49 protein-coding genes and 1 pseudogene (2 of these 50 cut by a window edge) are annotated in these 57,018 nt (G+C 71.9%); 20 read left to right on the forward strand and 30 right to left on the reverse strand.

Annotation, left to right across the window (positions count from 1 at the left end; translation table 11 throughout):
* The 3 genes from H293_RS0131130 to H293_RS0131140 all read left to right on the forward strand — a co-directional run.
* Nucleotides 1–286 carry the 3' portion of a flavin monoamine oxidase family protein gene (locus H293_RS0131130; protein ID WP_020121737.1) on the forward strand. It extends 1,229 nt beyond the left edge of the window, so 286 of the gene's 1,515 nt are visible here — the last part of the coding sequence; its start codon lies off the left edge, out of view; the stop codon is at nt 284–286.
* Between the two features lie 105 nt (nt 287–391).
* The gene (locus H293_RS0131135) at nt 392–2,617 is read left to right on the forward strand and encodes an acetate--CoA ligase family protein (RefSeq protein WP_020121738.1); all 2,226 of its coding nucleotides are present in this window, start codon (nt 392–394) and stop codon (nt 2,615–2,617) included.
* Nucleotides 2,608–3,393, forward strand: coding sequence for an enoyl-CoA hydratase/isomerase family protein (locus tag H293_RS0131140; RefSeq protein ID WP_020121739.1), 786 nt, complete (start codon nt 2,608–2,610; stop codon nt 3,391–3,393). Before H293_RS0131135 ends, H293_RS0131140 begins: the two co-directional genes overlap by 10 nt.
* Nucleotides 3,394–3,397: 4 nt before the next feature.
* On the opposite strand, the gene H293_RS0131145 is transcribed toward H293_RS0131140, so the two are convergent.
* Nucleotides 3,398–4,315, reverse strand: coding sequence for a hypothetical protein (locus H293_RS0131145; protein WP_063746941.1), 918 nt, complete (start codon nt 4,313–4,315; stop codon nt 3,398–3,400).
* Nucleotides 4,316–4,399: 84 nt separating this feature from the next.
* On the opposite strand from H293_RS0131145, the gene H293_RS0131150 reads away from it, so the two are divergent.
* Entirely contained in the window at nt 4,400–4,987 is a 588-nt protein-coding gene (locus H293_RS0131150; RefSeq protein ID WP_020121741.1) for a flavin reductase family protein, read from the forward strand.
* Nucleotides 4,988–5,032: 45 nt separating this feature from the next.
* Here H293_RS0131150 and H293_RS0131155 read toward each other — a convergent pair whose 3' ends face one another.
* Nucleotides 5,033–6,337 carry an MFS transporter gene (locus H293_RS0131155; RefSeq protein ID WP_020121742.1) on the reverse strand — a complete coding sequence of 435 codons (1,305 nt, stop codon included), beginning with the start codon at nt 6,335–6,337 and terminating at the stop codon, nt 5,033–5,035.
* A gap of 71 nt (nt 6,338–6,408) precedes the next feature.
* On the opposite strand from H293_RS0131155, the gene H293_RS50305 reads away from it, so the two are divergent.
* On the forward strand, nt 6,409–7,401 hold the full coding sequence (locus H293_RS50305) for a GlxA family transcriptional regulator (RefSeq protein WP_020121743.1): 993 nt from the start codon (nt 6,409–6,411) through the stop codon (nt 7,399–7,401).
* On the opposite strand, the gene H293_RS0131165 is transcribed toward H293_RS50305, so the two are convergent.
* The 3 genes from H293_RS0131165 to H293_RS0131175 form a co-directional block, all read right to left on the reverse strand.
* A complete protein-coding gene (locus H293_RS0131165; protein ID WP_020121744.1) occupies nt 7,398–8,447 on the reverse strand; it encodes a Zn-dependent alcohol dehydrogenase in 1,050 nt (349 codons plus the stop codon). The two genes, H293_RS50305 and H293_RS0131165, sit on opposite strands and share 4 nt — an antisense overlap.
* Nucleotides 8,447–9,598 (reverse strand): acyl-CoA dehydrogenase family protein, encoded by a 1,152-nt coding sequence (locus H293_RS0131170; RefSeq protein ID WP_028808348.1) that lies wholly within the window; start codon nt 9,596–9,598, stop codon nt 8,447–8,449. Before H293_RS0131170 ends, H293_RS0131165 begins: the two co-directional genes overlap by 1 nt.
* Nucleotides 9,599–9,708: 110 nt before the next feature.
* The gene (locus H293_RS0131175) at nt 9,709–10,575 is read right to left on the reverse strand and encodes an SDR family oxidoreductase (protein ID WP_020121746.1); all 867 of its coding nucleotides are present in this window, start codon (nt 10,573–10,575) and stop codon (nt 9,709–9,711) included.
* 85 nt (nt 10,576–10,660) lie between these two features.
* Between H293_RS0131175 and H293_RS0131180 the strand changes: the two genes are divergently transcribed.
* Nucleotides 10,661–11,587, forward strand: a complete 927-nt coding sequence (locus H293_RS0131180; RefSeq protein ID WP_020121747.1) for a cyclase family protein — start codon at nt 10,661–10,663, stop codon at nt 11,585–11,587.
* 319 nt (nt 11,588–11,906) lie between these two features.
* On the opposite strand, the gene H293_RS0131185 is transcribed toward H293_RS0131180, so the two are convergent.
* The 3 genes from H293_RS0131185 to H293_RS0131200 form a co-directional block, all read right to left on the reverse strand.
* Nucleotides 11,907–12,368, reverse strand: a complete 462-nt coding sequence (locus tag H293_RS0131185; protein WP_020121748.1) for an ATP-binding protein — start codon at nt 12,366–12,368, stop codon at nt 11,907–11,909.
* 509 nt (nt 12,369–12,877) lie between these two features.
* The gene (locus H293_RS0131195; protein WP_028808349.1) at nt 12,878–13,750 is read right to left on the reverse strand and encodes an acyl-CoA dehydrogenase family protein; all 873 of its coding nucleotides are present in this window, start codon (nt 13,748–13,750) and stop codon (nt 12,878–12,880) included.
* Between the two features lie 108 nt (nt 13,751–13,858).
* Nucleotides 13,859–14,992: an acyl-CoA dehydrogenase gene (locus H293_RS0131200; RefSeq protein ID WP_020121751.1), complete on the reverse strand. Its 1,134-nt coding sequence runs from the start codon at nt 14,990–14,992 to the stop codon at nt 13,859–13,861.
* Between the two features lie 149 nt (nt 14,993–15,141).
* Between H293_RS0131200 and H293_RS0131205 the strand changes: the two genes are divergently transcribed.
* Nucleotides 15,142–16,650: a class I adenylate-forming enzyme family protein gene (locus tag H293_RS0131205; RefSeq protein ID WP_020121752.1), complete on the forward strand. Its 1,509-nt coding sequence runs from the start codon at nt 15,142–15,144 to the stop codon at nt 16,648–16,650.
* On the opposite strand, the gene H293_RS0131210 is transcribed toward H293_RS0131205, so the two are convergent.
* Together H293_RS0131210 and H293_RS0131215 are read right to left on the reverse strand one after the other, a co-directional pair.
* Complete coding sequence (locus tag H293_RS0131210; protein ID WP_020121753.1) at nt 16,629–17,141, reverse strand: EF-hand domain-containing protein; 513 nt, start codon at nt 17,139–17,141, stop codon at nt 16,629–16,631. The two genes, H293_RS0131205 and H293_RS0131210, sit on opposite strands and share 22 nt — an antisense overlap.
* A 138-nt stretch (nt 17,142–17,279) precedes the next feature.
* Nucleotides 17,280–17,660, reverse strand: a complete 381-nt coding sequence (locus H293_RS0131215) for an STAS domain-containing protein (RefSeq protein ID WP_028808350.1) — start codon at nt 17,658–17,660, stop codon at nt 17,280–17,282.
* A gap of 315 nt (nt 17,661–17,975) precedes the next feature.
* Here H293_RS0131215 and H293_RS0131220 point away from each other — a divergent pair, with 315 nt between their 5' ends.
* A complete protein-coding gene (locus tag H293_RS0131220) occupies nt 17,976–18,557 on the forward strand; it encodes a sigma-70 family RNA polymerase sigma factor (protein WP_020121755.1) in 582 nt (193 codons plus the stop codon).
* Nucleotides 18,554–19,927 (forward strand): maleylpyruvate isomerase N-terminal domain-containing protein, encoded by a 1,374-nt coding sequence (locus H293_RS0131225; RefSeq protein ID WP_020121756.1) that lies wholly within the window; start codon nt 18,554–18,556, stop codon nt 19,925–19,927. The genes H293_RS0131220 and H293_RS0131225 overlap by 4 nt, the downstream gene beginning before the upstream one ends.
* A gap of 226 nt (nt 19,928–20,153) precedes the next feature.
* Here the strand turns inward: H293_RS0131225 and purU are convergent, their stop codons facing one another.
* Together purU and H293_RS0131235 are read right to left on the reverse strand one after the other, a co-directional pair.
* The gene (purU, locus tag H293_RS0131230) at nt 20,154–21,023 is read right to left on the reverse strand and encodes a formyltetrahydrofolate deformylase (RefSeq protein ID WP_020121757.1); all 870 of its coding nucleotides are present in this window, start codon (nt 21,021–21,023) and stop codon (nt 20,154–20,156) included.
* A 46-nt stretch (nt 21,024–21,069) separates the two neighbouring features.
* The gene (locus tag H293_RS0131235) at nt 21,070–21,570 is read right to left on the reverse strand and encodes an SCO4402 family protein (RefSeq protein WP_007382799.1); all 501 of its coding nucleotides are present in this window, start codon (nt 21,568–21,570) and stop codon (nt 21,070–21,072) included.
* Nucleotides 21,571–21,688: 118 nt separating this feature from the next.
* On the opposite strand from H293_RS0131235, the gene H293_RS0131240 reads away from it, so the two are divergent.
* Entirely contained in the window at nt 21,689–23,026 is a 1,338-nt protein-coding gene (locus H293_RS0131240; RefSeq protein ID WP_028808351.1) for an ABC transporter substrate-binding protein, read from the forward strand.
* Between the two features lie 53 nt (nt 23,027–23,079).
* On the opposite strand, the gene H293_RS0131245 is transcribed toward H293_RS0131240, so the two are convergent.
* Nucleotides 23,080–24,876: a hypothetical protein gene (locus H293_RS0131245; RefSeq protein WP_020121760.1), complete on the reverse strand. Its 1,797-nt coding sequence runs from the start codon at nt 24,874–24,876 to the stop codon at nt 23,080–23,082.
* Nucleotides 24,877–25,046: 170 nt separating this feature from the next.
* Nucleotides 25,047–26,432, reverse strand: coding sequence for a hypothetical protein (locus H293_RS0131250; RefSeq protein ID WP_028808352.1), 1,386 nt, complete (start codon nt 26,430–26,432; stop codon nt 25,047–25,049).
* A 294-nt stretch (nt 26,433–26,726) separates the two neighbouring features.
* Between H293_RS0131250 and H293_RS0131255 the strand changes: the two genes are divergently transcribed.
* Genes H293_RS0131255 through H293_RS0131265 form a run of 3 tightly spaced genes read left to right on the forward strand, consistent with a single transcriptional unit; the run spans nt 26,727 to nt 29,782 of the window.
* Entirely contained in the window at nt 26,727–27,389 is a 663-nt protein-coding gene (locus H293_RS0131255) for a bifunctional DNA primase/polymerase (RefSeq protein WP_020121762.1), read from the forward strand.
* Nucleotides 27,390–27,425: 36 nt separating this feature from the next.
* Entirely contained in the window at nt 27,426–28,196 is a 771-nt protein-coding gene (locus H293_RS0131260) for an ABC transporter ATP-binding protein (RefSeq protein ID WP_028808354.1), read from the forward strand.
* On the forward strand, nt 28,193–29,782 hold the full coding sequence (locus tag H293_RS0131265) for a hypothetical protein (protein ID WP_020121764.1): 1,590 nt from the start codon (nt 28,193–28,195) through the stop codon (nt 29,780–29,782). The genes H293_RS0131260 and H293_RS0131265 overlap by 4 nt, the downstream gene beginning before the upstream one ends.
* A 17-nt stretch (nt 29,783–29,799) precedes the next feature.
* Here the strand turns inward: H293_RS0131265 and H293_RS0131270 are convergent, their stop codons facing one another.
* Both H293_RS0131270 and H293_RS0131275 read right to left on the reverse strand, forming a co-directional pair.
* Nucleotides 29,800–30,720 (reverse strand): alpha/beta fold hydrolase, encoded by a 921-nt coding sequence (locus tag H293_RS0131270; RefSeq protein ID WP_020121765.1) that lies wholly within the window; start codon nt 30,718–30,720, stop codon nt 29,800–29,802.
* A 512-nt stretch (nt 30,721–31,232) separates the two neighbouring features.
* Nucleotides 31,233–31,925 carry a metal-dependent transcriptional regulator gene (locus H293_RS0131275; protein ID WP_007382808.1) on the reverse strand — a complete coding sequence of 231 codons (693 nt, stop codon included), beginning with the start codon at nt 31,923–31,925 and terminating at the stop codon, nt 31,233–31,235.
* 205 nt (nt 31,926–32,130) lie between these two features.
* On the opposite strand from H293_RS0131275, the gene H293_RS0131280 reads away from it, so the two are divergent.
* The 3 genes from H293_RS0131280 to H293_RS0131290 all read left to right on the forward strand — a co-directional run bounded on the left by H293_RS0131280 (nt 32,131) and on the right by H293_RS0131290 (nt 35,283).
* Entirely contained in the window at nt 32,131–32,907 is a 777-nt protein-coding gene (locus tag H293_RS0131280) for an SIS domain-containing protein (RefSeq protein ID WP_020121766.1), read from the forward strand.
* A gap of 331 nt (nt 32,908–33,238) precedes the next feature.
* Complete coding sequence (locus tag H293_RS0131285; protein ID WP_020121767.1) at nt 33,239–33,724, forward strand: GNAT family N-acetyltransferase; 486 nt, start codon at nt 33,239–33,241, stop codon at nt 33,722–33,724.
* Nucleotides 33,725–33,870: 146 nt separating this feature from the next.
* Nucleotides 33,871–35,283 (forward strand): PAS domain-containing protein, encoded by a 1,413-nt coding sequence (locus tag H293_RS0131290; RefSeq protein ID WP_028808356.1) that lies wholly within the window; start codon nt 33,871–33,873, stop codon nt 35,281–35,283.
* Between the two features lie 52 nt (nt 35,284–35,335).
* Here the strand turns inward: H293_RS0131290 and pdxH are convergent, their stop codons facing one another.
* Nucleotides 35,336–35,965 carry a pyridoxamine 5'-phosphate oxidase gene (gene pdxH / locus H293_RS0131295; RefSeq protein WP_051138184.1) on the reverse strand — a complete coding sequence of 210 codons (630 nt, stop codon included), beginning with the start codon at nt 35,963–35,965 and terminating at the stop codon, nt 35,336–35,338.
* A 169-nt stretch (nt 35,966–36,134) separates the two neighbouring features.
* Between pdxH and H293_RS0131300 the strand changes: the two genes are divergently transcribed.
* Nucleotides 36,135–37,259, forward strand: coding sequence for a citrate synthase 2 (locus H293_RS0131300; RefSeq protein WP_020121770.1), 1,125 nt, complete (start codon nt 36,135–36,137; stop codon nt 37,257–37,259).
* A 77-nt stretch (nt 37,260–37,336) separates the two neighbouring features.
* Here the strand turns inward: H293_RS0131300 and H293_RS0131305 are convergent, their stop codons facing one another.
* Genes H293_RS0131305 through H293_RS0131330 form a run of 6 tightly spaced genes read right to left on the reverse strand, consistent with a single transcriptional unit; the run spans nt 37,337 to nt 44,896 of the window.
* Nucleotides 37,337–37,951, reverse strand: coding sequence for a TetR/AcrR family transcriptional regulator (locus H293_RS0131305; RefSeq protein WP_020121771.1), 615 nt, complete (start codon nt 37,949–37,951; stop codon nt 37,337–37,339).
* Nucleotides 37,939–38,673 (reverse strand): enoyl-CoA hydratase family protein, encoded by a 735-nt coding sequence (locus H293_RS0131310; protein ID WP_020121772.1) that lies wholly within the window; start codon nt 38,671–38,673, stop codon nt 37,939–37,941. Before H293_RS0131310 ends, H293_RS0131305 begins: the two co-directional genes overlap by 13 nt.
* Nucleotides 38,670–40,238, reverse strand: coding sequence for a 4-coumarate--CoA ligase family protein (locus H293_RS0131315; protein ID WP_020121773.1), 1,569 nt, complete (start codon nt 40,236–40,238; stop codon nt 38,670–38,672). The genes H293_RS0131310 and H293_RS0131315 overlap by 4 nt, the downstream gene beginning before the upstream one ends.
* A 33-nt stretch (nt 40,239–40,271) precedes the next feature.
* Nucleotides 40,272–41,402, reverse strand: coding sequence for an acyl-CoA dehydrogenase family protein (locus H293_RS0131320; RefSeq protein ID WP_020121774.1), 1,131 nt, complete (start codon nt 41,400–41,402; stop codon nt 40,272–40,274).
* Nucleotides 41,403–41,444: 42 nt separating this feature from the next.
* Nucleotides 41,445–43,286 (reverse strand): acetyl/propionyl/methylcrotonyl-CoA carboxylase subunit alpha, encoded by a 1,842-nt coding sequence (locus tag H293_RS0131325; protein WP_020121775.1) that lies wholly within the window; start codon nt 43,284–43,286, stop codon nt 41,445–41,447.
* An 11-nt stretch (nt 43,287–43,297) separates the two neighbouring features.
* Nucleotides 43,298–44,896, reverse strand: a complete 1,599-nt coding sequence (locus H293_RS0131330) for an acyl-CoA carboxylase subunit beta (protein WP_020121776.1) — start codon at nt 44,894–44,896, stop codon at nt 43,298–43,300.
* A gap of 137 nt (nt 44,897–45,033) precedes the next feature.
* Between H293_RS0131330 and H293_RS60440 the strand changes: the two are divergent.
* A pseudogene (locus H293_RS60440) lies at nt 45,034–45,174 on the forward strand (RNA-guided endonuclease TnpB family protein); the annotation flags it as partial.
* Between the two features lie 35 nt (nt 45,175–45,209).
* Here H293_RS60440 and H293_RS0131335 read toward each other — a convergent pair.
* The gene (locus tag H293_RS0131335) at nt 45,210–46,940 is read right to left on the reverse strand and encodes an acyclic terpene utilization AtuA family protein (protein WP_020121777.1); all 1,731 of its coding nucleotides are present in this window, start codon (nt 46,938–46,940) and stop codon (nt 45,210–45,212) included.
* Nucleotides 46,937–47,731, reverse strand: a complete 795-nt coding sequence (locus H293_RS0131340) for a TIGR03084 family metal-binding protein (RefSeq protein ID WP_020121778.1) — start codon at nt 47,729–47,731, stop codon at nt 46,937–46,939. Before H293_RS0131340 ends, H293_RS0131335 begins: the two co-directional genes overlap by 4 nt.
* 139 nt (nt 47,732–47,870) lie before the next feature.
* Here H293_RS0131340 and H293_RS0131345 point away from each other — a divergent pair, with 139 nt between their 5' ends.
* Complete coding sequence (locus H293_RS0131345) at nt 47,871–48,614, forward strand: class I SAM-dependent DNA methyltransferase (protein WP_020121779.1); 744 nt, start codon at nt 47,871–47,873, stop codon at nt 48,612–48,614.
* A gap of 523 nt (nt 48,615–49,137) precedes the next feature.
* Here the strand turns inward: H293_RS0131345 and H293_RS0131350 are convergent.
* The 3 genes from H293_RS0131350 to H293_RS0131360 form a co-directional block, all read right to left on the reverse strand.
* On the reverse strand, nt 49,138–50,067 hold the full coding sequence (locus H293_RS0131350; RefSeq protein WP_020121780.1) for an EamA family transporter: 930 nt from the start codon (nt 50,065–50,067) through the stop codon (nt 49,138–49,140).
* A gap of 103 nt (nt 50,068–50,170) precedes the next feature.
* Nucleotides 50,171–50,629, reverse strand: coding sequence for a GNAT family N-acetyltransferase (locus H293_RS0131355; protein ID WP_020121781.1), 459 nt, complete (start codon nt 50,627–50,629; stop codon nt 50,171–50,173).
* A gap of 90 nt (nt 50,630–50,719) precedes the next feature.
* Nucleotides 50,720–53,647, reverse strand: coding sequence for an FAD-binding and (Fe-S)-binding domain-containing protein (locus H293_RS0131360; RefSeq protein WP_020121782.1), 2,928 nt, complete (start codon nt 53,645–53,647; stop codon nt 50,720–50,722).
* Between the two features lie 90 nt (nt 53,648–53,737).
* On the opposite strand from H293_RS0131360, the gene serC reads away from it, so the two are divergent.
* Nucleotides 53,738–54,856, forward strand: coding sequence for a phosphoserine transaminase (gene serC / locus H293_RS0131365; protein ID WP_020121783.1), 1,119 nt, complete (start codon nt 53,738–53,740; stop codon nt 54,854–54,856).
* 129 nt (nt 54,857–54,985) lie between these two features.
* On the opposite strand, the gene H293_RS0131370 is transcribed toward serC, so the two are convergent.
* Both H293_RS0131370 and H293_RS0131375 read right to left on the reverse strand, forming a co-directional pair.
* Nucleotides 54,986–56,602: an alpha/beta hydrolase gene (locus H293_RS0131370; RefSeq protein ID WP_033415839.1), complete on the reverse strand. Its 1,617-nt coding sequence runs from the start codon at nt 56,600–56,602 to the stop codon at nt 54,986–54,988.
* A 189-nt stretch (nt 56,603–56,791) separates the two neighbouring features.
* Nucleotides 56,792–57,018, reverse strand: partial view of a cellulase family glycosylhydrolase gene (locus tag H293_RS0131375; RefSeq protein ID WP_028808358.1) — the 3' end only. Its footprint extends 1,270 nt past the window's final position; 227 of the gene's 1,497 nt are visible here — the last part of the coding sequence; the start codon falls outside the window, past its right edge — the gene reads right to left on this strand; it ends in the stop codon at nt 56,792–56,794.

The raw sequence follows: 57,018 nt of genomic DNA on the forward strand, positions 1-57,018 counted from the left end.
GGTCAAGGCGGCCGTCCTCAAGGACTACGTGACGTACTTCGGCTCGAAAGCGGCCTCCCCCACCTCCTTCGTCCTGCAACGCTGGAACAACGAGGCCTACACCCGCGGCGGCCCCGTCTCCATCGCCGCGCCCGGGGTGCTCACCCAGTACGGCCCCGCCCTGCGGGCCCCCGTGGGCGGCATCCACTGGGCCGGGACGGAGACGTCGATCCACTGGAACGGCTTCATGGACGGAGCCGTCCGCTCCGGTGAGCGGGTGGCCAAGGAAGTGCTCGCGGTGCTGTAGTCCGCGCATCAACTTTGCGTGCACGCCCGTTCCTGACACAGCGTCAGTTCTGTAATCTGACAGAGCGTCAGTTATTCACGCTGTCACACAGGAGCGGGCGGACCGATGCTTGGATCAACCCACGGCACCCTCACCACCGACTCCCGCCGGGCCCGGGTCATCGCGTGCGGCGAGCAACCCGGGCCCGCCGTCCACGGCCGGCCCGCCGAGGCCGACGATCTCGACGTCGGCGGCCGGCCGTTGTATGCGGACGTCCCCGATCTGGACCGCTTCTTCCGGCCGGAGTCGGTCGCCGTGATCGGCGCCTCGGACACCGAGGGCCGCCCGAACACCGGCGTCACCCGGCAGTTGATCGACTGGGCGGACCGGGTCGGGGCCCGGCTGCACCCCGTGCACCCGACCCGCCCCGCCGTCTTCGGCGTCCCCTGCGTGGCGTCCGTGGCCGAGCTGCCCGAGCAGGTCGACCTCGCCGTCCTGCTGGTCGCCGACCCACTCCCGCTGATCGGGCAACTGGCCGAGGCCAAGGTGAAGTTCGCGGTCGTCTTCGCCTCCGGATTCGCGGAGACCGGCGAGGAGGGAGCGGCGGCGCAGCAGCGTCTCGCCGCCGCCGTGGCCGAGTCCGGGATGCGGCTGCTGGGGCCCAACACCAACCTGAACGCCTTCTCGTCGTTCCGCGACGACCTCGACGGGCCCGGGATCGCCCTCATCACCCAGTCCGGCCACCAGGGCCGCCCGGTCTTCGCCCTCCAGGAACTCGGCATCCGCCTGACCCACTGGGCCCCCACCGGCAACGAGGCCGATCTGGAGACCGCGGACTTCCTCTCCTGGTTCGCCGAGCGCCCCGAGGTCGGCGCCATCGCCTGCTACCTGGAGGGCCTGAAGGACGGCCGCTCCTTCCTGCTGGCCGCCGACCGGGCCGCCCGCCGCAAGGTTCCGGTGGTCGCGGTCAAGGTCGGCCGCACCGAGACCGGCGCCCGCACGGCCGCCTCCCACACCGGCAAGCTCACCGGCGCGGACACGGTGGTGGACGCGGCGATGCGGCAGTACGGCGTGATCCGCGTCGACGGACTCGACGAACTCCAGGACACCGCCGCCCTGTTGGCCCGCGCGAGGCCGCCGCGGGCCGAGGGGGTCGTCGTCTACTCGATCTCGGGCGGGACCGGCGCGCACTTCGCCGACCTGGCCACGGAGGCGGGGTTGCGACTGCCCGCCCTTTCGGAGGCCAAGCAGGCCGAACTGCACCAGTGGATACCGGAGTTCCTGAGTGTGGCGAACCCCGTCGACAACGGCGGGCACCCGGTCGGCGACTGGCGCGGCCGGAAGATCATCGACGCGATCCTCGCGGACCCGTCGGTCGGGGTGCTGATCTGCCCGGTCACCGGGCCCTTTCCGCCGCTGAGCGACCGGCTGGTGCGGGACCTGGTGGACGCGGCCGAGCAGAGCGACAAACTGGTGTGCGTGGTGTGGGGCTCACCGGTCGGCACCGAGCCGGCCTACCGCGAGGTCCTGCTGGGCTCCTCGCGGGTGGCGACCTTCCGCACGGTCGGCAACTGCATCACCGCCGTGCGCGCCTACCTCGGCCACCACCGCTTCGTCACCGGCTACCGCTCCCCCTTCGACGAGGCCCCGCGCACCCCCTCGCCCTCCTTCCGCAAGGCCCAGGCACTGATGCGCCCCGGCCAGCAGCTGAGCGAGCACGCGGCGAAGCAGCTGCTGCGGGCGTACGGGATCCGGGTGCCGCGCGAGCAGCTGGTGACCAGCGCGGCGGCGGCCGTCCGCGCGGCGGGCCTGGTCGGCTACCCGGTCGTGATGAAGGCGTCCGGCGCGAGGATCGCCCACAAGACCGAGCTGGGCCTGGTGAAGATCGGCCTGACCTCCGCCAGCCAGGTACGGGACGCCTACCGCGAGCTGACCGACATCGCCCGCTACGAGGACGTCTCCCTGGACGGGGTCCTGGTCTGCCAGATGGTGGAGCGGGGCGTGGAGATGGTCGTGGGGGCCGCGCACGACGAGCTGTTCGGGCCGACGGTGACGGTCGGGCTCGGCGGGGTCCTGGTCGAGGTGCTGCGGGACACGGCCGTCCGCGTGCCGCCCTTCGGGGAGGAGCAGGCCCGGGACATGCTCGGGGACCTGCGCGGGCGGGCCCTGCTGGACGGGGTCAGGGGGCGGCCCCCGGCGGATCTCGACGCGCTCGTGGAAGTGGTCCTGCGGGTGCAGCGCATGGCGATGGAGCTCGGGGACGACCTCGCGGAGCTGGACATCAACCCGCTGATGGTACTGCCCCGGGGGCAGGGGGCGGTGGCGCTGGACGCGTTGGTGGTGTGCCGGTGAGCGAGGTGACGCACACCGTCGACGGTCAGGTCTCGTACCTCACCCTCAACCGACCCGAGGTCCTCAACGCCCTCGCTCCCGGCCAACGGGACCTGCTCATCGAGCTGTTGGACCGGGCGTCCGCCGACCCCGGGGTGCGGGCGGTGGTCCTGACCGGCACCGGCCGCGGATTCTGCGCGGGCGCGGACCTGCGCGGCGCGCCCGGGGCCGCGGCCCCCGGTGACGTCGCTCGTACGATCCGCCTCGGCGCCCAGCGGCTGATCGCCGCCGTCCTCGACTGCGAGAAGCCGGTGATCGCGGCGGTGAACGGCACCGCGGCCGGTCTCGGCGCGCATCTCGCCCTCGCCTGCGACCTGGTCCTGGCCGCCGAATCGGCGCGGTTCATCGAGGTGTTCGTACGCCGGGGCCTGGTCCCGGACGGTGGCGGCGCGTATCTCCTGCCCCGTCTGATCGGCCCGCAGCGGGCGAAGGAGCTGATGTTCTTCGGCGACGCGCTCGGCGCCGCCGACGCCGAGCGCCTGGGGCTGGTCAACCGGGTCGTCCCGGACGAGGAGTTGGAGAAGACGGCCCGCGAGTGGGCCGCCCGTCTCGCCACGGGTCCGACCCGCGCACTCGCCCTGACGAAACAGCTCGTGAACGCCTCCCTGGACAGCGACCGCGCCACCGCCTTCGCCGCGGAGGCCGCCGCGCAGGAGATCAACATCACGACGGCGGACGCGCGGGAGGGTGTGGCGAGCTTCGTGGAGCGCAGGAGCCCCGAGTACCGGGGCCGTTGAGGGCTCAGTCCCGGGTCAGGACGCGCACCTCGGGCGCGTCCGGGTCCCCGAACGGCACGAACAGCTCGGGCTCGGACTCCGTGCCGCCGATCCGCCAGTACGTCTCCTGCCCGCAGCCACCGGCGGGCCGTACGACGACACCGGGGCGCCCCTCGGAGCCGTCGCCGTAGGGGTCGTGGCCGCCCTTGCCGTCGAGCAGCCAGGTGCCGGTGCCGTCGCACACGTCGAAGGGCTGCTCGGCGTAGGGGTCGACGGACCCGGGCTCGGCCTCGGTGGGCAGGTCGGTGTGTTCGGCCCGGCCACCCGTGCCGAGGCGCAGGACCGCGCCCTTCTCGCCCCGCCAGACCCCGGCGAGCTGCCCGGCGGACAGCACGGGAGGCTCGTACTCGTCGACGATTCCCGTGACCGTGGCCAGCACCCCGCCGACGAGCGCCAGGAGGAACAGGCCGACGGAGGCGAACAGGGCGGGCAGCCAGATGGCCCACAGGCCCCGGGTCCGTCTGCGCAGCCACCCGAGGCCGAGGACCGGGAGCACGCCGAGGGCGGCGAGGAGCGGGGCGGTGGTGGTGAACGGCCAGTCCCGCAGCAGCAGGGCGAGCGCGGCCCAGGCCACGCCGAGGACCGCGGTGAGCGCCAGGTGCCAGGCCCACTCGGGTCCCCGTGTGCGGCGGGCGGCACGGCGGGCGAGCGCCTGCGCCGGCAGCACCTGGACGGCGGCGTGCAGGAGGCCGAGGACCGGCAGGACCAGCGGCGCCACGACGAGGAGGCACAGCAGGCCGAACAGGGCGAGGGCTCCGTAGGCGCCCGCGTACGCGTAGTCGTCGCCCAGCTGGCCACTGATCCACCAGATCAGTCCGATCGCCGGGAACTGCGCCGCGCACACCGCGGCGGCCTCGTGAATTCTTCTGTTCCCCCACCCCATGGACGCAGCGTACGGGCGCCCCCTTCGCACACGTGCCCGGACCCCTTCCCATCTGACACACCGTCAGCTTCAATGGAGAACGTGATGGGACAAGCGGGGACGGCGGAAGCGGCCGTCCGCTACCTCAGGTCCGGGAAGGCGCTCGCCGTGGAGGCGTTGCCCCGCCCGGAGCTGCGGTGTGTGCGCGAGGACGAGCGGGCACCGGCCGACCCGGCCGAGTTCCGGCGCGTGCTCGGGAACTTCGCGACCGGCGTCACCGTGGTGACGGCCCCCGGGGCACCCGGCGAGGAACCGGCCGGCTTCGCCTGCCAGTCCTTCTCCTCCCTCTCCCTCGACCCACCGCTCGTCGCCTTCATGGTGGGCCGTACGTCGACGACCTGGCCGCGCATCGCCCGGGCGGGCGTCTTCTGCGTGAACGTCCTGAGCGCGGCCCAGGGCGAGCTGTGCAGGGCGTTCGCGGTGAGCGGCGCGGACAAGTTCGCGGGCGTCCCCCACGACCCGGCCCCGGCCTCCGGCTCCCCGCGCCTCGCGGGCACGCTGGCGTGGATCGACTGCACGATCCACGCGGTGCACACCGGCGGCGACCATCTGATCGTGGTGGGACGGGTGGACGCGCTGGGGACGGGCGAGGGCGAGGCTCCGCTGCTGTTCCACAGGGGACGGTTCCTCTGAGCCGTCCCGGCCGAGGGCTCTGCCGGGCCACCGGCCGGTGAACCGTCAGGCCGCCGCGAGCACGGGGTTCGCGGGCCGGCGCCGGATCACCAGTGCCATCAGCGCCGCCGCCGCGCACAGCGCGCCCGACGCGTACCAGATCATGTCGTACGTGCCGAACACGTCCCGTGCCACACCGCCGAGGAAGGCGACCAGCGCGGCGCCGACCTGGTGGGAGGCGAGGACCCAGCCGAAGACGATCGCGCTGTCCTCGCCGTACTGCTCACGGCACAGGGCGACGGTGGGCGGGACGGTGGCGACCCAGTCGAGGCCGTAGAAGACGATGAAGAAGAGCATCGGCGGGTGCACCGACGGGGCCAGGAGCATGGGCAGGAACAGCAGCGAGACGCCACGCAGGGCGTAGTAGACGGCGAGCAGGCGGCGGGGTTCGAAGCGGTCGGTGAACCAGCCGGAGGCCACCGTGCCGACGACGTCGAACACTCCGATGACGGCGAGCAGCGAGGCGGCGGCCGTGACGGGCATGCCGTGGTCGTGGGCGGCGGGCACGAAGTGGGTCTGGATCAGGCCGTTGGTGGAGGCCCCGCAGATCGCGAAGGTGCCGGCGAGCAGCCAGAAGGGGCCGGTGCGGGCGGCCTTGAACAGGACCGTCACCGCCCGGCGCGCGGCGCCCTGGACCGGCTCCGGCTTCGGGACGAACTCCGTGGCGCCGTACGGCTTCAAGCCCACGTCGGCCGGGTGGTCGCGCAGCAGCAGCCAGACGAACGGGACCACCGCGAGGGCGGCGAGGGCGACCGTGACGGCCGCCGGGCGCCAGTCGTGCCTCTCCACCATCCAGGACAGCACCGGAAGGAAGATCAGCTGTCCTGAGGCGGAGGCGGCGGTCAGGATGCCGGTGACCAGGCCCCGCCGCTCGGTGAACCAGCGGTTGGTGACGGTCGCGGCGAAGGCCAGCGCCATCGAGCCGCTGCCGAGGCCGACGAGCAGGCCCCAGTAGAGCATCAGCTGCCAGGCGGCCGTCATCCACACGGTCAGGCCGGAGCCGACCGCGATCACGGTCAGCGCGACCGCGACCACCCGCCGGATGCCGAAGCGGTCCATCAGCGCCGCCGCGAAGGGCGCGGTCAGGCCGTACAGCGCGAGGTTGACGGAGACGGCCGCGCCGATGGTGCCGCGCGACCAGCCGAAGTCCTGGTGCAGGGGGTCGATAAGCAGGCCCGGCAGGGAACGGAAGGCCGCCGCGCCGATGATCGTCACGAAGGTGACGGCGGCGACGAACCACGCGCGGTGGATGCGGATTCCTCCGGGGGACCGGGTTTCCTCGACGGCTGCGGCTTCGGTTGTCTGGGTCACGACATAGAGCGTGCGGCCTGCGGCCCGGCGAATCCATTGGCCCGAAGGACAGTATTCGTTAGGATCGGGCCATGAAGCCGCACCGCGTCGTCGTCCTCGCCATGGACGGTGTCCTGCCGTTCGAGCTGGGCATCCCGCACCGGATCTTCGGCCGCCCCAAGGACGCCCGGGGGCGCCACCTGTACGAGGTCGTCACCTGCTCGATCCGCCCGCCGGGCCCGGTGCGGACGGACGCCGACTTCGACGTCCAGGTCGAGCACGGCCCGGAGACCCTGGCCACCGCCGACACCGTGATCGTCCCGGCGTCGTACGAACTGGGCCCGGTCTTCGAGCAGGGGGTGCTGACCGAGGAACTGGCCGCCGCCCTCGCCCACATCCGCCCCGGCACCCGGCTCGCCTCCATCTGCACCGGCGTCTACGTCCTGGCCGCCGCCGGTCACCTCGACGGGCGCCCCGCCACCACGCACTGGGCCGACTCAGACCGTCTCCAGCGGCTCTTCCCGCAGATCAGGGTCGACCCGGACGTCCTGTTCATCGACGACGGGGACGTCCTGACCTCCGCGGGCGTCGCCGCCGGCATCGACCTGTGCCTGCACATGGTGCGCCGCGACCACGGCACGGCGGTCGCCACCGAAGTGGCCCGCCGCACCGTCGTACCGCCGCACCGCGACGGCGGTCAGGCGCAGTACATCCACCGGCCGGTGCCCGACCCCCAGCAGTCGACCACGACCTCGGCCCGCGCCTGGGCGCTCGGCCGCCTGCACGAGCCGATCCAGCTGCGGGACATGGCCGAGCAGGAGGCCATGTCGGTGCGCACCTTCACCCGCCGCTTCCGCGAGGAGGTCGGCGTCAGCCCCGGCCAGTGGCTCACCCAGCAACGCGTGGAGCGCGCCCGCCACCTCCTGGAGTCCACCGACCTCTCCGTCGACCAGGTCGCCCACGACGCGGGCTTCGGCACCGCCCAGTCGATGCGCCAGCACCTGCAGTCGGCCCTCGGCGTCACCCCGACCGCGTATCGCCGCACGTTCCGGGCGGGGGTTCTCGACCACCAGGGCCTGTCCTAGAAGGTCAGCACCCCTCGGGCCACCCGCCCCGCCTCCGCGTCCGCCACCGCCTTCTCGAAGTCCTCCACGGGATAGGTCTCCGTGACGAGTTCGTCGAGGAGGAGCCGGCCCTGGCGGTAGAACTCCGCGTAGAGCGGGATGTCCCGCTGGGGACGGGAGGAGCCGTAGCGGCAGCCCAGGACCGACTTGTCCAGGTAGAGGGAGGAGACGAGGAAGGAGCCCTCCGCGCCCGCCGGGGGCACCCCGAGCAGCAACGCCTGGCCGTGCCGGTCGAGCAGGTCGATCGCCTGGCGGATCAGCTCCACGCGGCCCACGCACTCGAAGGCGTGGTCGGCCCCTGTGGGCAGCACCTCCCGTACCCCCTCCGCCGAGGTCAGGAAGTCCGTCGCCCCGAACTGCCGGGCCGCCGCCTCCTTCGCCGGGTTGGCGTCCACCGCCACGATCCGCGACGCTCCCGCGATCCGGGCACCTTGGATCACGTTGAGGCCGATCCCCCCGGTCCCGATCACCAGCACGCTCTCCCCCCGGTCCACCCGGGCCCGGTTGAGCACGGCGCCCACGCCGGTCAGCACCCCGCACCCGATGAGCGCGGCGGACGTCAGGGGAATGTCCTTCGGGATCCGGACCGCCTGCACGGCCTTCACCACGGTCCGTTCCGCGAAGGCGGAGTTGCTCGCGAACTGGAACACCCGCTCGCCGTCCCGCGAGAAGGGTTTCTGGGGCCGCCCGATGGCCTTGCGGCACATGGTCGGGCGCCCCCGGTCGCAGTCGGCGCAGGCACCGCAGTTGGCGAGGGTCGACAGCGCCACATGGTCACCGGGCCCGACATGCGCGACCCCCTCCCCCACCGCCTCGACCACGCCGGCGCCCTCGTGCCCCAGCACCACCGGAACCGGAAACGGAATGGTCCCATCCACGACGGACAGGTCGCTGTGGCACAGCCCGGCCGCCGCGATCGCGACCCGCACCTCGCCCGGCCCCGGGTCCCGCACCTCCAGATCGTCGACGACCTGGACCTGCCTCCCGTCGAACAGCACGCCGCGCATCAGACGACCCCCTTGGGCTCTCTGGGCAGACCGAGCACCCGCTCGGCGATGATGGTCCGCTGGATCTGGTCCGAGCCGCCGTAGATGGTGTCGGCCCGCGAGAACAGGAACAGGTGCTGCAGCGCGTCGAGTTCGTACGGCGAGGAAGCGTGCCACTCCCGGGGCCCGACCGTGGCCTCCGCCCCGCGCACGAGCATCGCCAGCTCCCCGAGCCGCTGATGCCAGCCCGCCCACAGCAGCTTGGCCACACTGGGGGCCCCGCCGTCCCCCGAACCGCCCAGTGTCCGCAGCGCGTTCCACCGCATGGTCCGCAACTCGGCCCACCGCCGCACGAGCAGATCCCGTACGACCGGATCGGCGACCGCGCCCGTACGTACGGCGGCTTGCACCACCTCGGTCAACTCCTGCGCGAATCCGACCTGTTGGGCCAGCGTGGACACCCCGCGCTCGAAGGCCAGCAGGCTCATCGCCACCCGCCAGCCCTGCCCCTGACCGCCGACGACATGCTCGGCGCGCGCGTGGGCCCCGTCGAAGAAGACCTCGTTGAACTCACTGGTCCCGGTGAGCTGCCGGATGGGCCGCACCTCGACGCGCCCCGGCTGGTCCATGGGAACCAGGAGGAACGTGAGCCCGTGATGCCGGCGCGACTCCGGATCGGTCCGGGCGAGGACGAAGCACCAGTCCGCCTCGTGAGCCAGGGACGTCCAGATCTTCTGCCCGCTGATCCGGTACGACCCGTCCTCGACCCGCGTGGCCCTCGTCCGCACACCGGCGAGGTCGGACCCCGCCCCGGGCTCGCTGTACCCCTGGCACCACAGCTCCTCCCCGGCGGCGACGGGAGGAAGAAAACGCGCCTTCTGCTCCTCGCTGCCGTGCGCGAGGAGGGTCGGCGCCAGCAGCTTCTCCCCGATGTGCCCGGACCGCGCGGGCGCCCCGGACCGCGCGTACTCCTCGGCCCAGACGACCTGCTGGGTGACGGTGGCGGTGCGGTTGCCGTAACCGGCCTCGGACCAACCAAGCCCGATCCAACCGGACTTACCGAGTGTTCGTTCCCAGGTACGGCGGTCCTGGTTCCCATCCGCATGGGCAGCAAGCCATTCCCGCACTTCCCCCCGGAACGCCTCATCCTCAGCGCCAAACCCAAAGTCCACAGGGCTCTCCTCTCAACACCGGTCGGGTACAACCCACCCAGGGGCGCGGGGAACTGCGCGCCCAGCCACAACGAACCCGCAGCCGCCACCCCACACGCGCCCCCGCCCCACTAGGCACCCGGCCCCGAAAGCAACGGCATCGGATCCACTCCCACCGTCCCCGGCAAGAACTCCGCGATCGACTCCGGCGTCCACCCGCCGGAGGCATACGCGGCGCGCAACTCCCGAGGCTGAGCCCACACCGCGATCTTCGGCCCCGCCACGGTGTACACCTGCCCGGTGATCTCCCGGGCCCGCTCCGACAGCAGGTAGACCACCATGGCGGCCACGTCCTCCGGCTCCCCGATCTCCGTCAGATCGAAGGGAACGTTGGCCGACATCCGCGTACGGGCGACCGGCGCCACCGCGTTCGCGGTCACCCCGTACTTGTGCATCCCGAGCGCCGCACTGCGCACCAGCGAGATGATCCCGCCCTTCGCCGCGCTGTAATTGGCCTGCGAGAAGGACCCCTGGTGATTCCCGCTGGTGAACCCGACCAACGTCCCCGACCGCTGCTGACGCATCACCGCCGAGGCCGCCCGGAAGACCGTGAAGGTCCCCTTCAGATGGGTCGCGAGAACCGGGTCCCACTCCTCCTCGGACATGTTGAACAGCATCCGCTCCCGCAGGATCCCGGCCACGCAGACGACACCGTCAAGGCGCCCGTAGGAAGACAGCGCGGTATCGACGACCCGCTGCCCTCCCGCCATGGTCGAGATGTCGTCGGCCACGGCGACCGCCTCGCCGCCGGCCGCCTCGATCTCCTTCACCACACCCGAGGCGATCTCGCTCGTGGGAGAGGCCCCGTCCACGGAGACGCCGTAGTCGTTGACGACGACCCGCGCGCCCTCGGCCGCCGCGCCCAGCGCGACCGCCCGCCCGATCCCCCGTCCCGCGCCCGTCACGGCGACGACCCTGCCTGCCAAGAAGTTCCCCACGCCCGGCCCCTTCCCGCGGTTTCTGACGGACCGTTAGATTTTATGTCCCGTCAGATGTGCGGACACAAGCCCTGGGGAGGGCCCGATGTCACTTCCGGCCGCGTTCCACGACATCGCCAAGCGCGTGAACAACTGGGGGCGTTGGGGAGCCGACGACGAGATCGGCACCCTGAACCTGATCACCGACGAGGTCGTCCGCGAGGCCGTCGCGACCGTCCGCACCGGCCACCGCGTCCCCCTCGCCCTCCCGCTCAGGCAGGACGGCGTGCAGACCGGGATGATGCCGGGCCGGGTCAACCCGCTGCACGCGATGGTGCAGATCAACCAGGAGATCTTCGGCCCGGGCACGGTCGCGTGCAGCGACGACGCCGTGACCATGGGCCTTCAGGCGGGCACCCACTGGGACGCGCTCACCCACGTCTCGCACTCCGGCCTGCTCTACAACGGCCGCCCGGCCGGCACCATCACCCCGCACGGCGGAGCCGAGTTCAGCGGTATCGACAAGGCGCGGTACGTCCTCTCGCGCGGGGTGCTGCTGGACGTGGCCCGCGCACGGGGCGTGGAGCGGCTCGACGGAGCGCACGCCGTGACGCCCGAGGACCTGGAGGCCGCCGAGGAACTCGCGGGCACGCGGGTGCGCGCCGGGGACATCGTGCTCGTACGGACCGGGCAGATCCAGGTGTATCTCGCCGGAGACAAGGAGGCGTACGCCTATCCGTCGCCGGGCCTGTCGGTCCGCACCCCGGAGTGGTTCCACGCGCGCGATGTGGCCGCGGTCGCCAACGACACGCTCACCTTCGAGATCTTCCCGCCCGAGATCGAGGACCTGTGGCTGCCGGTGCACGCGCTGGACCTGGTGGAGATGGGGATGCTCCAGGGCCAGAACTGGAATCTCGAAGAGTTGTCCACAGCCTGTGGAGAACTTGGCCGGTACGCGTTTCTGCTGTCCGCGATGCCCGAGCCGTTCGTCGGCGGCACCGGAACACCCGTGGCCCCGGTGGCCGTGCTGTGAGGAGGTCGGTCGGCGGCGCGCGCAGGTCCGCCCCGAGCACGGCATCGCGCGCCGCCGTCATCGATTTCCCTCCGCCCCGCGGAAATCGACACCGCGTCACGATCCGCACTCGTCGGGGGTTCCCGTCACCGGAACCCTCGGCGTCCCCTCGCGGCGAATCGCTGACCACCAGCGTCATCAATCGAACACGGTGCGTCAACACCCGTACGGGGATTTGTTGCTTACGACCCTTTTGTCACGACCGCGCACGGATGCACATCCCGGCGCACCGCCTCGCGGCGAGGGAGGGGCGAGGGCGGTCCCTGCCACCGTGCGCCGGTCACACCGCCTCGAACGCCAGCCCCTCGTAGGCCGAGGCCTCGATGCCGTAGGTCTCCACGACCTGCCGCGGCCGCTCGCAGCGGTCGAGTTCGCACCAGATGCTCTTGCCCGCGCCCTCGGGGCTCCAGCCCCAGCGGTCCGCGAGGCCGTCGACGAGGGCCAGGCCGCGGCCGCCGGTCGCGTCACCGTCCACGCAGCGCGGCACCGGGGCCCGGCCGCTGCGGTCGGCGACCTCCAGGCGGACGGTGGCCGACTCCACCTCGGCGCCCGGCAGGGACAACCGCAGGACGGCCGGACGGCCGGTGTGCACCACGGCGTTGGTGACCAGCTCGGACACGAGCAGGATCAGGGTCTCGGCGAGCGATTCGTCGATCCCTATCCCGGACCCGGCGAGCCGCGAGCGGGCCCACCTCCGGGCTCGCCCCACCTCTGCGGGGTCGGGCCGGATCTCCAGCTGCACTTGAAGCACCTGCACCGCTCACACCATCCGAACCGGCGGGCACATGGCCTCGCGCCTCACGAGGGCCACGATCGTAGCCATTTTTTGCATGACCAGAACAATGACCAAAGCCGGGGTCACAGAACGTGAATCCCTTACGAGACAGCATGGTTGACGTACAGTCACGCCAACAAGCGCTTCGGGCATATTCCAGCGCGAAGGAGTACCCGTGCGGGATACTGTGCGACGCTCGCCACGGGGAGTCGAACAGGCGGTGGACACAGGCCCTACCGCCCTGCGAGCAGGGGCGCGCATCGCCCAGTCCGGGGCCGCCTCATCGGCAACACCGGCATGGCTCATGCTCGGAACCACTCGCATCTCACACAAGGTACCGGAGCGGGGCACCGACTCCAGGACGTGACGAGTCACACCTAGGACACAACCCGATATCAACGCTCCGTGATTCCGGTATGCCACAATCCGCGACATCCGCTGCGGACGCACCGGAGAGCGGCCCGGCCACGACCGCCTCAGGCCAACAGGTCGACGGCGAGCGACTCCTCACTCTCCGCACCGCCGCCGCCCCGCCGGGCCCGCACCCAGGCCCGCTTCAGATGCAGCTGCACCTCGCACTCCCAGGTGAAGCCCATCCCGCCGTGCACCTGGACACAGTCCCGGGCGCCCCGCTCGGCCGCCTCGTCGGCCAGCAGCCGGGCCGCGGCGACGTCCACCGGGTCCGCGGTCACGGCGGCCGCGTACACCGCGGCCCGGGCCGTCTCCGCCCGCACCAGCATCCGCGCGCACAGATGCTTGACCGCCTGGAAGGCCCCGATCGGCTGCCCGAACTGCTTCCGCGTCCGCGCGTGTTGCACCGCCAGCTCACACACGCGCGTGGCGGTGCCCAGCTGCTCGGCGGCGGTGAGGAGCACGGCGACGGGATCGGCGGCACGCGCGCGTGGTCCGGGAACCCGGTGCAGCGGCGTCAGCGGATCCACCGACTTCAGGGGTACGGCCCCGGTGGCGTCGCCGCGTACGACGTCCGCCTCCGCCAGCCACTCCACGAGCCCGCCCGGGTCGACGTCGGCCACGACGACCTCCCCCTCGGTGGCCCCGTCCACGACACCCGCCGCGAGGTGGGTCGCCACCAGGGGCCCGGTCAGCAGCGCCCGCCCGGCCTCCTCGAAGACCAACACGGCCTCCGGCAGCCCGAGTCCGACCCCACCATCCGCCTCCGGCACCCGCAGCGAGAAGAACCCGGCGGCCCCGAGCTCCCGCCACAACGCACGGTCCAGATGGGGTGCTTCCACGGCGGCACGCCGCGCCGCCTCGTCGAAGTACCGCGCGAGCAACGCACGCACTCCGCGCCGCAACGCGATTTGGTCGGTGGTCAGTTGAAACCGCACGCCACGGCCCCCTTCTCAACGCCGACTGCGATGCCCCACCCAGGGGCGCGGGGAACTGCGCGACAAGCCCCCACTCGCCCGCACCCGGCAATCCACCGCAAGTCGCCCTCACCTCCCCTTCGGCAACCCAAGAACCCGCTCAGCCACGATGTTCCGCTGAATCTGCGAGGTCCCCGCCGCGATCGTGTACGACAACGACGACAACCGCTCCAGCACCCAGGACTGTTCGAGATCCAGCGACTCCGCACCCAGCACCTCGGCAGCCACGTCGTACAACTCCTGCCGCGCATGCGAGTACCGGAGTTTGAAGACGGACGCTCCCACCCCCGGCACCCCACCACTGGCCTCCGCCTCGCTCACGTTCCACTGCGTGAGCCGCCACAGCGCCCGGAAATCCGCGTTCAGCCGCCCCAGCCGTCGCCGCACCGAAGGGTCGTCCCAACGCCCGTTGTCCCGAGCCTCCTCGGCAACCGAACGCAGCACCCGCCGGCAGGCGACCACCTCGCCCACGAACGCCGTCCCGCGCTCGAAGGACAGCGTCACCATGGTCACGCGCCAGCCGTCGTTCTCCTCGCCGACCCGGTTCGCCACCGGCACCCGCACCTCGTCGAGGAACACCTCGGCGAACTCGGCGGACCCCGCGAGGGTCCGCAAGGGCCGCACCAAGACACCGGGCGAGGACATCGGCATCGCCAGCCAACTGATCCCGCGATGCTTCGGAGCCGCCGGATCGGTCCGCACCAACAGCTCGCACCAGTCGGCGACTTCGGCGTGCGAGGTCCAGATCTTGGAGCCGGTCACCACATAGTCGTCGCCGTCCCTGCGCGCGCGTGTGCGCAGCGCCGCGAGGTCGCTCCCGGCGTCCGGTTCGCTGAAGCCCTGGCACCAGACCTCCTCGCCCCGCAGGATCGGCGGCAGCCAGCGTTCCCGCTGTTCAGGCGTGCCCTCCGCGGCGATCGTGGGCCCCGCGTGGAGCAGTCCGACGAATCCGGCGCCGACATAGGGCGCGCCCGCGGTCTCCGTCTCCTCCAGGAAGATCAGCCGCGTGGTGGGCGACGCGTCCCAGTGCACGTGCGCATACCCGGCGTCGTACAGCATGCGCTGCCAGCCGAGGTCGTACGCCCTGCGTCCGGGCCAGTCCTGCGGGGACGGCTTCGGCGGCAGCGTGGGGAGCGCCTTGGTGAGCCATTCACGCAGCCGCGCCCGGAACTCCTCCTCTTCCGGCGTGTACGCGAGATCCATGGCGGCACTCCATATCTGATAGCCCGTCAGATAAACCTCGTGCACGAAGGCTAGGTCGCACACCCCTGGACCGACAAGGCGTCGAGCCCTACGCTCTGCCCACGATCTGACGAGCCGTCAGTTCTGTTGCTCCACCAAAGGGGGCCGCCGTGACCGACACCGCCCACGCGCTCAGCGCGTCCCGCACCCTCTGGGAGCTGGCCGCCCGCCGCGCCGACCTGAGCCCCGACCGCCCGGTCCTCCTCCAGGACGACCGCACGCTCACCTTCGGCGAGTTGCGCGCGCGTTCCGAGCGGGTGGCGGCCGGCCTGTACGACATGGGCGTACGTCCCGGCACGGTCGTCGCCTGGCAGCTGCCCACCCGTATCGAGACGGCCCTGCTGTCCTTCGCCCTGGCCCGCCTCGGTGCCGTGCAGTCGCCCGTCATCCCCTTCTACCGCGACCGCGAGGTCGGCTTCGCCCTCAGGGAGTCGAAGGCGGAGTTCTTCGCGGTACCGGGCCTCTGGCGCGGCTTCGACCACACGGAGATGGCCCGGCGGCTCGGCGCCAAGGGCGTGTTCGAGGCGTACGACGACCTCCCGGACGGCGACCCGGCCGTCCTGCCCGCCCCGCCCGCCGACGGCACCTCCGTGCGGTGGATCTACTGGACCTCGGGAACCACCTCCGACCCCAAGGGCGTGCTGCACACCGACCGTTCACTGATCGCGGGCGGCTCCTGCCTCGCGCACGCGCTGCGCCTCACGGCGGACGACGTGGGCTCGATGGCCTTCCCGTACGCGCACATCGCGGGCCCGGACTACACCGTGATGCTGCTGCTGTACGGCTTCCCCGCGGTGATGTTCGAGCAGTTCGCGCTGCCGGACGCGCTGGAGGGCTACCGCAGGCACGGGGTGACGGTGGCGGGCGGTTCGACGGCGTTCTACTCGATGTTCCTCACCGAGCAGCGCAAACGGCCCGGCGAGAAGATCATCCCGACCCTGCGGCTGCTCGCCGGCGGCGGGGCGCCCAAGCCACCGGAGGTCTACCACGCCGTCGTACGCGAGCTCGGGGTGCAGCTGACGCACGGGTACGGCATGACCGAGGTGCCGATGATCACCATGGGGGCGCCGGACGACACGGTGGAGAACCTGGCGACGACCGAGGGACGGCCGCCGGAGGGGATGTCCGTGCGGATCGTGGACGGGGAGGTGCGGCTGCGGGGGGAGGCGGTGTGCCAGGGATATCTCGACCCGTCCCAGACGGCGGAGGCCTTCGACGAGGCCGGTTATCTGCGCACCGGTGACCTGGGGCATCTCACCGAGACCGGCCACCTGGTGCTCACCGGGCGGCTCAAGGACGTGATCATCCGCAAGGGCGAGAACATCTCGGCGAAGGAGATCGAGGACCTGCTGGCCGCGCATCCGGCCGTCGGGGACGTGGCGGTGATCGGACTGCCGGACGCCGAGCGCGGGGAGCGCGTGTGTGCCGTGGTGGAGCAGCCCGAAGGGGCCGCGGAGCTGACCCTGGACGCCGTAGCCGACTATCTGCGCGCGGAAGGGCTGTCGCCGCACAAGCTGCCGGAGCAGCTGGAGGTGGTGGAGGCCCTTCCCCGCAACGAGACCCTGCGCAAGGTCCTGAAGTACAAGCTCAGGGAGCGTTATTCGGGGACGGTGAAGTAACGCGCGAAAGCGGGCACGATCTCGGCCTCGCCGACCTTGCCGTCACCGTCGGTGTCCAAGGTGGCAGCCGCCGCCTGCGCGATGTCCTCGCCGACGCCCAGGATGCGCAGCACGCGCGCGGTGTCCTCGACGGTGGCGCGTCCGTCGCCGTCCTGGTCGGCGACCGCGATCGCCGCGTGCAGGAAGGGGCGCGCGATCTCGGCGAACCGGTCCGGGTTGTCGCGCAGCCGCTTGAGCGCGCCGTTCACGAACTCCTCGCGGGTGATCCGCTGGTCGCCGTCCCGGTCGGCGATCCCGGCCATGCCCTGCCAGAACGCCTCCGCGCCGACGTACAGCGCCTGTCCCTTGTCGGAGCGTGCCGCCGTACCGAACTCGGCGAGCAGCGCCTTGGCCGCCACGCTGAAGTCCTCGCGGTCGATGTAGCCGTTGCCGTCCTGATCGAAGGTGGCGAACCGGTCGGCGATCCTGCGCTCGTACTCGCTGCTGACCATGTCTCTTCGGACCGCCTCACATCACATCGGGTGCATCTCGCACGGAGCGTACGGCGCGAGCGGCGCCCCGGGGGCCGGAAGGCGGCGCTTGTGCCAGGACCGGGGGAATTTCGGGACAACGGCGTGGCACAGGCGGACCTATGCGGACAGTGGTCCCGCCTCCTCGTCGGTCGCCGAGTCCAGGTCCGGGTGGACGTCGAACAGGCGGCGGACGCCCAGCGCGCCGAGGACGCGGTTGACGTGGGAGCCGTCGGCGGCGCCCTGGGCCGGGAGGATCAGGCGCAGGTCGCCCCGGCAGGAGCGGATCAGACGGCGGGAGGCGATGAGGACGCCGACACCGCTGGAATCACAGAAGTAGACCTCGGAGAGGTCGAGGACGAGACTGTGGCGGCCCTCGGCCACCGCGTCGTGCACCCGCGCGCGGAGCACCGGCGAGGTCACCAGGTCCAGCTCGCCCGACACACTGAGCACGGTCCACTCGCCCTGCTCGTCACCGGTCACATTGAACGCCACCACCATGCCCTTCATTCGCCGGAAAGCAAACGGAAGCCTTTCCTACGCTTCCTTGCAGCGTGGCTGCCCAGCGGCCGTTCCCTGAAACACAGAGCAAGAAACGGAAACCCTTCGAAAGAGGCTTGTTTTAGTCGGCTTCGATCCTGTTCGATCGGGTCTGATCAATGAGCGAACGGGTAGGGGAAGGTCCACTACCACCTGAGGCCCCTCGGGGGGCGCGCATTGGAACAAAGGGGCGTGCGCTGTCGGAGGTGCCGACTACATTCGAGGAGACGGTCGGGCGCAGGCTTGACCCGACACTTCCGGGGGTGAGGGGGCCGCATGACGAAGAAGGACGCACCGCCCCGCTGGGACCGCAAGATGCAGCAGCGGCTCGCACGCGGTGAGGCGGCCGCCCTCGGCGAGCTCTACGACCGTTTCGCTTCACTCGTGCACGGCCTCGCCCACCGCGTGCTCGGAGACGAGCGCGCCGCCGACGGCATCACCCGGGACGTCTTCGCCCACGTCTGGGAGCACCCCGAGTCCTACGACCCCAAACAGGGCCCGCTGCGCTCCTGGGTCGCGGGCCTGACCCACCGCCTGGCCGTACAGCGGCTGAGGGCCACCGAGACCGCCGCGCTCACCCGGGCCGGCGAGGGCTCCGCCGAGGAACTGGAGCGCAAGGTGCGCCATGCCTCGGTCGCCGCCCGGGCCGACTACATCGTCCAGTCCATGCCCACCCCACTGCGGGCCGCCCTGGAGCTGGCCTACTTCCAGCGCCGCGACTACCGCCAGGCGGCCGCCGACCTCAGCATCACCGAGGACGAGGCCCGCCGCCGCCTCCGCCTGGGCCTCCAGCTCCTGTCCACGGCCCTCGACACCGGAGCGCCCGGCGCTCCGCCGGGATACGGGGGCGCGGCATGAGCGAAACGGGCGGTTTCGAGGCGTACGACGACCAGGACGGCCCCGACGATCACGGGACGGGTCCCGACGGCGGTGGCGGCGGCATGCGCGGCGACGGCACCGGCCGACCGAGCGACCCGGGTGACGCGGGCCACCCGGGCGACGCGGGTGACCCGGGCGACGCGGCCCACCCGCCCCGCATACCCCTCCCCCGCGCCTCCGTCGAGGACGCCGGCCGGCCGCTGCCCGCGCTGGACGCACCCGTCCCGCCCCCCGTCCCGGTACTGGAGCACCGCGTGCTGAAGTCGCTGCTCGGGGCGTGGGCGCTCGCCGCGTGTTCCGCGGAGGAGACGGCCGCCGTGGAGGACCACCTCGGCGACTGCGGCTCCTGCGCCGACGAGGCGCTGCGGCTGCGCGGCGCGGTGGGCCTGCTCCAGCGGCCGGAGAGCCTCGACCTGGACCCCGGCCTGCGCACCCGCGTCCTCGACGGCTGCCTCGACCGGCGTCCGCCGCGCATCCCGATTCCCGTCTGGGCGAGGCCGTACGACGCCGAGACCGCCCGCCTCGACGCGCTGCTGCAGGACTTCGGCGACTCCGAGTGGCACGCCCCGGTGAGGCTGCGCTGGTTCGACGCCGACGAGGCCACGAGCCGCCGTACGACGGTCGCCGGGGTCATGGCCCACCTGATGTCGGTCGACGGCCTCGTCGCGATCGCCCTGGGCCTGGACGACCCGCTGGGCGAGACCCGCGCGGACGCGCCCACGCCGTCGGGCCGTACCGAGGCGTACTGGCGGGGCTCGCACTTCCCGCCGACCCGCTCCGTGCGGGCCCCCTGGCGCGAGCAGAGCCACGACCTCGTCCGCACGGTGTCCTTCACCGGCGGCACCGCCGGCAAGCTCGAGGTGGCCTACGGCGACTTCACGCTCCCCCTCCACGACGCGATGCTGGACCGCGCCTTCGAGTGCTGGGTCCACGCGGATGACATCGCGGAGGCGGTCGACTACCCCTACGACCCCCCGTCCCCCCGCCACCTCAACCGCATGATCGACCTGGCGGCGCGGATGCTGCCCGCGGTACTGGCGCAACGGCGGCAGAAGGGGCTGACGTCACCGGCCCACGGACGGCATCTCGTGAGCGCCGGGGGCCCCGGCCGCACCCTGCGACTGGAGATCGAGGGGCTGGGCGGCGGCGAGTGGCTGATCCCGCTCGACTCCCCGGCGGCGGTGGGTTCGGCGGAGCACGAGGTGGCGCATGTGGCGCTGGACGGCGTGGAGTTCTGCCAGCTGGCGGCGGGCCACGTGCCTCCGGCGGATGCCGCGGCGGGGCAGGTGGGTGACCGTGACGCGATCAGAGACGTGCTGTTCGCCGCGGCGAGCCTGAGCCGCATGTAGGTGGGGGCCGGTCGGGGGTTGGTGGGCGGCCACGGGTGAGTGGGGGCTGGCCGCGCAGTTCCCCACGCCCCTTGAGCGGGTGCGGGGGACGTGTCTTCGGAGGCTCCGGGAGAGTTACCCGCGTCCCTGAGAAAGCTCAGCCGCAGGTGCTTTCAGGGGCGCGGCGAACTGCGCGACCCGCCCCCGCCGGCCCGCAGCCGCCCCGCAGACAGCAGCCCCCGCGCTCCTAGGCGAAGACGACCGTCCGCCGCCCGTTCAGCAGAATCCGCCGCTCCGCATGCCACTTCACGGCCCGCGCCAGCGCCTGGCACTCCACGTCCCGCCCGATCGCGACGAGCTGGTCCGGAGTGACGTCGTGCCCCACCCGCTCGACCTCCTGCTCGATGATCGGCCCCTCGTCGAGGTCCGCGGTCACGTAGTGCGCCGTCGCCCCGATCAGCTTGACCCCGCGCGCATGAGCCTGGTGATACGGCTTCGCACCCTTGAAGCTCGGCAGGAACGAGTGGTGGATGTTTATGATCTTGCCGCTGAGCTGCTTGCACAGGTCGTCGGAGAGCACCTGCATGTACCGGGCGAGCACGACGAGTTCGACGTCCTGCTCCCGCACCAGCTCAAGCAGCCGCGCCTCCGCCTCGGCCTTGTTCTCCCGCGTCACCGGAATGTGGTGGAAGGGAATGTCGTACGACCCCACGAGCTCGGCGAAGTCGGTGTGGTTGGACACCACGGCCGCGATTTCGACCGGCAGCGCACCGATGCGCGCGCGGAAAAGCAGGTCGTTCAGGCAGTGCCCGAACTTGCTGACCATCAGCACGACCCGCATCCGGTCCTCGGCCCGGTGGATCTGCCAGTCCATGTGGAAGGCGTCACCGATCGCCGCGAACGAGGCCCGCAGCTTGTCCACCGTCACCGGCGCCTCGGCCGAGAAGTGGACGCGCATGAAGAACAGACCCGTGTCGTGGTCGCCGAACTGCTGGCTGTCCTCGATGTTGCAGCCGGTCATGAAGAGGTAGCTCGACACGGCGTGCACGATGCCCTGCTTGTCGGGGCAGGACAGGATCAGGACGTACTGGTCGGCGGGGGCGGACTGCTCGTTCATGCAGGACAGGGTCGCATATCCACCCGTGCGGCAGACATCGCGTCCGTCACGCGGACCGGGTCATGATCTGGAGCACCTGGAGCGTGCGCGGCGGCGCGTCGGGGTCCTCCCCGTCGGCCGTCGCCATCCGCACGTGCGCGTCCCGTGCCGCCCGCACCGCGTCCGGCCACCCGGGGTTCTCCATGTACACGGAGACGGGGGCGTCCGGGCCGACCTGGTGCATGATCCGCAGCACCCGCAGCACGGCGGTGTCGACGAGGGCCGCCTCCTGGGAGTCCCGGAAGATCGTGCCGACGTATTTCTCGGCGGACCAGTTGTCCAGCCAGGTGTCCTCGACGAGGCGGTACACGGCGTCGGTGACGTCCCCGTACCCCTCGACACCGGCCAGCCAGACGTTCTGCTGGAACCCTGGGTCGGAGAGCATGTGCAGCGCGGAACGCACATTGCTGCGCCAGCGCCACCACGGCATGTCGTTCTGTGGCATGCCGCCCATGGTGGGGGAGCGACGGCCGCGACGGGAAGAGTTCTCCGAACCTTGCACGGTCACCGATCGTACGTTCTTCCCCCATACGTGCCGCACAGACCCTCGTTGTTCACCTTTACGTCACCGCTCGTCGACCGAGAGTCACTCCCGAGTTGGGGATGTGGCGGAAGCGTGTGTGCCCATGACCGGCAGGCGACGCATCCGCAGCCCTTTACTCCTCCGGCAACACCGGCCCGTCAGAGCCACCGCCCTCACGGCGGGAGCCCTGGCGGCATGTGCCTCCCTCGTCGCCGGTTGCGGGGTCGTCCCCGGCACCGCGGGGGGTTCCGGGGCCGGTCCGATCAAGGTGATGACGTGGGCCCCCTCGGACACCAAGGCGACCAACAAGCCCGGCATGCCGGCCTTCGCCCGGGCCTACGCCCGCTGGATCAACTCCAGGGGCGGAATCAACGGCCATAAGCTCACCGTCCTGACCTGCAACGACCACAACGACGGCGTGTCCGCGGCGAAGTGCGCCCGGCGCGCGGTCAAGGAGAACGTCGTCGCCGTCGTCGGCTCCTACAGCCAGTACGGCGACTCCTTCTTCCCTCCGCTGGAGGGCGCGGGCATCCCCTACATCGGCGGCTACGGCGTCACCAACGACGAGTTCACCAGCCCGCTGTCCTACCCCGTCAACGGCGGCCAGCCCACCCTCCTGGCCGGCCTCGGCAAGGAGCTCGCCGCGGCCTGCGGCAACGTCACCCTCGTACGGCCCGACACCATCGCGGGCGACGAGTTGCCCGTCCTGCTGGACTCCGGGCTGACCACCGGCCGGCACCGGGCCGCGAGTGACGTGCGGGCGGCGGACGACGCCACCGAGTACTCGGCGCAGTCGACGAAGGCGCTCGACAGCTCGACGTCCGGCTCGCGGGCCGCCGGCTCGAAGGAGGGGTGTGTGGTGCCCGCGCTCGGCGACCGCACCAGCACCTTCATGGACTCCTTCCGGCGCGCCCGCGAGGACTACCCGACCGTGCGCACCGCGATGGCGATGGGCAGCGTCGACCAGACGGTGATCGACGCGTCCGGCGGGGCCTCGGGGCCCTACGAGGGCTCGTACATCACCGGCTGGTACCCGGTGGAGAGCGACGCCCGCTGGGACACGATGAAGAAGGTCATCAACGCGGTGGCCTTCGGCGACAACCGCATCGACTCGGCGGACGCGGGGGTGCAGACCACCTGGATCGCCTACACGGTGTTCGAGAAGGCCGTCGAGTCGCTGGGCGGCGGCGAGGTGTCCGCCGACAGCGTGCGCGGCGCCCTCAACGACGGCCTCAAGATTTCGACCGGCGGTCTGACGCCGACCCTCCAGTGGGCCACCCGGGACACCTGGAGCTCCGCCGACGACCTCGCCTCGGTCGGTTTCCCGCGCATGGTCAACGCCCATGTGACGCTCCAACTGGTGCGCCAGGGCCAGCTGGTGGCGGCCCGCACGGGCTTCACCGACGTGACGAGGACGCTGCAGAACGCGGACGTCAACTGACCCGCGCCCTCAACTGAGCCGCGGGGGGCGCCTGGACGCCCCCCGCGGACCGTTCACAGCTGGGTGGCCGTGCGCTCGGTCAGGCTGTACTTCTTGGCGATCGCGTTCCACAGCCGGGCCGCCCTGGCCTTCTCGGTGCTGGCGGTGCCGCTGTCCCGGTTGCCGGCCTGGGTCTGACCCGTGGTGCGGGCCTGGCCCTTCTTGCAGCCCTTCTTGCCGGCCGCCTGGTCGGCCCAGGCCGCGTAGTGGTTGTCGGCGGACGCGGACGCCTGCCAGGCCCTGGTGAGGGCGGCGGTCAGCTCGGCGTGGCTCGCCAGTTGGTCGACCGAGAGCGTCTTGAGCCGGGTCACCAGGCCGGTGCGCTGGGCCGCCGCGTCCCGCAGGTCCTGGGCCGCCTGGCCGAGGTTCTTGCAGGACTTCACATTCGCCACCGCGCTGATCACCGAGGAACGGCTGTTGCCGCTGTCGGCGAGCAGCTTGTCCAGCTCGACGGCCTGCGCCTTCGCCGGGTCGGCCGCCGGCGAGGAGGAGCCGTCGGTCGCGGGGGCCGTCGCCGACACGGTCTGGTTCTTGTCGCCCCCGTCGCCGCCCCCGCCCCCGGCGAGCAGCGCGCCCGCGCCGACGCCGAGCACGACGATGCCGATGCCCACGGCGGCGATGACCGGCACCCGCGACCGCTTGCGGCCGCCTCGGTCGCCGTCGTCGTAGAGCTCGGCGCCCGCCGGGCCGTACGCCGGCTGGGCCCCGTACGCGGGCTGCTGGGCTCCGTACGGCTGCTGGGTGCCGTACGGCGGCTGCTGGGCCCCGTACGCGGGCGGTACGGCCTCGGGCTGGGCGAAGCGCGGCATCTGCTGCGTGGACGCGGCCCCGCCGTCATCGCCCGGACCGCTGCGGAAGAGGTTGTCGAAGTCGGAGGGCGGCTGCCGCTCCCCGCCGTAGGGCGCGCCGGGGGCCTGCCCGGGCACGGGCGCGATGAACTGCGTGGCCTCGGCGTCGGGGCCCGGGTGGTGCGGGGGCTGCGCGCCGTACGGGGTGTGCGGGTGCTGTCCGGGGTACCGCGCCGCCTCGGCGGACACCTCGGGCGGCAACTCGCCGGGACGGACGGGCGGGAGGAACTGGGTGGCGCCCTCATGGGCGGCGGGACCGGCCGCGACCGGCGGGAGGAACTGGGTGGCACCCTCGTCGGCCGGCGGCAGGGGCGCGGAGGCGGGGGTACCGGGGGCCGACGGGAGGGGCTGGCCCACGGGCGGCAGGTAATAGGACGTCGGCTCGTTGGAGTCGTACGCCGGCGCGGCCTGCTGCTGCGGCGCACCGCTCCCGGGAGCCTCGTAGGGCGCGACCTGGCCCTGCTGCGGGGGCAGCGGCTGGGACTGGGGGGCGGGCCGGCCCACGGGCGGCAGATAGTAGGACGTCGGCTCGTTGGTGTCGTACCCCTGCGCGGGCTGGGCCTGGGACTGCGGCGGTATGCCGCCCGGCTGCTGGGGGGCGCCCCAGGTCTGGGCGGGCGGCTGCGACCAGTCCTGATGCTGCTGCTGGTGGTGCTGCGGCTGGGACTGATCCTGCTGCTGCGCCTGGTTCTGCTGCTGGCCGGGGCCCCACGGGGTGCCCCAGGCCTGGGCGCCGGGCGGCTGACCGTAGGCCGCGTCGGCGGCCGGTCCGGGCTGGCCGGGCCGGCCCGCCTGCGGAGGGGTGCCGTAGCCACCCTGCTGCGGAGGGCCGTAGCCGGGCTGCGGACCGCCGTATCCACCCGTCTGTCCCGGCAGCAGGGGTTCCCCGCCGTCGGAGGGCAGCACGATGCCTTCGCGCGCTTCGCGCGCCGAGGGCTGCTCGCCCTGTCCACTCTGCGTCACCGGGACTCCTACTTATGGGGGAACTTCGGAATCGTCGGCTCACGCTACCGGGTCCTCCGAGCCCGGTGCCACGTAGCACAAGACGTGACCTGCGCCCCTGTGACCGCAGTAACAGATCCCGGGAGATCGCGTGACGATTCCGGGCTCCTATCCGCTGTATATGTCCTCCTTTACGCGGCCGCCTGAAGATCCAGCCGGGCCCCGAACTCCCTCACGACGGGCTCGTCCCGGAACGGCTCCAGGCGCTGCTGGAAGTCGTCGAGGTACTCCGCGCCCCGGTTGGAGCGCAGCGTCTCCAGCAACTCGACCGCTTTCAGGCCGGTGTTGCAGGCCTGCTCGACCTCGCGCTGCTGCACCTGCGCGGAGGCGAGCAGTACCAGGCCGATGGCCCGGCGGCGCGCCTTGTTCTCGGGGAGCCCGTCCAGGGACGCCTGCGCCCACCGCGCCGCCGCCTCGGCCTGGCCGAGGTCACGGTGGCAGTGGGCCAACTCGTCGGCCAGGTAGGCCTCGTCGAAGTGCGCGATCCACGCCGGGTCGTCACCGGAGGAGGGGTCCGCCGCCTCCAGGGCGTGCACGGCCCGTCCGGACGCCGCCTGGGTGGCCCGCACGTCGCCCAGGAGCGCGTGCCCGCGGGCCTCGGCCGCGTGGAACATCGCCTCCGCGCGCGGTGTCACCCGCCCCCGCGCCCCTTCCTGCGCCGCCCGCGCCAACTGGGCGATCTCCCGCGGGTTCCCGAGCTGCGCGGCGAGGTGGCTCATGGACGCGGCGAGCACATAGCCGCCGTACCCGCGGTCGCCGGCCGCCTGCGCGAGCCGCAGGGCCTGGATGTAGTACCGCTGGGCCAGGCCCGGTTGACCGGTGTCGATCGCCATGTACCCGGCGAGCTCGGTCAACCGCGCGACGGCCGCGAACAGTTCCCGCCCGGTCGCCTCCCGGTACGACCCCGCGAGCAGCCCGGAGACCACGCTGTTGAGGTAGTGCACGACGACCGGGCGCACATGCCCGCTGCCGTACTGGTGGTCGAGGTCGACGAGGGCCTGGGTCATCGCGCGCACGGCCGCCACGTCGGACTGCCCCACCCTGGGGCCCGCCTGGCGTGCCACCTGCGAGTCGGGCGAGGAGATCAGCCAGTCCCTGCTCGGCTCGACCAGCGCCGACGCGGCGACCGAGGAGCCGGACAGGAAGTCCCGGCGGCCCACGTCACTGCGCCACAGCTCACACACCTGCTCGATGGCGCCCAGTACGGTCGGCGAGAACTGGAGCCCGACGCCGGAGGCGAGGTTCTTGCCGTTGGCCATGCCGATCTCGTCGATCGTGACCGTACGGCCGAGCTTGCGCCCGAGCGCCTCCGCGATGATCGCGGGCGCCCGGCCCCGCGGCTGCTGTCCGCGCAGCCAGCGGGCCACGGACGTCTTGTCGTAGCGCAGGTCGAGGCCGTGCTCGGCGCCGCACATGTTGACCCGGCGGGCCAGCCCGGCGTTCGAGCACCCCGCCTCCTGGATGAGCGCCTGCAACCGTTCGTTCGGCTGCCGCGCGACGAGAGGCCTTGCGGCCATGGCGTACCCCCTGTGGCTGCGGTGCCTGCCCACGCACCGAGTTGACGTGTCTTCCACCGAAAAGTTCCGGCCGTGAAGATCAATGCCCCGCCAACGTGTCGAAAATGCGAGGCATGCGAGGATTGCCGGGGTAAAGACTCGTACCGACCCCCACACGTGGTTACCCAGCTCACGCCGAGGTTCCTCCTCTGCGCCCCCGCACATGCATCCATGCGCCCCGGATGCGGAATCGGTGCGCTGCCCCCGCGCGCGCAGGTCCTGGCCTGGCCGTAACCCGAGGTGGGTGCGGGAGTTGTGTTCAGCGTGGAAGAGACGATCGCGGGTACCGAAGCCGCTCAGATTCCGAAGCAGCGCGGGGAATCGCTGCTGGAGACAGCCGTACGATACGCCGAGGAGCGTCACTGGGACGTCTTCCCCGGCACCTGGCTGGAAGCCGTCGACGGGGTGCAGCGGTGCTCCTGCGGTGACACCGCGTGCGCCGTGCCCGGGGCGCATCCCTCTCGGGAGGACTGGGCGACGCAGGCCACGGGCAGTGCGACGGTCGCGCGCCGGATGTGGCAGAAGCAGCCGACCGCTTCGATTCTGCTGCCGACCGGGCGGACCTTCGACGCGATCTCCGTGGCCGAGACGGCCGGGTTTCTCGCGCTCGCGCGCATGGAGCGCATGGAGTTGACACTGGGGCCCGTGACGCTGACGCCGGATCGTCGGATGCAGTTCTTCGTGCTGCCGGGGGCGTCGGTGAAGCTGCCGGAGTTGGTGCGCAAGCTGGGCTGGACGCCGTCGTCGCTCGATCTGGTGGCGCTGGGTGAGGGCGCCTATGTGGCGGCTCCCCCTACGCGCTACGGCTCGTCCGGCGCCGTTCAGTGGGCCTGTCGTCCGACCCCCGCGAACCGTTGGCTGCCGGACGCCGAGGAGCTGATCTCGCCGCTTGCCTACGCGTGCGGTCGGGACAGGTGACCTGCGTGCTGCGCCGCGCCCCTACAGTTGGCGTTCATGACGTCGGCTGTGAGTGTGCGCGGTCTCTGGAAGCGGTTTGGGCAGCAAGTAGCCGTTGCCGGGATCGATCTGGAGCTCCCCGCGGGGAAGTTCATCGGTCTTGTGGGCCCGAACGGCGCCGGGAAGACCACCACTCTCTCCATGGTGACCGGGCTGCTCCGCCCCGATCAGGGGTCCGTCTCGGTCGTCGGCCACGACGTGTGGCAGGACCCGGTGGCCGTGAAGGCACGCATCGGCGTCCTGCCCGAGGGACTGCGGCTGTTCGAGCGGCTCTCCGGGCGTGAACTGCTCGGCTACTCCGGGCGGTTGCGGGGGCTGCCCGGGGGCGAGGTCGACCGGCGGGCCGCTCAGCTGCTCGACGTGCTCGATCTGGCGGGGGCCCAGCACAAGCTGGTCGTCGACTACTCGACCGGGATGCGGAAGAAGATCGGGCTCGCGGCCGCCCTGCTCCACAACCCGGAAGTGCTGTTTCTCGACGAGCCGTTCGAGGGCGTCGACCCCGTCTCCGCGCAGACCATCCGGGGCGTCCTTGAGCGGTACACCGCCTCCGGCGCCACCGTCGTCTTCTCCTCGCACGTGATGGAGCTCGTGGAGTCCCTGTGCGACTGGGTGGCCGTCATGGCCGCCGGCCGCATCCGCGCCCACGGGCCGCTCGACGAGGTACGCGGCGCCGCGCCCTCGCTGCAGCGCGCCTTCCTGGAACTCGTGGGCGCACAGGGGCAGGACGCCGGGGCGAACCTGGACTGGCTGGGCGGCGGGGCCCGATGACCGCCGGCATCACCCCGATCGTCGTACGGCTGAAGCTGTCGCTGCTGCGCAACGGGCTGCGACAGTCCGGGGGGCGGCGGGCCGCCTACATCGCCTCGGCCGTCGCCGTACTGCTCTTCTCCGTCCTGCAGCTGCTCGGCCTCATCGCCCTGCGCGGCGACGAGCACGCCGGCTCCGTCGTCGTCCCGCTGGTGGCCGTGCTGGCGGTCGGCTGGGCCGTGATGCCGCTGTTCTTCCCCGGCGGCGACGAGACCCTCGACCCCACCCGTCTGGTGATGCTGCCGCTGCGGCCCCGGCCCCTGGTGCGGGCGCTCCTGGTGGCCTCACTGCTCGGCATAGGGCCGGTGTTCACGCTGTGCGTGCTCGTCGGGTCCGTCGTCTCGGTCGCGCACGGCGCCACGGCGTACGTCTTCTCCGTGCTCGGTGTCGGGCTCGCGCTGCTGGTCTGCGTGGCACTCGCGCGGGCCGTCGCGGTCGCCAACATCCGGCTGCTGACCAGCCGCAAGGGCCGCGATCTGGCGGTGCTGAGCGGACTCGTCATCGCCGTCGGCGCGCAGGTCGTGAACTTCGGTGCGCAGCGCCTCGGTTCGGGCGGCCTGGGGCAGCTGGACGGTCCCGCGGAGGTGTTGAAGTGGGTGCCGCCCGCGTCGGCGATCGGGGCGGTCGACTCGGCGAGCGAGGGGTCGTACGGGACCGCCGTCCTGCAACTGGCGCTGTCCGCCGCCGCACTGGCGGGACTGCTCGCTCTCTGGAGCCGTCATCTGACCCGGCTGATGACCTCCCCTGACGGCTCCACGCTTCCCTCCGCCGAGGGGGCCGCCCGGGAGCGGAACTCGACGGGACTCGCCCGGCTGCTGCCGGCCGGCCGCACCGGCACCGTCATGGAACGCAGCCTGCGCTATGTCTGGCGCGACCCCAAGACCAAGGCCGCGTGGGTGACGTCGCTGGCCATCGGGCTGATCGTGCCGGTGTTCAACGCGGTGCAGGGCACGGGGTCCATCTACTTCGCGTGCTTCGCCGCGGGGATGCTCGGCGTGCAGATGTACAACCAGTTCGGGCAGGACACCTCGGCGTTCTGGATGGTCGCGATGACGATCTCCTCGACTCGGGACGCCAACGTCGAACTACGCGCGCGTGCGCTGGCCTTGCTGGTGATCACCTTGCCGTACGCCACCGTCGTCACCGTCGTCACGACCGCGCTGATCGACGACTGGCCGAAGCTGCCCGAGGTGCTCGGTGTGTCCTTCGCGCTGCTCGGGGCGATGCTGGCGACCGGGGCGTGGACGTCGGCGCGCTTCCCTTACTCGATTCCGCAGGAGGGCTACAAGAACGTGGCCCCCGGGCAGTCCGGTCTCGCCGCTGCCGCCGTCGTCGGCGGCATGGTCTCGGCGGCCCTGCTGTGCGCCCCCGTGATCGCCCTGACGATCTGGGCCAACCTCAGCGCGGACGGCGACGACTGGAGCTGGGTGCTGCTGCCGGTCGGCGCGGTGTACGGGGCCGCCATCACCTGGGCGGGCCTGCGACTGGCGGCCCCGCGCACGGCCCGCCGGCTGCCGGAGATCCTGATGGCGGTCAGCAAGGGCTGAGTGCGCTCACACAGAGCTCACACAAGACCGTCCAGGCCGTCCAGGAAGGGCTCTATGGCGGCCCGCCAGGCCTCCGGCTGGTCGTAGTGGACGAGGTGGCCGGCGTCGGCGACCTCGGCGTACTCACCGCGGGGCAGGACGCGGACCATCTCCTGGGCCTCGGCGCGGCCCAGTTCGCCGTCGAGACCGCGGACGACCAGGGCGGGGCACCTGACCTGGGTGAGTTCCTCCCAGTGGGCGTCGTAGACCCAGGTCTCGCGGGACGACAGCATCTGCTCGGGCTCGAAGACGGGGCGCCAGCCGTCGGGGGACTCGGCCATCACCTCGGCGTAGAACTCGCCGCGCGCCGGGTTGGGCCGCTCCACCCAGGGGTCGTCCTCGCCGAACCACTTGCGTACGTCGGCCAGCGTGGCGAAGGGGACGGGCCAGGCCTTGAACCACTCGCCCCACTCCCGCTGCGAGGCGGCGCCGAGGGCGGAGGCCCGCATGTCGCAGATGATCACTCCGCGGACCAGGTCGGGCCGGCGGGCGGCGAGCTGCCAGGCGGTCAGGGCGCCCATGGCATGGCCGATGAGGACGGTCGGGGCGAGGCCGAGCTGTTCGAGGGCGGCCTCGGCGTCCTCGACGTACGCGTCACGGGTGAAGGCTGCCCGAGGGGGCTTCTCACTCTGGCCGTGTCCGCGCTGGTCGAGCGCGACGGCCCGGTAGCGCTCGGAGAGCCAGCGGGCGGTGGACGCCCAGTGCGAGGCACGGCCCATCAGGCCGTGGAGTAACAGCACCCCGGGTGATCGTTTCTCCGGAGCCGGCGAGGCCTCCCCCGCCGGGTCCGCCCGGTCGGACGGGTCGGTCTTGGGCGGGTCGGTCTTGGGAGGGTCGCCGAACTCCCAGGCCGCGAGACGTACGCCGCCCGCCCCGGTCACGTCGATGCGCCGCGCCATTGGCACCCCCCTAGCTCCCCTGGCCGCTGTGCCTGCCCTGCCTGCCGATTCCTTGTCGTACACCCCTCTAGCGCACGTCCCCCGCGCCCCGTCACCCACAGACCACCGAATCTATCGAATGCGCATTCGGAAATCGGGTCTCGCGCGGTAACACCCCTCGTTCGAGTGACCCCCCTCAAGGAATGATCGCCGCAGCCGAGGGGAGATCTTCAGCGGGAGGCGGACCGCTCGGGGACATCGGTCCGAGGGGAATGACCCTGGGAGCTCGGGGCTCCGGGTCAGCACAGGGGAGGACCGGCCCCGGCACCGAAAGGCGCCGGGGCCATCCCCACATCCACGGCACATCCGCCCGCCCCCTCAGGTCATATGCCTCACGCGACAGCCTCGCACGGGAAGCGTCGAAGCGCTGCGATTCCGCACGGTGAATCTCCAATTCGCCGAGACCCGCAAACGCCCCAACAGCCGCACCGGTTCCAGGAATCGAGAACCAGTGCCGCCCCCCGCGCGGCCGCTCAGCGCTTGGCGACGAACACGTGCGAGGCGACATCCGACTCCAGCTCGGCGGCCTCGCCGCCGCTGCCCACCAGTACCCCGCCGGGCGACTCGGTCACGCTCACCACCGAACCGGGCTGCACACCCGCCCGACGCAGCGTGTACATCAGCTGCGCGTCCGTCTGGATCGGCTCACCGATACGGCGTACGACCACCGTCTTGCCGTCCAGACCCGGGTCCAGCTCGGCCAGCGAGACCATGCCCTCGTCCAGGAAGGGGTGCGGGCCGTCCTTCTCGCCCAGTTCCTCAAGACCCGGGATCGGGTTGCCGTACGGCGACTCGGTGGGGTGGCGCAGCAGCTCCAGCACCCGGCGCTCCACCGCCTCGCTCATCACGTGCTCCCAGCGACACGCCTCCGCGTGGACCTGCTCCCACTCCAGGCCGATCACATCGACGAGCAGGCACTCCGCGAGCCGGTGCTTGCGCATCACACGGGTGGCCAGGCGCCGGCCCTCGTCCGTCAGCTCCAGGTGCCGGTCACTGGCGACGGACACCAGTCCGTCGCGCTCCATCCGCGCCACGGTCTGGCTGACGGTGGGCCCGCTCTGGTCGAGCCGCTCGGCGATCCGGGCGCGCATGGGGACCACACCTTCCTCCTCCAGCTCAAGGATGGTGCGGAGATACATCTCCGTGGTGTCGATCAGTCCGGACATACGTGCCCCTTGATGAGATCTGCCGGAAGCACGACAGCTTCCCGGCTCGTGCGCTGGCCCTGCCGTCAATTCTGCCGGATGCCACTGACAAGCGTGCCGCGCCGTTGCGACCACGCGGTTACGAGCAGCGCGCGGCCGTATTGACAGCCCACTGGTCCAGACCGCACCGTGATCCGCGACACGGCGACGAAGGATGGGACGACGCATGGGCGAGACGGGCTCCGCGAGCGCTGACGGCAGGCTGTCCGGACAGTTCCTCGACGCCGCGATCGGGCTGCTGCGGCGGCTCCGCGACGAGGAGGCCGAGTCGATCGCGGCGGCCGGTGAGCTCCTGGCCGACACCGTCGCCTCCGGCGGCCGCCTCTTCGCCTTCGGCGCCGGACACTCCTCACTCGCCGCGCAGGACCTCGTCTACCGGGCCGGCGGACTCGCCCTGATGAACCTGCTGACCGTGCCAGGGGTCGTGGGCGTCGACGTCACGCCGGCAACCCTGGGCTCGGCCCTGGAACGGGTCGACGGCCTCGCGAACGCGGTCCTGAGCTGTTCGCCCCTCCGCGCGGGCGACACCCTCGTGATCATCTCCCTCTCCGGCCGCAACGCGCTCCCCGTGGAGATGGCCCTGGGCGCCCGCGCCCTCGGCGTACGGGTCATCGGCGTGACCTCGGTCGCCTACACGACGTCGACGAAGCCCCGCCACAGCTCGGGGACCTTCCTGAAGGACCACTGCGACGTCGTACTCGACTCCAAGATCGCCCCGGGCGACGCGGAACTCTCCCTGGACACCGTCCCGGCCCCCTTCGCCCCTGCCTCCACGGTCGTGACCTCGGCGCTGCTCCAGTCCGTGATGGCCACGGCGGCGGGCGCGCTGGCGGAGCGCGGGATCGAGCCGCCGCTGCTGCGGTCGGGGAACGTGGACGGCGGCCTGGAATGGAACGAGCGCGTGTTCGAGGAGTACGGGGACCGGATCTTCTACCGGCAGTAGGAACCCGCGGGAAAACGCAGACGACCCGCGAACTCGGGTCCCTCCACCTTGCGGCGGGGGAGCCGGCCGGACGTAACCGGCGAGCTCGCGGGTCGGGTGACTGCGTTGAATTGGCCGGCTGCGTGCACCTCGTACACGCTGGTCCGGCACCGCACTGAATGTGGTGGCAGGCCGCTAGCCCGCAGCCACCTCGCGCGTCCGGGTTTCACTCATGTACCCGATCACCTCCCTTCGGCGTGACCCACACATTAGGAAGCGTCCCGGCGCCGATCAACCGGTTTTCCAGAAACATGTGCGGTCTCGCCGACCCAGAATGAGGATCGGGACAGAGATGGACGCGCGGAAGGGATTGGTGACCGTGGCTGAGCTGCGGATCGTGCCCGTGGCCGGGGACGGCATGGCCGAGGAGTGGCGGCACGTCCACAACGTGATCGTGCCGCCGGCCGCCATGAGCACCGAGGAGGTGGGCGAGCGCGTCCGGCGCTTCCGGCTGGAGAACGCGTATCTCGGGGACACGCTCGTGGGCTGCTCGACCGTCCGGCCGCCGGACGGGGAGGACGCCGTGGCGACCGTCATCGCGCGCGTACTGCCCGATTACCGGGGACGGGGTTTCGGAACGGCTCTCTACGAGAAGGGTCTTGATCATGCGCGTGTGCTCGGCGCCCGGGTGATCGAGACATGCGTGCTGGCCGTCAATGGGGACGGCGTGCGGTTCGCGCGGGCGCGCGGGTTCGTCGAGGTCGACCGGTATGTGCTGGACGGCGAGAGCGACGAGTGGATCGACCTGCGGCTGGAGCCGGACCGGATAGCTGTTTGAGGTGATTCGGAGCGTTTCCGGCGTACAACGATTCCTTCAATCTTGCGGGAACCCGGTGTGTGCTGTGTCACGTTCGAGTTGAATGATTGTTGGTGAGCGAACCGACGTGCGGTACGTACGGACGCGGCAGCTGGCAGGGGGTCCAGGTGAGTGCTTCCCGGCGTAGTGGGACCACCGACGAGCTGGGGCCGGACGGGCCCGAGCCGGACGGGCCTGAGGGCTCGGGCGGCTCGGATCTGCTCGCCGCCCTGCTGGACGGCATGGACGCGGCACTGTGTGCCTTCGACGCGGACGGTGTCGTCACCCACTGGAATCGTGAGGCCGAGCGCATCCTCGGCTGGACCGCGGCCGAGGCCGTGGGGCGGCACGGGTTCGCCGGCTGGGCCGTACGGCGGGCCGACGCCGAGGAGGTCGAGGGGCGGCTGATGTCCGCCATGCAGGCGCCCGGCCGGCAGGTGCACGAGTTCGCGCTGCTGACCAAGGACGGCGGCCGGGTCCTCGTCCGCACCCAGTCCGCGGCCGTGCGCGGGCCCGACGGGAAGCCGGCCGGGGTGTACTGCGCCTTCAGCGAGGTGCACACGCAGATCGATCTGGAGCGGTCGATCGCGCTCAGCGAGGCGCTGTTCGAGGACGCCTCGTGGGGTGTCGTGCTGGTCGACGCCGATCTGCGGCCCGCCGTGGTCAACGCGCACGCGGCCCGGTCGCTGGGCGTCGGGCGTACGTCCGTGCTGGGGCGGCCGCTCGGGGAGTTGCTGGCGCAGGGCGTGGAGGAGCTGGAGAGCGCGCTGACCCATGTGCTGGCGGAGGGCGCGCCGCCGGCACCGGCCGAGATCTGGGTGGCGGTGCGCACGCCGGACGGCGATAAGCGGCGCTGCTGGCGCTGCGGCTTCGTACGGCTGTCCTCGCCGCTCGCGGAGGAGCCGGTGCCGTTGGGCGTCGCCTGGCTGTTCCAGGACGTCACCGAGGCCAAGCAGAGCGAGCAGGAGGCCTCGCTGCTGCGGTTCCGGACGAACCAGCTGCACCGGGCGGCCCGGGCGGCGGCGGAGTGCGAGGACCCGGCCGAGGCCGCCGTCGTCCATCTGGACTTCGCCCTCGCCGGATTCGCCGACCACGCGCTGATCGACCGGGTGGCCGGGGGCGCGGTGGCCGACGGTGAGGAGACCGGTCCGGTCCGTCTCGTACGGGTCGCCGCGACGCCCTCCGGGGCACCGGGGCCGAGTCTGCAGGCGTCGGGCGCGGCCGGGCTGCCCTTGCGGTACGGGGTGGGGCATCCGGCCCTGCAGTGCGCGGACCGGGCGGGGTCGGTGCGGGCCAGTGTGGGGGCGGTGTCGGGCGACCGGGCCCGCGAGTGGGCCGAGGCCCGTCAGTGGCCGCCGGACGTGGTGCACGCGTTGTGCGCGGTGCTGCGCAGCCGGGGTCGCACCCTCGGGGTCGTGACGTTCCTGCGGGGCTCCGGGAGGGGCCAGTTCGAGCGGGGCGACGCGGTGTACGCGGAGGACGTGGCGGTACGGATCGCGGCCGCGCTGGATCTCGGTGGCGTGGTGGGCCGGGCGCAGTAGGGGGCAGGGTGCCGCGGCCGCCTGGCTCCCCCGGACCTACTGCCTTACGGCCTCACGGGCTCAGCCGCTCCACCCGCCAGCTCCCGTCCGCCTCGGCCACGTACCGCAGCCGGTCGTGCAGCCGGTTCTCGCGCCCCTGCCAGAACTCGACCTGCTCCGGCGCCACCCGGAAGCCGCCCCAGTGCGGCGGCACCGGGACCTGTTCGCCCTCGGGGTAGCGCGCGGCCAGTTCGGCGTACGCGGCGTCGACCTGCTCGCGGGTCTCGACCACCGAGGACTGCGCGCTGGCCCAGGCACCGAGCTGGGAGCCGTGCGGGCGGGTACGGAAGTAGGCGGCGGTCTCGTCGCGGCCGGTGCGGCGGGCGAGGCCGGTGACGATGACCTGGCGACCCATGGGATGCCAGGGGAAGAGCAGGGAGACGTACGGGTTCTGCGCGAGGTCCCTCGCCTTGCGGGAGCCGTAGTTCGTGTAGAAGACGAAGCCCTCTTCGTCGAACTGTTTGAGCAGGACCGTGCGGGCGCTGGGACGGCCCTCGGCGTCCGCGGTGGAGACGACCATGGCGTTCGGCTCGAAGAGGTGCGCCTCGGTGGCCGCCTGCTTGAACCAGCGGGCGAACTGCTCGACGGGCGTGGCTGCCAGCTCGCTCTCGGCGAGACCTTCCGCGCGGTACTGCTGGCGCATGGAGGCGGGGTCCGGGAAGACGGCGTGTGCTGCGTCGGTCACGTCGTCATCTTGCCGTACGGATCGCGTCCCCACGGGTGGTGGCACTGAGTGCCGCTTGCCCTCCCCAAAGGTGGCACTCGGGGATATCGTGGCGTCATCCGTCGTACGCGTCATGAGGAGCCGCCTGATGTCCGACCACGACCCCGGCATTGACCCCGGTTTCGTACCCGGCCTCGAAGGAGTCGTCGCGTTCGAGACGGAGATCGCCGAACCGGACAAGGAGGGCGGCGCGCTGCGGTACCGGGGCGTCGACATCGAGGATCTGGTCGGCCACGTCTCGTTCGGCAACGTGTGGGGGCTGCTGGTCGACGGCGCCTTCAATCCCGGTCTGCCGCCCGCCGAGCCGTTCCCGATCCCGGTGCACTCCGGGGACATCCGCGTGGACGTCCAGTCGGCGCTCGCCATGCTCGCCCCGGTGTGGGGGCTGAAACCGCTGCTCGACATCGATGCCGAAAGGGCGCGTGCCGACCTCGCGCGGGCCGCCGTGATGGCCCTCTCCTACGTCGCCCAGTCCGCGCGCGGGCAGGGGCTGCCGATGGTGCCGCAGCGGGAGATCGACAAGGCGCAGTCCGTGGTCGAGCGGTTCATGATCCGGTGGCGCGGGGAGCCGGACCCGAAGCACGTGGCCGCCGTGGACGCGTACTGGACGTCGGCCGCGGAGCACGGGATGAACGCGTCGACGTTCACCGCGCGCGTGATCGCCTCCACCGGCGCGGATGTCGCCGCGGCGCTCTCCGGGGCCGTGGGGGCGATGTCGGGACCGCTGCACGGCGGGGCGCCGTCCCGGGTGCTCGGGATGATCGAGGAGATCGAGCGGACCGGGGACGCCGAGGCGTACGTCAAGCAGGCGCTGGACCGCGGTGAGCGGCTGATGGGGTTCGGGCACCGGGTGTACCGGGCCGAGGACCCCCGCGCTCGCGTGCTGCGGCGGACCGCGCGGGAGCTGGGGGCGCCGCGGTTCGAGATCGCGGAGGCGCTGGAGAAGGCGGCGCTGGCGGAGCTGCACGCGCGGCGGCCGGACCGGGTGCTCGCCACCAACGTGGAGTTCTGGGCGGCGATCGTCCTCGACTTCGCGGAGGTGCCGGCGCACATGTTCACGTCGATGTTCACGTGCGCGCGTACGGCGGGCTGGTCGGCGCACATTCTTGAGCAGAAGCGGACGGGGCGGCTGGTGCGGCCGTCTGCGCGGTATGTGGGGCCGGCGGCCCGGAATCCTCGGGACATCGAGGGGTACGGGGGGATCGCCCACTGAGGGGGGGGTGCCTGAGCGACGTGGGCGACTGCGGGTCCGTGGGGGCTGGTCGCGCAGTTCCCCGCGCCCCTGACGCGTTACATCAGCGCCTCGTTCAGCAGTGCTGCCCATTGGGTCACCACTCTGTCCCGCCTGGCCTTGTCGTCCGTCAGCAGGTTTGCCAGGCCCAGGCCCCTCGCCATGTCCAGGAGGCCCTGGACCGTCTCGCGGACGCCGGGGCGGGACTCGTCCGCACCCAGCAGCTCCACGGCGATGCGATGGGTCTCGCGGCCGACACGCGCCTCCAACTCGGTCACCTGGGGGCGCAGTTGCTCCTCGTTGGAGGCGGCGACCCACAGGTGGAGGGCGGCGCGGAACAGCGGGCCGGTGTAGAGGTCGACGAGGGCGGAGATCACCGCGCGCCGGTCGTCCGCCGCGCCCTGGGGGAACAGGGCGCGCAGGGCCGTGGAGCGTTCTTCGGCGACGTATTCGACGGCGGCGGTGAACAGGTCCTCGCGGGTCGGGAAGTGGTGCTGGGCGGCGCCTCGGGAGACGCCGGCGCGTTCGGCCACGACGGTGACCGTGGAGCCGGTCCAGCCGTGTTCGGCGAGGCAGGCCACGGCCGCTTCGAGGAGGCGCTGCCGGGTGGCCCGGCTGCGGTCCTGCTTGGGTACGCGGTCGGCGCGGTCGCCGATCGTGGTCACACCGCCCATGAGGGATCCCGTCGTTCCAGGAAGGCTGTCATGCCCTCGCGCGCGTGCGGTGAGGCGAACAGCCGGGCCGAGAGCGCGGTCAGGTCGGCCGCGTCCCGGTCGAAGGTCTCCAGCACCTTAGCCGTGAGCAGCCGTTTCGTCTCGGCCAGGGCCTCGGGGGCGGCCCGGCGCAGACCGTCAAGGATCGGTTCGAGTACGGCGTCCACGTCGTCGCCCGCCGCCGTCACCAGGCCGGTGCGGGCGGCCTCGGCGGCGTCGAAGCGCTCGCCGGTGAGGTAGTGGCGGGCGAGGGCGCGAGGGTTGGTGCGGGGCAGCAGGGTCAGCGAGATGACCGCGGGGGCGACCCCGATGCGTACCTCGGTGAAGGCGAAGGTCGACTCGGTGGACGCGGCGGCGATGTCGCAGGCGGCGAGGAGGCCGAGGCCGCCCGCGCGGACGTGCCCGGTGACGCGTGCGACGACCGGCTTGTCCAGCTCCACGATCTGCCGCAGGAGCCCGACCAGGGTCTCCGGGTCCGGGGGGTCCTTCAGGTCGGCGCCCGCGGAGAAGGTGGTGCCGGTGTGGGTGAGGACGATCGCGCGGACATCGCCGTCCTCGGCGCAGTCGGCCAGAGCGGAGGCGAGCTCCCCCACCAGCGCCGCCGACAGGGCGTTGCGGTTGTGCGGGGAGTCGAGGGCGAGGGTCTCGACGCCCCGCGCGCGTGTACGGGCGATCAGTGTCATGTGCGCTCCCTGAGCTGCCGTCGGAGGATCTTGCCGGAGGCGGCCCGGGGCACCTCGCCGATGAAGGTGACCTGGCGGACGCGCTTGTAGGGGGCGACGCGCTCGGCGACGTACATCATGACCTCGCTCTCGGAGAGGTCGGGCGCGGTGGGCTGGCGGACGACGAAGGCGTGCGGGACCTCGTTGCCCTGGTCGTTGTAGGTGCCGATGACGGCCGCGTCGGCGATGCCGGGGTGGGTGAGCAGCAGGGCCTCCAGTTCGGCGGGGGCCACCTGGAAGCCCTTGTACTTGATGAGCTCCTTGACCCGGTCGACGACGAACAGCCAGCCGTCGGCGTCGACATGGCCGACGTCTCCGGTGTGCAGCCAGCCGTCGGGGTCGATCATCGCGGCGGTGTCGTCGGGGCGGCCGAGGTAGCCCTTCATGATCTGCGGGCCGCGGATGAGGATCTCGCCGGGCTCGCCGGTATCGAGGTCCTTGTCGGGGTCGTCGAGGGAGACGATCCGCATCTCTGTGCCGGCGATGAGCTTGCCGACGGTCCCGGGCGGCGCCTCGCGCATGGCGGACAGGGGGACGACGTGGGTGCCGGGCGAGAGTTCCGTCATGCCGTAGGCCTGGCCGACGGGCGGCAGGCCGAGGCGGGCCGAGCAGGCCGCGGCGAGTTCGGCGTCCAGCGGGGCGGCGGCGCTGACGATGTAGCGCAGGGACGAGAGGTCGTACTGCTCGATCAGCGGGTGCTTGGCGAGGGCGAGGACGATCGGCGGGGCCACGTACAGGCCGGTGATGCGGTGGTTCTGGATCGCGGCGAGGAAGGTCTCCAGGTCGAAGCGGGGCAGGACGACGACGGAGGCGCCCTGGCGCAGGGGCGCGTTCATCAGGGCCGTGAGGCCGTAGATGTGGAAGAAGGGCAGGACCGCGAGGACGCGGTCCTCGGGGCCCGCCGACATCAGCGGTTCGAGCTGGGCGAGGTTGGTGGCGATCTGGCGGTGCGTGAGCATCACGCCCTTGGGGGTGCCGGTGGTGCCCGAGGAGTACGGCAGGGCCGCCACGTCCGTCACCGGGTCGATGGCTATGTCCGGCTCGGGGGCCGTCGAGGCCAGCATGTCGATCAGGGAGCGGTGACCGGTGGCGCTGTCGCAGACGAAGATCTCCCGTACCCCGCCCGCGAGTTCGGCAGCCCGGCGAGCGGTCTCCAGCAGCGGGGAGACGGTGACGATCCAGCGGGCCGCGGAGTCGGAGAGCTGCTTGGCGAACTCCTCCGGCGTGCAGAGCGGGTGCACGGTCGTGACGGAGGCACCCGCGCGCGTGGCCGCGTAGAACGCGGTCGGGAAGGCGATCGTGTTGGGGCTGTGCAGCGCGAGCACGTCCCCCTTGGTGACGCCCGCCTCCGCGAGTCCCGCGGCGACCCGGCGGTGGAACCGGTCGAGCTGTCCGTACGTGAGGGTGGTGCCCTCGGTGCCGTCGATCAGGGCGGGCGCGTCACCGAACTCGGCGGCCCGGGCCAACACCGCGTCGTGGATGGGTAGTTCCAGGGGCTGGACGTCTGCGTACTCGCTGCGGAACACGGTTCCTCCAAGACGGCCTGACACCAGGTCGGCCTAGTAGGACTTGGGCAGGCCCAGGGTCTGGTGGGAGACGTAGTTGAGAATCATCTCCCTGCTGACCGGTGCGATACGAGCCACGCGCGCGGCCGTTATCAGCGAGGCGATCCCGAACTCCCGGGTGAGGCCGTTGCCGCCGAGGGTGTGGACGGCCTGGTCCACGGCCTTCACGCAGGCCTCCCCCGCGGCGTACTTGGCCATGTTGGCGGCCTCTCCCGCGGCCACGTCGTCGCCCTCGTCGTAGAGGTGGGCGGCCTTCTGCATCATCAGGCGGGCCAGTTCGAGGTCGATGTGGGCCTGGGCGAGGGGGTGGGCGATGGCCTGGTGGGCGCCGATGGGGGTGTTCCACACCGTGCGGTCCTTGGCGTAGGCGATCGCCTGGGAGAGCGCGTAGCGGCCCATGCCGATCGCGAAGGCGGCCGTCATGATCCGTTCGGGGTTGAGGCCGGCGAAGAGCTGGAGGAGGCCCGCGTCCTCGTCTCCCACGAGGGCTTCGGCGGGGAGGCGTACGTCGTCGAGGGTGAGCTCGAACTGCTTCTCCTGGGCGTTCAGTTCCATCTCGATGTGGCGCCTGCCGAATCCCGGGGCATCACGCGGAACGATGAACAGGCAGGGCTTGAGGCGGCCGGTGCGGGAGTCCTCCGTACGGCCGACTATGAGGGTGGCGTCGGCTATGTCGACGCCGGAGACGAAGACCTTGCGGCCGGTCAGCAGCCAGTCGGCGCCGTCGCGGCGGGCCGTGGTGCTGATGCGGTGGCTGTTGGAGCCGGCGTCGGGTTCCGTGATGCCGAACGCCATCGTGCGGGTGCCGTCGGCGAGTGCGGGGAGCCAGTCCCGCTTCTGGGACTCCGTGCCGAACCGGGCGATCACGGTGCCGCAGATGGCCGGGGACACGATCATCATGAGGAGGGGGGCGCCGGCCGCGCCGAGTTCCTCCAGGACGATGGAGAGTTCGGCGATTCCACCGCCGCCGCCTCCGTACTCCTCGGGGAGGTTGACGCCGAGATAGCCCAGCTTGGCGGCTTCGGACCAGAGTTGCTCTCTGTCGTAGGCGCGGCCGTGGCGTTTGCCCAAGGCGGATACGGCTGTTCGGAGGGCTTTGTGCTCGTCCGTTTCGATCGTGGGCATGTGGCTCCTTCGTTGTGGCTGGTCGCGCAGTTCCCCGCGCCCCTACGTAGGTTCAACAACCGCCAGTAGAGAGCCGACCGTTACCTGTTGGCCGACAACTGCATTCAGCTCGCTGAGCGTGCCTGTGTGCGGGGCCGTGATCTTGTGTTCCATCTTCATCGCCTCCAGCCAGAGGAGAGGTTGGCCTGCCTCCACGGCGGCTCCCTCGCCCAGGCCGTCGGCAACCCGTACGACCGTTCCCGGCATGGGGGCCAGCAAGGAGCCCGGGGCGAGCTGGGCGGTCGGGTCCGGGAAGCGGGGCAGAGCCGTCAGGGCCGTGCCCCCCACGTACACCTGGTCGCCGTACCGGGCCACCTCGAACGTCCGCCGCACGCCGTCCACTTCGAGTACGACCGCGCTCGGGTCCGCGTGGATCACCCGGACCCCGTCCGCCTCCAGGCCGTCGCGCGTATGCCGGTAGCGGACCTCGTGCTCCTCCCCCGCCATCGCGTACCGCTTCGTCTGCGGGGCCGAGTGCAGGTTGCGCCAGCCGCCGAAGCGGGAGCGGCCGACGGCGTCCGCGAGGGCCGCCGCCAGGGGGGCGTACGGCTCCCCGGTCCCGCCGACGAGTTCCGTGAGGTGGCGGTCGTAGAAGCCCGTGTCCATGCGGGCCGTCGTGAACTCCTTGTGGCGCAGGGAGTTCACCAGCAGGTCCCGGTTGGTGGTGGGGCCGTGGATCGTGGCCTTCTCCAGGGCGCCCGCGAGTCTGCGGACCGCCTCCGCGCGCGTGGGGGCGTGTGCGACGACCTTGGCGAGCATCGGGTCGTAGTGGACGCCGATGTCGTCGCCGTTCGCGTAGCCCGTGTCCAGACGGACGGACGGGGGGACCGAGAAGTGGTGCAGGGTGCCGGTCTGCGGGGTCCAGTCCCGGGCGGGGTCCTCGGCGTAGAGGCGGGCCTCGACGGCGTGGCCACGCGCGCGTGGTGGCTCGTCGGGGAGCGGGGCGCCTTCGGCGACACGGATCTGTTCCGCCACCAGGTCGATGCCGAACACGGCCTCCGTCACCGGGTGTTCGACCTGGAGGCGGGTGTTCATCTCCAGGAAGTGCGCCTCGGTGCCGGAGACCAGGAACTCGACCGTGCCCGCGCCCACGTAGTCCACCGCGCGCGCCGCTCGTACGGCCAGCTCGTGCAGTTCCGCCCTGAGGCCGTCGGGGAGTCCGGGGGCCGGGGCCTCCTCGATCACCTTCTGGTGGCGGCGCTGGAGGGAGCAGTCGCGGGTGCCCAGGGCCCAGACCGTGCCGTGGGTGTCGGCGAGGATCTGGACCTCGACGTGGCGGCCGTCCTCGACGTACGGCTCGACGAAGACCTCGCCGTCCCCGAAGGCGCCGGCGGCCTCGGCGCGTGCGCTCTCCAGGGCGGCCGTCAGGTCCTCCATGCGGCGCACGATCCGCATGCCGCGGCCTCCGCCGCCCGCGGCCGCCTTCACCAGCACCGGCAGATCGGCCGGCGTCACGTCTCCGAGGGGCGCGAGGCCCATCAGTTCCTTGGCGCGCGTCTTGGACGCCATCGCCTCGATCGCGGACGGCGGCGGCCCGATCCAGACCAGGCCCGCGTCCATGACGGCCCGCGCGAAGTCGGCGTTCTCGGAGAGGAAGCCGTAGCCGGGGTGCACGGCGTCGGCACCGGAGGCGAGCGCCGCCTTCACGACCAGGTCGGTGCGCAGGTAGGTGTCGGCGGGGGCCGCGCCCGGGAGCCGTACGGCCGTGTCCGCCACGCGCGTGTGGAGGGCGTTCGCGTCCGGGTCCGAGTGCACGGCGACCGTCCGGATCCCCAGCTCATGGCAGGTGCGGAAGATCCGGCAGGCGATCTCGCCCCGGTTGGCGACGAGCACAGAAGTGATCACTGAAGGGTTCCTCACATCCGGAAGACGCCGAAGCCGCCGCGGGCGCCCTCGTAGGGCGCGGTGTGGATCGCGGACAGGCACAGTCCCAGTACGGTCCGGGTGTCGCGGGGGTCGATGACGCCGTCGTCGTAGAGCCGCCCGGACAGGAACATGGGCAGCGACTCGGACTCGATCTGCTGCTCCACCAGGGCGCGCAGGGCGGCGTCGCCCTCTTCGTCGTACGGCAGTCCCTTCGCGGCGGCCGACTGGCGGGCGACGATGGAGAGCACGCCGGCGAGCTGCTGGGGGCCCATGACGGCCGACTTGGCGCTGGGCCAGGCGAAGAGGAAACGGGGGTCGTAGGCGCGGCCGCACATGCCGTAGTGGCCCGCTCCGTACGAGGCGCCCATCAGGACGGACAGGTGCGGGACCTTCGAGTTGCTGACCGCGTTGATCATCATCGCGCCGTGTTTGATGATGCCGCCCTGCTCGTACTCCTGGCCGACCATGTAGCCGGTGGTGTTGTGCAGGAAGAGCAGCGGGATGTCGCGCTGGTTGGCCAGCTGGATGAACTGGGCCGCCTTCTGGGACTCCTCGGAGAACAGCACACCCTGGGCGTTCGCCAGCACCCCGATCGGATAGCCGTGGAGCGCCGCCCACCCCGTCACCAGGCTCGTCCCGTACAGGGGCTTGAACTCGTCGAAGTCGGAGGCGTCGACGATCCGGGCGATCACCTCGCGCGGGTCGAAGGGGGTGCGGAGGTCGCCTGGGACGATGCCCAGCAGTTCGTCGGCCGGGTACTTGGGCGGCTCGGCGGGGCCCGGATCGCCGTACGCCTTGCGGTGGTTGAGACGGGACACGACGCGGCGGGCCTGCCTGAGCGCGTCCTGCTCGTCCACGGCGAAGTAGTCCGCGAGACCCGACACACGCGCGTGCATCTCGGCACCGCCGAGGGACTCGTCGTCGCTCTCCTCGCCGGTCGCCATCTTGACGAGGGGCGGGCCGCCCAGGAACACCTTGGCCCGCTCCTTGACCATGATCACGTGGTCGGACATGCCGGGGACGTAGGCGCCGCCGGCCGTCGAGTTGCCGAAGACGACGGCGACGGTCGGTATCCCGGCCGCCGACAGCCTCGTCAGGTCCCGGAAGATCGCGCCGCCCGGGATGAAGATCTCCTTCTGCGAGGGCAGGTCGGCGCCACCGGACTCCACCAGGCTGATGCAGGGCAGCCGGTTGGCGAGGGCGATGTCGTTGGCCCGCAGGGCCTTCTTCAGCGACCAGGGATTGCTCGCGCCGCCGCGCACGGTCGGGTCGTTGGCGGTGATCAGGCACTCCACGCCCTCGACGACCCCGATCCCGGTGACGAGGGAGGCGCCGACCGTGTAGTCGCTGCCCCAGGCGGCCAGCGGGGACAGTTCGAGGAAGGGCGTGTCGGGATCGAGGAGCAGCTCGATCCGTTCCCGGGCGAGCAACTTGCCGCGCCCCCGGTGCCGTTGCACATACTTCTCACCCCCGCCCGCGAGCGCCTTCGCGTGCTCGGTGTCCAGCTCGGCGAGCTTGGCGAGCATGGCTTCGCGGTGGGCCCGGTAGTCGGAGCCGGTGGTGTCCAGACTGGAGTTGATGGTCGTCACAACCTGCCTCCGGGACTTTCGTTGCGTAGCACCTCTGCATGGCGTCGCGCCAGGAGACGACCAGAAGAGTCAACACACATTCGGTGGTTCATCGTTTGGAGTGAAGCCCGCACAAGGACGAGACATCTGTGCGAGCGTCGTACACCTGCACCACGTGCGGAGCTGTGTCTCCCAGGGACAAGAACTCCGCCCGCGTGATGCTGGTCCGGGCGGGTCTGACCCCGGCTGATGTCGAGGGCGTAAGACCTCCTGGGGCGCAGCTCCAAGAGGCAGCCTGAGTCAGAAATTCCTCGGAAGTTCGCAGAGGGAGCAGTCAAAGCAGAGCCTCCGGGATCTCCAGGTGGCGGGAGCGCAGCCATTCGCCGAGTGCCTTGGCCTGCGGGTCGAAGCGGTGCTGGGCGGCGACGCCCTCGCCGAGGATGCCCTCGATGACGAAGTTCAGGGCTCGGAGGTTGGGGAGGTCGTGGCGGGTGACGGGCAACTCGGCCGTCTCCGGGAGGAGTTCACGCAGACGGTCGACGGTGAGCGTGTGGGCGAGCCACCGCCATGCCTCGTCCGTCCGGGCCCAGACCCCGATGTTGGCGTTGCCGCCCTTGTCGCCGCTGCGGGCGCCCGCGATCAGACCGAGGGGAGCCCGGCGGGTGGGGCCTTCCGGCAGCGGTTCGGGCAGGGGTGGTGTCGGGGGATCCTCAAGTACGGCGGCCTCCCGGACTGCCGGCGCCACTGGGAGCCGCCGCCCGTCGTGGAGGACGGCCACATGGTCCACGGCCCCATGGGGGACGTACACATCCTCGAAGACCCCATAGGGCGAGCCCTTTCCCGGTGGGGCCAGCACATGGAACCCGGGGTAGCTCGCGAGGGCCAGCTCCACGGCGGCCCCGCTGAGCGCCCGTCCGACGGCCTCCTGGTCCGCGTCCCGGACGACCAGCCTCAGCAGGGCGCCGGCGGTTTCCTCCGTCTCCGCGTCCGGGCGGTCCGTGCGGACCAGGTCCCAGCGCACGTCGGAGACCTTGGCCAGGTGTGGCTCCAGCTGCTCCCGCACCAGCGTGGCCTTGGCCTCGATGTCGAGGCCGGTCAGGACGAAGGCGACCTCGTTGCGGAAGCCGCCGAGGCGGTTGAGGCCGACCTTGAGGGTCGGGGGCGGGGCCTCGCCGCGTACGCCGGAGATCCGGACGCGGTCGGTGCCGTCCTGGGTGAGCCGGACGGTGTCGAGGCGGGCGGTGACGTCGGGACCGGCGTACCGGGCGCCCTGCGTCTCGTACAGCAGCTGGGCCGTCACCGTGCCGACGTCCACGAAGCCGCCGGTGCCGGGGTGCTTGGTGATGACGGCGGTGCCGTCCTCGTGGAGCTCGGCGAGGGGGAAGCCGGGCCTTCGCAGATCGTGCCCGCCCTCGGCGAAGAACGCGTAGTTCCCGCCGGTCGCCTGGGTCCCGCACTCCAGGACGTGCCCGGCGACGACGGCTCCCGCGAGGCGGTCGTACTCCCCAGGACCCCAGCCGAAGTGGGCGGCGGCGGGCCCGGTGACCAGGGCCGCGTCCGTCACCCGGCCGGTGACGACCACGTCCGCGCCCTCGCGCAGACAGGCGGCGATGCCGAAGCCGCCGAGATAGGCGTGGGCGGCGAGGCTGCCGGGGTGCTCGGCGGTCAGGTCGTCGCCCTCGACATGGGCGACGTTCACGTCCAGGCCGAGCCGGTCGGCCAACTCCCGGATGCGGGCGGCGAGTCCGGCGGGATTGAGGCCACCCGCGTTGGTGACGATCCTGACGCCCCGCTCCCGCGCCGTCCCCAGGCACTCCTCCAACTGCCGCAGGAAGGTACGGGCATACCCGGCCCCCGGGTCCTTGAGCCGGTCCCGGCCCAGGATGAGCATGGTCAGCTCGGCGAGGTAGTCGCCGGTGAGGACGTCGAGTTCACCGCCGGTGAGCATTTCGCGCAGGGCGTCGAAGCGGTCGCCGTAGAAGCCGGAGGCGTTGCCTATGCGCAGGGTCGTCCGACGACCCACTCGGTCGGGCGGCGGCTCTTGCTTGCCGGTACGGAGGGTCATCCGGCCGTTCCCCTCACCGGGCGTCCGGCGCCGGGCGGGCCCGCGAAGGCCTGGGCGATGTCGAGCCACCGGCCTGCGTCCTCGCCCTCCGCGCGCAGGGCGAGGTCGGCGCGATGTGCCCGTTGGGTGACCAGCAGGCAGAAGTCGAGGGCGGGGCCGGTGACGCGGCCGGTGGCGTCCTCGGGGCCGTAGGTCCACAACTCGCCGGACGGGGCCGTGAGTTCGATGCGGAACGGCTCGAAGGGCGGGGTCAGTCCGTGCACGCCGAAGGCGAAGTCGCGGGTGCGGATGCCGAGCCGGACGATGTGCCGGATCCGGTCGGTGGGCTCACGGGTCACCCCCAGCGCGTCCGCCACGTCCAGGCCGTGGGCCCAGGTCTCCATGAGACGGGCGGTGGCCATGGAAGCGGTGGACATGGGCGGGCCGTACCAGGGGAAGCGGGCTCCCTCGGGTGCCGCGCGCAGGGCCTCCGCCAGGTCCTCCCGTCCCGCCCGCCAGTAGGCGAGCAGTCGCGCCGGAGGCTTGCGGGCACCCTCCTCCGCGCCTTCGTCCACGAAGTCCCCGGGCGCGGCCATCGCCTTCTCGACCTCGCGGGAGAAGGCCTTCTGGTCGGTGACGGCGAGCAGGGAGGAGTGGTCGGTCCAGGCGAGGTGGGCGATCTGGTGGGCGACGGTCCAGCCGGGGGCGGGGGTCGGCGACGACCACTGCTCCTGGCCCAACTCGGCTACCAGCAGGTCGAGTTCCTCGCTCTCCGCACACAGGTCGTCGATGACGGGCGTGGGGTCTGCCATGGGGTGAGGATGTCAGCGACGCAAGAAACAAGCAAGCGTGCTTGCATTAATTTTGGCGGACCGATGGTCGCGTCCCGCCGATGGCCGAGGGTCCGATATTCGGAGGCGCCTGCCTCCGCCCTCGCAGTACGGTCCCCCGGTGATCGATGACGACGGGTACTTCGGAGAGTCCGTCGCGGCGACGTACGACGAGTCGTCGGCGGCGATGTTCGCACCCGGGGCGGTCGAACCGGCCGTGGCCGTGCTGGCGGAACTCGCCGGCGAGGGGCGGGCCCTGGAGCTGGGTGTCGGAACCGGGCGGATCGCGTTGCCGCTGGCGCGGCGCGGGGTCGAGGTGCACGGCATCGAGCTGTCCCGGGCGATGGCGGACCGGCTGCGGGCCAAGCCCGGGGGTGAGGCGGTCGGGGTGACGATCGGGGACTTCGCGACGGCCCGCGCGCCCGGCATCTTCTCGGTCGGTTACCTGGTCTTCAACACGATCATGAACCTGACGACCCAGGACGCCCAGGTGGACTGCTTCCGCAATGTCGCGGCCCATCTGGAGCCGGGCGGGACGTTCGTGGTGGAGGTCATGGTCCCCCAGCTGCGCAAGCTGCCTCCCGGGCAGAACACGGTGCCGTTCCACGTCGGCACGGACCGCCTCGGGTTCGACACCTACGACGTCGCCACCCAGGCGATGTCCTCCCACCACGTCAGGGTCTCGGAGGACGGCCAGGGCTCCTTCCGGTCCATCCCCTTCCGCTACGTCTGGCCCGCGGAGCTGGATCTCATGGCCCGGCTGGCCGGGATGCGGCTGCGGGAGCGGTGGGAGGACTGGAGCCGGGAGCCCTTCACGAGCGAGAGCGAGTCATGCGTCTCGGTGTGGGAGAAGTCCACGGACTGACCAGCGGGGCCGGTCCTTCCCGGGCTCCCTGAGCCATACGACCGTGCGCGGTGTGCGGGGCACCGACGCCGACCGGGGCAGCTGCGCCAGGCCGTCGGACAGCTGGGTGCGGGGTGGGGTGTCCGGGGCGTCGGACAGCTGGAGGCGGGTGGGGTGTCCGGGGCGTCGGACAGCTGGAGGCGGGTGGGGTGTCCGGGGCGTCGACGCCCATGGGGGCTGCCGCCCCACACCACCAGAAGCCCCGGCGCAGACGAGATGACCGAACCGACCGAAGCAAGCCACCGCACCCCCCGGACACCGGGCGCCCATGGGGCGACCAGACCCTCGACACCAACCGGAACCAACCGCCCCACCCCACCAGACACCCCGGCGCAGGCGCCCATGCCCCACCCCGGCAGCCCGGCAGCCCGTAGCCCCCCGCAGCCCGTCGCAGGCGGCCCCGCACCCCGCCCCGATCCCCCGGGCACCCTTCACCCGAGCCCCGGACCACACCCCCGTACGGCGCGCACCGCCCCCGCAAGGCTCACGGAGTGATCGCCTTGCCCCGTCCCACCTGCGTCCGCACCGCTCCCATGCTCGCCGCGATCACGAGGGCGACGGCGAGGGCCTGGAGCGGGGACAGGGACTGGTCGAGGATCAGGAAGCCGGCGAGGGCGGCCATGGCCGGCTCCAGGCTCATGAGGATCGCGAAGGTGGAGGCGGGCAGGCTGCGCAGGGCGAGGAGTTCCAGGGTGTAGGGCAGGACGGAGGACATCAGGGCCACCGCCGCACCCAGGCCCACGGTCACCGGGTCGAGAAGCCGGGTGCCCGACTCGGCGATGCCGAGCGGCAGGAACGCCAGCGCGCCGATCGCCATCGCGAGGGCGAGGCCGTCGGCCTGCGGGAAGCGGCGGCCGGTGCGCGCGCTGAAGACGATGTACGACGCCCACATGGCACCCGCGCCCAGCGCGAACAGGACACCCGCCGGGTCCAGGTCGCCGAAGTCCCCGCCGCCGAGGAGGAAGACCCCGGCGAGCGCGAGTCCGGCCCAGACGGTGTTGACCGCACGGCGGGAGGCGAGCACCGAGAGGGCGAGCGGGCCGAGGAACTCCAGGGTCACGGCGGCGCCGAGCGAGATGCGGTCCACGGCCTGGTAGAAGAGGCCGTTCATCGCCGCGAGGGTGAGGCCGAAGGCGACGACCGTGCCCCAGTCGGTGCGGGAGTGCCCCCGCAGCCGGGGCCGGCAGACCACCAGCAGGACGACGGCGGCCACCAGCAGTCGCAGGGCCACCACTCCGAGGGCGCCCGCCCTGGGCATCAGGGTCACGGCCAGCGCCGCGCCGAACTGCACGGAGACGCCTCCGGCCAGCACCAGTCCGACGGGGCCGAGGGAACCGAAGCGGCCGGGCCCGGGCGTGGGCGGGGTGGCCGCCGAGGTCGGCGACGACGTCGGGGCGCTGCTGGAGGTGGTCACGGGACTTCCAGGGGTCGACTCGGGGTACGTCCATCTTGCTGCACTACTCAGTTCACGATAGTGGACCCAGTCATGTGCGTAAACCCGTTATACGACTGTCCCCCTACGACGGCTCCCGCACCATGAAGACGTCGACCGAATCCTCGGACTCCACGCTGAACCCGTGGCGCTCGTACAGCCGCCGGGCCGCGCTGCCCTGGAGGACGTTCAGGCGGACGAGTGCGCCGTCGGCGTCGGTCCGGGCGAGCACACCGCGCAGGACGGCCGAGCCGAGGCCGTGGCCCTGGAGCTCCGGGGCGATGAAGAAGTGCTCCAGCCAGTGGCCGTCCTCGGCCGGGCGCAGGGCGACGCAGCCCGCGAAACGGTCCCCGGCCTCGATGATCGACAGGTGTCGCGCGACGAAGGCGTCCCGGAACCGCTGCCGTACCCGGTGCTCGTCGAACCGGCCCAGCCGCTCCAGGTCGGGGCGCATGACCACGGCCCGCAGTTCGGCTATGACCTCGACGTCGGCCGGTGTCGCGGGACGCAGGGTCCAGTGCGTGAGACGCGTGTTCGTTTCCACGGCCGGAGTATCCCGCGAGCGGGGACCAGGAGGATCAGAACGCAAAACGCAGAATTCAGGTCTCGGGTCTCGGGTCTCGGGTCTCGGGTCTCAGGACTCAGGGCTCGTTTCGAGGGCCTCCGCCAGCACCTCCGCCAGATGTCTCCCCCGCACACCAGCCAACTGCTCCAGCTGCGTACGGCAGGAGAACCCGTCGGCCAGCACCACCGCGTCCCGCGGAGCCTGCCGTACCGACGGCAGCAGCTGTTCCTCCGCGCAGGCCCGGGACACCTCGAAGTGCCCTTTCTCGAAGCCGAAGTTGCCGGCGAGTCCGCAGCAGCCGCCGCTCAGGTCGCCGGCGAGTCCCGCGGCCTCGCGCAGCCGGCGGTCGGCCGTGTCGCCCAGGACCGCGTGCTGGTGGCAGTGGGTCTGGCCGACGACCGGGCGGTTCAGGGCCGGTGGCCGCCAGTCGGGGGCGAGCCGTTCCAGGGCCTCCGCGAAGGTCAGGACCCGGGAGGCGAGGCGGGCGGCGCGCGGGTCGTCGTGCAGCAGTTCCGGCAGGTCGGAGCGGAGGGCGGCGGCGCAGCTCGGTTCCAGGACGACGACCGGGGCCCGGGTCTCCAGCACCGGGGTCATCAGGTCGAGGGTGCGGCGCAACACCGCACGGGCACGGTCGAGTTGCCCGGTCGACACGTACGTCAGGCCGCAGCAGACCCGGCCCCGGCCCCGTAGGAGGGACACCGGGTCGAGGGCGACCGTCCTGCCGTCGCCCACCGGCGCCTTCTCCAGGTGCACGGTGGGCGGCAGCGCCACCCGCAGCCCCGCCGCCTCCAGCACCCGTACGGCCGCCTGCCCCACGGAGGGGGAGAGATGCTCGGTGAAGGTGTCCGGCCACAGGACGACGAGGTCACCGGTGTCGCGCGCGTTCCGTCCAGGGGCGTTCCGCCCGAGGGCGTTTCGCCCGTCCCACCACCGGCTGAACGTCTCCGTCGCCACCTTCGGGATCCGCCGCTCGGGCGTGATCCCGCCGAGCCGCTTGGCGAGGGCCGCCAACGGCCGTACCGAGGCAAGGGCGTTGACCACCGCGGCCGCCCGCACCCGGTCCACCCGGCGCAGCCATTCCGGCAGCCGGCCCATGCTGTGGTGGGACGCCGGGCGCCGCCGCCCCGCGTAGTGGTGGTGCAGGAACTCCGCCTTGTACGTGGCCATGTCGACCCCGACCGGGCAGTCGGACCGGCAGCCCTTGCAGGACAGGCACAGGTCCAGCGCGTCGCGGACCTCCGTGGACCGCCAGCCGTCGGTGACCACTTCACCGGCCAGCATCTCGTGCAGCAGCCGGGCACGCCCGCGCGTGGAGTGCGCCTCCTCGCCGGTGGCCCGGAAGGACGGGCACATGACGGCGGCCCCGGACGACCCTGTCGTACGGCATTTCGCGACCCCGACGCAGCGGCGTACGGCGGCGGAGAAGTCACCGCCGTCGGCCGGGTAGCCGAAGGCCACGTCGACCGGCTCGCGGGGCAGGACGGAGAAGCGGAGGTTGGTGTCGAGGGGGGCCGGGCGGACCAGCATCCCCGGGTTGAGCAGGTCGTCCGGGTCCCACACCGCCTTCGCCCGCTCGAACAGGGCGACCATCTCGTCGCCGTACATCTTCGGCAGCAGTTCGGCCCGCGCCTGCCCGTCCCCGTGCTCGCCGGACAGGGACCCGCCGTGGGCCGCCACGAGCTCGGCGAGCTCCTCGGAGAAGCGGCGGAACCGCCCGATCCCCGCCCGTGTCAGCAGGTCGAAGTCGATGCGGACGTGGATGCAGCCGTCGCCGAAGTGTCCGTACGGGGTGCCGCGCAGCCCGTGTGCTCCCAGCAGCTCCCGGAAGTCCCGCAGGTACGCGCCCAGCCGCCGCGGCGGCACCGCGCAGTCCTCCCAGCCGGGCCAGGCCTCGGAGCCTCCCCCAGCCCTGGGGGGCTGGGAGGTGCCCCCAGGCATCCGGGTCGCCGTGCCGCTGGCATCCTCGCGGATGCGCCACAGGGCCCGCTGTCCGGCCGGGTCGGTCACCACGTGCGCGTCGAGGACGTCGGCCGCGCGCACGATCTCCTCCGCAAGCGCGCGTGCCTCGCTCCCGGACGAGCCGCCCGTCTCCACGAACAGCCAGGCGCCGCCCCGCGGCAGCGCGGCCGCCGAGGGCACCAGGTCGGCCGCCATGCCCTCCACCGTCAGGGGGCGGTGCACCAGCAGCCCGGCGGCGGCCTCGGCGGCCGCGCCCTCGTCCGCGTACCCGAGGACCGCGAGGGCACGCGCGGGCGGCGCCTCGACCAGCCGGACCACGGCCTCGGTGAGCACGCCGAGGGTGCCCTCGCTGCCGCAGAAGGACCGGGCGACGTCGGCCCGGTGCTCCGGCAGGAGGGCGTCCAGGGCGTACCCGGAGATCCGCCGGGGCAGCTCGGGGAAGCCGGTCCGCAGGCGGGCCAGGTCGCCGTCGACCAGCTCCCGCAGCCCCGCCGGCGCCCCGGCCCAGCCCTGCCCGAGCCGCAGCCGCTGCCCGCGCGCGGTGACGACGTCGAGCTCGCTCACGCTGTCCGCGGTGGTCCCCCATGCCACGGAGTGCGAGCCGCAGGAGTTGTTCCCGATCATCCCGCCGAGCGTGCACCGGCTGTGGGTGGAGGGGTCGGGCCCGAACCGCAGCCCGTGCGGCGCGACCGCGTCCTGGAGCCGGTCGAGCACGAGGCCGGGCTGCACGACGGCGGTACGCGCCCCGGGGTCGAGTGCCAGGACCCGGTTCATGTGCCGGGTGAAGTCGAGCACGACGCCGGTTCCGGTGGCCTGCCCGGCGATGGAGGTACCGCCGCCGCGGGGCACGACGGGGACGCCATGGGTACGGCAGACCTCCAGCACGGCGGCCACGTCGTCGGCGTCCCGGGGGGCGACGACCCCGAGGGGGACGCGCCGGTAGTTGGACGCGTCCATGGTGGTCAGGGCCCGGGAGGTGACGTCGAAACCGACCTCGCCCCGGACGGCCTTCCGCAGATCGGCCTCAAGATCCGTCATGACTCCAGCAAACCAGTCCGGTCAACACCGACGCGTCTCACCGGACGGACTACGTTTCGACCAGGTTTCCCCAGCGGCTACGCTCCCCTCGTGGCTGAGATCCAGATTCCCGCTGACATCAAGCCCGCCGACGGTCGATTCGGCGCGGGCCCCTCCAAGGTGCGGACGGAAGCGCTGGACGCGCTGGCCGCAACCGGTACCTCCCTGCTCGGCACCTCCCACCGCCAGGCGCCCGTCAAGAACCTGGTCGGACAGGTCCGCGAGGGCATCAGTGAGCTGTTCTCGCTCCCCGAGGGCTATGAGGTCGTCCTCGGCAACGGCGGCTCCACCGCGTTCTGGGACGTCGCGACGCACGGCCTGATCGAGAACAAGTCGCAGCACCTGACGTTCGGCGAGTTCTCGTCGAAGTTCGCGAAGGCGTCCAAGCTGGCCCCCTGGCTGGCCGAGCCCACCGTCATCTCCTCCGAGCCCGGCACGCACCCGGAGCCGCAGGCCGAGGCGGGCGTCGACGTGTACGCGTACACGCACAACGAGACGTCCACCGGTGTGGCCGCTCCCATCAAGCGGGTGACCGGTGCCGACGAGGGCGCCCTGGTCCTCGTGGACGCGACGAGTGGCGCCGGCGGTCTCCCGGTCGACATCGCCGAGACGGATGTCTACTACTTCGCCCCGCAGAAGTCCTTCGCCTCCGACGGCGGCCTGTGGATCGGCGTGTTCTCCCCGGCCGCGATCGAGCGCGCCGAGCGGATCCACGCGTCCGGCCGGCACGTCCCGGAGTTCTTCTCGCTGCCGACGGCGATCGACAACTCCCGCAAGAACCAGACGTACAACACCCCGGCCCTCGCCACCCTCTTCCTGCTGAACCAGCAGCTGGAGTGGATCAACGGCCAGGGCGGCCTCGCCTGGTCGACGGCCCGCACGAAGGACTCCTCGACCCGCCTCTACACCTGGGCGGAGGAGTCCAAGCACGCCACCCCGTTCGTCACCGACCCGGCCAAGCGCTCCCAGGTCATCGGCACGATCGACTTCTCGGACGAGATCGACGCCGCGGCCGTGGCCAAGGTGCTGCGCGCCAACGGTGTCGTCGACACCGAGCCCTACCGCAAGCTCGGCCGCAACCAGCTGCGCGTGGCGATGTTCCCGGCGATCGACCCGGCGGACGTCGAGGCGCTGACGAAGTGCGTGGACTACGTCATCGAGAAGCTGTAACACCCGCTTCCGCTACGACGACGAGGGGCGCCCGGCAAACACCGGGCGCCCCTTCTCGCGCTTCCGCCTCCAGGTCGACGGTGAGGGCGCCCGGCGATGGTGCCGGGCGCCCTCTTCGGTTCGGGTCGGTCAGCCGCGGAAGCCGAGCAGCGCGTGCAGCTCGTCGGCGCCGGGTGCCGTGGTGGCCGGCGCGGAGGTGCCGGTCAGGGCTGACGCCGTGGCCGGCTGGGCCGCCGCCGGCTTCGGGTCGGGGAGCTTCTTGCAGACCGCGTCGGCGGTGCCGTGGCCGCGGGGGACCGTGCCGTCGGTCAGGTACTTGGCGAGGTACTTGTCCAGGCAGGCGTTGCCGCTCAGCGAGATGCCGTGGTTGCCGCCGCCCTGCTCGACGACCAGGCTGGAGTGCTTGAGCAGCCGGTGGACGGTGACTCCGCCCTGGTACGGGGTGGCCGCGTCGTTCGTCGCCTGGAACAGGAGCACCGGCGGGAGCTTGGAGTTGGCGACGTTCACGGGCTTCAGCGTCTTCGTGGGCCAGAACGCGCACGGCGCGTTGTACCAGGCGTTGCTCCAGGCCATGAAGGGGGCCTTCTTGTACACGGCCCAGTTGTCCTTCTGCCACTGCTTCCAGTCGCGAGGCCAGGAGGCGTCACGGCACTGCACGGCGGTGTAGACGCTGTAGCCGTTGTCACCGGAGGCGTCGATCGCGGCGAGGTTCTCGTACGCCTCGACCAGCGGGGCCGCGTTCTTGTCGTTCACGTACGCGGCGAACGCCTTGGCCAGGTCGGGCCAGTAGCCGTTGTAGTAGCCGCCCGGGATGAAGGTGTCCTCCAGCTCGGCCGCGCCCACCTTGCCGCCGGCCGGCGTCTTCGCCAACTGGGCCTGCATCGCGTACCACTTGGCCTCGATCTTGGCCGGGTTCGTGCCGAGCTTGTACGTGGAGTCGTACTTGGCGATCCACGCCATCAGCGCCTTCTGGCGGCCGTCGAAGGCGTAGTCCTGCGAGATGTTGGCGTCGTACCAGACCCCGTCGGGGTCGACGATCGAGTCCAGCACCAGTCGGCGCACGTGGCCCGGGAACAGCTTGGCGTAGACCTGGCCCAGGTAGGTGCCGTACGAGTAGCCGAAGTAGTTGATCTTCTTCGCGCCGAGGGACTTACGGATCGAGTCCATGTCCTTCACGGCGTTGATCGTGTTGATGTACGGCAGCACGTCCGCGTACTTGCGGCCGCAGGCTGCGGCGAAGGACTTGGCGCGCTCCAGGTTGGCCTTCTCGATCACGGACGTGCTCGGGACGCTCGCGGGGCGGACCGGGTTGAAATAGCCCGGCTTGCAGTCGAGGGCCGGCGTGCTCTTGCCGACGCCACGCGGGTCGAAGCCGATGACGTCGTACTGGGCCGCGACCGCCTTGGGCAGGCTTGAGGCGACGAACCCGGCGAGGGTCAGCCCGCTGCCGCCGGGGCCGCCCGGGTTGACCAGGAGCGGGCCCTGGTACTTCTTCGCGGTGTGCGGCACCCGGGACAGGGCCAGGGTTATCTGGCGCCCCTTCGGGTGGGCGTAGTCCAGCGGCACCTTCACCGACCCGCACTGCAGCGTCGGGTAGTTCTCGGTGCCGCACTTCTTCCAGCTGACCTTCGCCGCCGCCAGGGCGGGGGCCGTGGTGAGGGGCGTACCGGCCTCGGCCGGGACAGCCGTGACGGCCCCCGCCAGGACAACGGCCGCACCGCACAGCACAACAGCGCTTCTTCTCATAAGAGCGCATCCTGTCGAAGGAACAGTCGCATGAGAAACATCTGAGCGAAAGATTTGAATCTCCCGTGATCCCGAGGTACTTGAGCGCAGTGGTGTGACAGGCGCGCTCGGGAGCGCTGAACCGGGGGCGAACAACTTCCAGTGGTCGAGGGCGCCCGGTACCCACCGAGCGCCCCCGTCATCCTGCCCTCACGCAGCCGTACAGCTCACCGCCGGGACACCGCCGCCCCCAGGCGCTCCCCCGAACCCGAAGCTCGCCGAACCGCCCACCGGGACCGTCCCGTTGTGGGAGGCGTTCGTCGCGGTCACGGTGGAGCCGGTCTGGGTGTACGAGGCGTTCCACATGGAGGTGACCTTCTGGGAGCCCGGCCAGGTCCAGGTGACCTTCCAGGAGGAGAGGGCCGTGGACCCCGAAT

This window comes from Streptomyces canus 299MFChir4.1 (genome assembly GCF_000383615.1).
Classification (GTDB): domain Bacteria; phylum Actinomycetota; class Actinomycetes; order Streptomycetales; family Streptomycetaceae; genus Streptomyces; species Streptomyces canus_C.

Coding starts and splice junctions, on each gene's coding strand:
- H293_RS0131135 (WP_020121738.1), top strand. CDS start 392: ATGCTTGGATCAACCCACGGCACCCTCACCACCGACTCCCGCCGGGCC.
- H293_RS0131145 (WP_063746941.1), bottom strand. CDS start 4,315: ATGGGGTGGGGGAACAGAAGAATTCACGAGGCCGCCGCGGTGTGCGCG.
- H293_RS0131150 (WP_020121741.1), top strand. CDS start 4,400: ATGGGACAAGCGGGGACGGCGGAAGCGGCCGTCCGCTACCTCAGGTCC.
- H293_RS50305 (WP_020121743.1), top strand. CDS start 6,409: ATGAAGCCGCACCGCGTCGTCGTCCTCGCCATGGACGGTGTCCTGCCG.
- H293_RS0131165 (WP_020121744.1), bottom strand. CDS start 8,447: ATGCGCGGCGTGCTGTTCGACGGGAGGCAGGTCCAGGTCGTCGACGAT.
- H293_RS0131180 (WP_020121747.1), top strand. CDS start 10,661: ATGTCACTTCCGGCCGCGTTCCACGACATCGCCAAGCGCGTGAACAAC.
- H293_RS0131200 (WP_020121751.1), bottom strand. CDS start 14,992: ATGGATCTCGCGTACACGCCGGAAGAGGAGGAGTTCCGGGCGCGGCTG.
- H293_RS0131210 (WP_020121753.1), bottom strand. CDS start 17,141: ATGGTCAGCAGCGAGTACGAGCGCAGGATCGCCGACCGGTTCGCCACC.
- H293_RS0131215 (WP_028808350.1), bottom strand. CDS start 17,660: ATGGTGGTGGCGTTCAATGTGACCGGTGACGAGCAGGGCGAGTGGACC.
- H293_RS0131220 (WP_020121755.1), top strand. CDS start 17,976: ATGACGAAGAAGGACGCACCGCCCCGCTGGGACCGCAAGATGCAGCAG.
- H293_RS0131225 (WP_020121756.1), top strand. CDS start 18,554: ATGAGCGAAACGGGCGGTTTCGAGGCGTACGACGACCAGGACGGCCCC.
- purU (WP_020121757.1), bottom strand. CDS start 21,023: ATGAACGAGCAGTCCGCCCCCGCCGACCAGTACGTCCTGATCCTGTCC.
- H293_RS0131240 (WP_028808351.1), top strand. CDS start 21,689: ATGACCGGCAGGCGACGCATCCGCAGCCCTTTACTCCTCCGGCAACAC.
- H293_RS0131250 (WP_028808352.1), bottom strand. CDS start 26,432: ATGGCCGCAAGGCCTCTCGTCGCGCGGCAGCCGAACGAACGGTTGCAG.
- H293_RS0131260 (WP_028808354.1), top strand. CDS start 27,426: ATGACGTCGGCTGTGAGTGTGCGCGGTCTCTGGAAGCGGTTTGGGCAG.
- H293_RS0131265 (WP_020121764.1), top strand. CDS start 28,193: ATGACCGCCGGCATCACCCCGATCGTCGTACGGCTGAAGCTGTCGCTG.
- H293_RS0131270 (WP_020121765.1), bottom strand. CDS start 30,720: ATGGCGCGGCGCATCGACGTGACCGGGGCGGGCGGCGTACGTCTCGCG.
- H293_RS0131275 (WP_007382808.1), bottom strand. CDS start 31,925: ATGTCCGGACTGATCGACACCACGGAGATGTATCTCCGCACCATCCTT.
- H293_RS0131280 (WP_020121766.1), top strand. CDS start 32,131: ATGGGCGAGACGGGCTCCGCGAGCGCTGACGGCAGGCTGTCCGGACAG.
- H293_RS0131285 (WP_020121767.1), top strand. CDS start 33,239: ATGGACGCGCGGAAGGGATTGGTGACCGTGGCTGAGCTGCGGATCGTG.
- pdxH (WP_051138184.1), bottom strand. CDS start 35,965: ATGCGCCAGCAGTACCGCGCGGAAGGTCTCGCCGAGAGCGAGCTGGCA.
- H293_RS0131300 (WP_020121770.1), top strand. CDS start 36,135: ATGTCCGACCACGACCCCGGCATTGACCCCGGTTTCGTACCCGGCCTC.
- H293_RS0131305 (WP_020121771.1), bottom strand. CDS start 37,951: ATGGGCGGTGTGACCACGATCGGCGACCGCGCCGACCGCGTACCCAAG.
- H293_RS0131310 (WP_020121772.1), bottom strand. CDS start 38,673: ATGACACTGATCGCCCGTACACGCGCGCGGGGCGTCGAGACCCTCGCC.
- H293_RS0131320 (WP_020121774.1), bottom strand. CDS start 41,402: ATGCCCACGATCGAAACGGACGAGCACAAAGCCCTCCGAACAGCCGTA.
- H293_RS0131335 (WP_020121777.1), bottom strand. CDS start 46,940: ATGACCCTCCGTACCGGCAAGCAAGAGCCGCCGCCCGACCGAGTGGGT.
- H293_RS0131340 (WP_020121778.1), bottom strand. CDS start 47,731: ATGGCAGACCCCACGCCCGTCATCGACGACCTGTGTGCGGAGAGCGAG.
- H293_RS0131360 (WP_020121782.1), bottom strand. CDS start 53,647: ATGACGGATCTTGAGGCCGATCTGCGGAAGGCCGTCCGGGGCGAGGTC.
- H293_RS0131370 (WP_033415839.1), bottom strand. CDS start 56,602: ATGAGAAGAAGCGCTGTTGTGCTGTGCGGTGCGGCCGTTGTCCTGGCG.